Source organism: Vibrio sp. 811 (genome assembly GCF_033339195.1).
In genome coordinates, this window is the sequence record NZ_JAWOUB010000003.1 from 1 (window position 1) to 57671 (window position 57671).

General features: G+C 45.0%; 55 protein-coding genes (1 of these 55 running past the window's edge). 21 read left to right on the forward strand and 34 right to left on the reverse strand.

Translation table 11 applies throughout. The features are described from left to right. Positions 1-100: 100 nt before the first annotated feature. A complete protein-coding gene (gene upp, locus R7Q46_RS06855) occupies positions 101-727 on the reverse strand; it encodes a uracil phosphoribosyltransferase (RefSeq protein ID WP_005380401.1) in 627 nt (208 codons plus the stop codon). Positions 728-906: 179 nt separating this feature from the next. On the opposite strand from upp, the gene purM reads away from it, so the two are divergent. After that, positions 907-1947 carry a phosphoribosylformylglycinamidine cyclo-ligase gene (purM, locus tag R7Q46_RS06860; protein ID WP_005389861.1) on the forward strand — a complete coding sequence of 347 codons (1041 nt, stop codon included), beginning with the start codon at positions 907-909 and terminating at the stop codon, positions 1945-1947. Positions 1948-2098: 151 nt separating this feature from the next. Beyond that, positions 2099-2755 (forward strand): phosphoribosylglycinamide formyltransferase, encoded by a 657-nt coding sequence (gene purN, locus R7Q46_RS06865; protein ID WP_005394347.1) that lies wholly within the window; start codon positions 2099-2101, stop codon positions 2753-2755. Between the two features lie 389 nt (positions 2756-3144). Here purN and R7Q46_RS06870 read toward each other — a convergent pair whose 3' ends face one another. Together R7Q46_RS06870 and lpcA are read right to left on the reverse strand one after the other, a co-directional pair. Further along, positions 3145-3990 (reverse strand): class II glutamine amidotransferase, encoded by an 846-nt coding sequence (locus tag R7Q46_RS06870; protein ID WP_005380394.1) that lies wholly within the window; start codon positions 3988-3990, stop codon positions 3145-3147. Positions 3991-4041: 51 nt separating this feature from the next. Then, positions 4042-4617 (reverse strand): D-sedoheptulose 7-phosphate isomerase, encoded by a 576-nt coding sequence (gene lpcA / locus R7Q46_RS06875; RefSeq protein ID WP_005380392.1) that lies wholly within the window; start codon positions 4615-4617, stop codon positions 4042-4044. 376 nt (positions 4618-4993) lie between these two features. Between lpcA and fadE the strand changes: the two genes are divergently transcribed. Then, on the forward strand, positions 4994-7438 hold the full coding sequence (gene fadE / locus R7Q46_RS06880; protein ID WP_239945708.1) for an acyl-CoA dehydrogenase FadE: 2445 nt from the start codon (positions 4994-4996) through the stop codon (positions 7436-7438). A 204-nt stretch (positions 7439-7642) separates the two neighbouring features. Further along, positions 7643-9418 (forward strand): SulP family inorganic anion transporter, encoded by a 1776-nt coding sequence (locus tag R7Q46_RS06885; protein WP_017820741.1) that lies wholly within the window; start codon positions 7643-7645, stop codon positions 9416-9418. Positions 9419-9491: 73 nt separating this feature from the next. Here R7Q46_RS06885 and R7Q46_RS06890 read toward each other — a convergent pair whose 3' ends face one another. The 5 genes from R7Q46_RS06890 to dnaQ all read right to left on the reverse strand — a co-directional run bounded on the left by R7Q46_RS06890 (position 9492) and on the right by dnaQ (position 13173). Beyond that, a complete protein-coding gene (locus R7Q46_RS06890) occupies positions 9492-9902 on the reverse strand; it encodes a GNAT family N-acetyltransferase (protein ID WP_017633770.1) in 411 nt (136 codons plus the stop codon). Positions 9903-9986: 84 nt separating this feature from the next. After that, positions 9987-10379 carry a DUF1353 domain-containing protein gene (locus R7Q46_RS06895; RefSeq protein ID WP_017633769.1) on the reverse strand — a complete coding sequence of 131 codons (393 nt, stop codon included), beginning with the start codon at positions 10377-10379 and terminating at the stop codon, positions 9987-9989. Between the two features lie 51 nt (positions 10380-10430). Next, a complete protein-coding gene (locus R7Q46_RS06900; protein WP_213871626.1) occupies positions 10431-10988 on the reverse strand; it encodes a hypothetical protein in 558 nt (185 codons plus the stop codon). Between the two features lie 203 nt (positions 10989-11191). Then, the gene (locus R7Q46_RS06905; protein ID WP_318077411.1) at positions 11192-12442 is read right to left on the reverse strand and encodes a TIGR03503 family protein; all 1251 of its coding nucleotides are present in this window, start codon (positions 12440-12442) and stop codon (positions 11192-11194) included. 8 nt (positions 12443-12450) lie between these two features. Then, entirely contained in the window at positions 12451-13173 is a 723-nt protein-coding gene (dnaQ, locus tag R7Q46_RS06910; protein ID WP_005380385.1) for a DNA polymerase III subunit epsilon, read from the reverse strand. 59 nt (positions 13174-13232) lie between these two features. Between dnaQ and rnhA the strand changes: the two genes are divergently transcribed. After that, a complete protein-coding gene (rnhA, locus tag R7Q46_RS06915) occupies positions 13233-13697 on the forward strand; it encodes a ribonuclease HI (RefSeq protein ID WP_005380384.1) in 465 nt (154 codons plus the stop codon). Here rnhA and R7Q46_RS06920 read toward each other — a convergent pair. Continuing rightward, the gene (locus R7Q46_RS06920; RefSeq protein WP_017636046.1) at positions 13694-14440 is read right to left on the reverse strand and encodes a class I SAM-dependent methyltransferase; all 747 of its coding nucleotides are present in this window, start codon (positions 14438-14440) and stop codon (positions 13694-13696) included. The two genes, rnhA and R7Q46_RS06920, sit on opposite strands and share 4 nt — an antisense overlap. Positions 14441-14477: 37 nt before the next feature. On the opposite strand from R7Q46_RS06920, the gene gloB reads away from it, so the two are divergent. The 3 genes from gloB (at position 14478) to R7Q46_RS06935 (ending at position 17757) form a co-directional block, all read left to right on the forward strand. Next, positions 14478-15236: a hydroxyacylglutathione hydrolase gene (gloB, locus tag R7Q46_RS06925; protein WP_005380380.1), complete on the forward strand. Its 759-nt coding sequence runs from the start codon at positions 14478-14480 to the stop codon at positions 15234-15236. A gap of 254 nt (positions 15237-15490) precedes the next feature. Next, positions 15491-17074, forward strand: a complete 1584-nt coding sequence (locus R7Q46_RS06930; protein WP_005391819.1) for a LysM peptidoglycan-binding domain-containing protein — start codon at positions 15491-15493, stop codon at positions 17072-17074. After that, on the forward strand, positions 17071-17757 hold the full coding sequence (locus tag R7Q46_RS06935) for a YIP1 family protein (protein WP_005380375.1): 687 nt from the start codon (positions 17071-17073) through the stop codon (positions 17755-17757). Before R7Q46_RS06930 ends, R7Q46_RS06935 begins: the two co-directional genes overlap by 4 nt. A gap of 1 nt (position 17758) precedes the next feature. Here R7Q46_RS06935 and R7Q46_RS06940 read toward each other — a convergent pair whose 3' ends face one another. The 21 genes from R7Q46_RS06940 to rpsB all read right to left on the reverse strand — a co-directional run bounded on the left by R7Q46_RS06940 (position 17759) and on the right by rpsB (position 40599). After that, positions 17759-18604 (reverse strand): endonuclease/exonuclease/phosphatase family protein, encoded by an 846-nt coding sequence (locus tag R7Q46_RS06940; protein WP_213867012.1) that lies wholly within the window; start codon positions 18602-18604, stop codon positions 17759-17761. A gap of 140 nt (positions 18605-18744) precedes the next feature. Further along, entirely contained in the window at positions 18745-19083 is a 339-nt protein-coding gene (glnB, locus tag R7Q46_RS06945) for a nitrogen regulatory protein P-II (protein ID WP_005380372.1), read from the reverse strand. Between the two features lie 188 nt (positions 19084-19271). After that, positions 19272-19586: a c-type cytochrome gene (locus R7Q46_RS06950; protein ID WP_213871629.1), complete on the reverse strand. Its 315-nt coding sequence runs from the start codon at positions 19584-19586 to the stop codon at positions 19272-19274. 70 nt (positions 19587-19656) lie between these two features. Continuing rightward, a complete protein-coding gene (gene tilS / locus R7Q46_RS06955) occupies positions 19657-20967 on the reverse strand; it encodes a tRNA lysidine(34) synthetase TilS (protein WP_213871630.1) in 1311 nt (436 codons plus the stop codon). Between the two features lie 107 nt (positions 20968-21074). Continuing rightward, positions 21075-22034, reverse strand: coding sequence for an acetyl-CoA carboxylase carboxyl transferase subunit alpha (accA, locus tag R7Q46_RS06960; RefSeq protein ID WP_005380365.1), 960 nt, complete (start codon positions 22032-22034; stop codon positions 21075-21077). 46 nt (positions 22035-22080) lie between these two features. Then, on the reverse strand, positions 22081-25560 hold the full coding sequence (dnaE, locus tag R7Q46_RS06965; protein ID WP_006741668.1) for a DNA polymerase III subunit alpha: 3480 nt from the start codon (positions 25558-25560) through the stop codon (positions 22081-22083). 81 nt (positions 25561-25641) lie between these two features. After that, on the reverse strand, positions 25642-26277 hold the full coding sequence (gene rnhB / locus R7Q46_RS06970; RefSeq protein ID WP_005380361.1) for a ribonuclease HII: 636 nt from the start codon (positions 26275-26277) through the stop codon (positions 25642-25644). A 9-nt stretch (positions 26278-26286) separates the two neighbouring features. Next, on the reverse strand, positions 26287-27426 hold the full coding sequence (lpxB, locus tag R7Q46_RS06975) for a lipid-A-disaccharide synthase (protein ID WP_065274758.1): 1140 nt from the start codon (positions 27424-27426) through the stop codon (positions 26287-26289). A 119-nt stretch (positions 27427-27545) separates the two neighbouring features. Further along, complete coding sequence (gene lpxA, locus R7Q46_RS06980; protein WP_005380357.1) at positions 27546-28334, reverse strand: acyl-ACP--UDP-N-acetylglucosamine O-acyltransferase; 789 nt, start codon at positions 28332-28334, stop codon at positions 27546-27548. A gap of 1 nt (position 28335) precedes the next feature. Next, positions 28336-28788, reverse strand: a complete 453-nt coding sequence (gene fabZ / locus R7Q46_RS06985; protein WP_005380349.1) for a 3-hydroxyacyl-ACP dehydratase FabZ — start codon at positions 28786-28788, stop codon at positions 28336-28338. Positions 28789-29020: 232 nt separating this feature from the next. Then, positions 29021-30052, reverse strand: coding sequence for a UDP-3-O-(3-hydroxymyristoyl)glucosamine N-acyltransferase (gene lpxD, locus R7Q46_RS06990; protein ID WP_005380347.1), 1032 nt, complete (start codon positions 30050-30052; stop codon positions 29021-29023). 6 nt (positions 30053-30058) lie between these two features. Continuing rightward, a complete protein-coding gene (locus tag R7Q46_RS06995) occupies positions 30059-30568 on the reverse strand; it encodes an OmpH family outer membrane protein (RefSeq protein ID WP_005391804.1) in 510 nt (169 codons plus the stop codon). Positions 30569-30581: 13 nt separating this feature from the next. Continuing rightward, complete coding sequence (bamA, locus tag R7Q46_RS07000; RefSeq protein ID WP_213871631.1) at positions 30582-32996, reverse strand: outer membrane protein assembly factor BamA; 2415 nt, start codon at positions 32994-32996, stop codon at positions 30582-30584. Between the two features lie 44 nt (positions 32997-33040). Further along, positions 33041-34399 (reverse strand): sigma E protease regulator RseP, encoded by a 1359-nt coding sequence (rseP, locus tag R7Q46_RS07005; protein WP_005380334.1) that lies wholly within the window; start codon positions 34397-34399, stop codon positions 33041-33043. Continuing rightward, positions 34399-35604 carry a 1-deoxy-D-xylulose-5-phosphate reductoisomerase gene (gene ispC, locus R7Q46_RS07010; protein WP_005385353.1) on the reverse strand — a complete coding sequence of 402 codons (1206 nt, stop codon included), beginning with the start codon at positions 35602-35604 and terminating at the stop codon, positions 34399-34401. Before ispC ends, rseP begins: the two co-directional genes overlap by 1 nt. Positions 35605-35654: 50 nt before the next feature. After that, positions 35655-36497, reverse strand: coding sequence for a phosphatidate cytidylyltransferase (locus tag R7Q46_RS07015; RefSeq protein ID WP_005385351.1), 843 nt, complete (start codon positions 36495-36497; stop codon positions 35655-35657). 12 nt (positions 36498-36509) lie between these two features. Then, positions 36510-37265 (reverse strand): isoprenyl transferase, encoded by a 756-nt coding sequence (locus R7Q46_RS07020; RefSeq protein ID WP_005380331.1) that lies wholly within the window; start codon positions 37263-37265, stop codon positions 36510-36512. Positions 37266-37361: 96 nt separating this feature from the next. Further along, on the reverse strand, positions 37362-37919 hold the full coding sequence (frr, locus tag R7Q46_RS07025; RefSeq protein ID WP_005380330.1) for a ribosome recycling factor: 558 nt from the start codon (positions 37917-37919) through the stop codon (positions 37362-37364). 100 nt (positions 37920-38019) lie between these two features. Continuing rightward, positions 38020-38745 carry a UMP kinase gene (pyrH, locus tag R7Q46_RS07030; RefSeq protein WP_005380329.1) on the reverse strand — a complete coding sequence of 242 codons (726 nt, stop codon included), beginning with the start codon at positions 38743-38745 and terminating at the stop codon, positions 38020-38022. A gap of 147 nt (positions 38746-38892) precedes the next feature. Continuing rightward, the gene (tsf, locus tag R7Q46_RS07035) at positions 38893-39738 is read right to left on the reverse strand and encodes a translation elongation factor Ts (RefSeq protein WP_005380328.1); all 846 of its coding nucleotides are present in this window, start codon (positions 39736-39738) and stop codon (positions 38893-38895) included. 132 nt (positions 39739-39870) lie between these two features. Further along, entirely contained in the window at positions 39871-40599 is a 729-nt protein-coding gene (gene rpsB, locus R7Q46_RS07040; RefSeq protein ID WP_005380327.1) for a 30S ribosomal protein S2, read from the reverse strand. Positions 40600-40983: 384 nt separating this feature from the next. Here rpsB and map point away from each other — a divergent pair, with 384 nt between their 5' ends. The 3 genes from map to R7Q46_RS07055 all read left to right on the forward strand — a co-directional run bounded on the left by map (position 40984) and on the right by R7Q46_RS07055 (position 45121). Further along, positions 40984-41862: a type I methionyl aminopeptidase gene (gene map, locus R7Q46_RS07045; protein WP_005380326.1), complete on the forward strand. Its 879-nt coding sequence runs from the start codon at positions 40984-40986 to the stop codon at positions 41860-41862. Positions 41863-41970: 108 nt separating this feature from the next. Then, the gene (glnD, locus tag R7Q46_RS07050) at positions 41971-44595 is read left to right on the forward strand and encodes a bifunctional uridylyltransferase/uridylyl-removing protein GlnD (protein ID WP_213871632.1); all 2625 of its coding nucleotides are present in this window, start codon (positions 41971-41973) and stop codon (positions 44593-44595) included. A gap of 142 nt (positions 44596-44737) precedes the next feature. Next, a complete protein-coding gene (locus R7Q46_RS07055) occupies positions 44738-45121 on the forward strand; it encodes a DUF3461 family protein (RefSeq protein WP_005380322.1) in 384 nt (127 codons plus the stop codon). A gap of 67 nt (positions 45122-45188) precedes the next feature. Here the strand turns inward: R7Q46_RS07055 and truC are convergent, their stop codons facing one another. Together truC and R7Q46_RS07065 are read right to left on the reverse strand one after the other, a co-directional pair. Then, complete coding sequence (gene truC / locus R7Q46_RS07060) at positions 45189-45971, reverse strand: tRNA pseudouridine(65) synthase TruC (protein WP_017820755.1); 783 nt, start codon at positions 45969-45971, stop codon at positions 45189-45191. A 4-nt stretch (positions 45972-45975) separates the two neighbouring features. Further along, positions 45976-46290: a YqcC family protein gene (locus tag R7Q46_RS07065; protein WP_213871633.1), complete on the reverse strand. Its 315-nt coding sequence runs from the start codon at positions 46288-46290 to the stop codon at positions 45976-45978. Between the two features lie 76 nt (positions 46291-46366). Here R7Q46_RS07065 and R7Q46_RS07070 point away from each other — a divergent pair, with 76 nt between their 5' ends. Together R7Q46_RS07070 and R7Q46_RS07075 are read left to right on the forward strand one after the other, a co-directional pair. Beyond that, complete coding sequence (locus tag R7Q46_RS07070; protein WP_033905517.1) at positions 46367-47404, forward strand: DUF3549 family protein; 1038 nt, start codon at positions 46367-46369, stop codon at positions 47402-47404. Positions 47405-47417: 13 nt separating this feature from the next. Continuing rightward, complete coding sequence (locus tag R7Q46_RS07075; protein WP_005380315.1) at positions 47418-47717, forward strand: DUF3301 domain-containing protein; 300 nt, start codon at positions 47418-47420, stop codon at positions 47715-47717. Here R7Q46_RS07075 and R7Q46_RS07080 read toward each other — a convergent pair. Further along, the gene (locus tag R7Q46_RS07080; RefSeq protein WP_025768243.1) at positions 47677-48162 is read right to left on the reverse strand and encodes a GNAT family N-acetyltransferase; all 486 of its coding nucleotides are present in this window, start codon (positions 48160-48162) and stop codon (positions 47677-47679) included. The genes R7Q46_RS07075 and R7Q46_RS07080 overlap by 41 nt on opposite strands. Positions 48163-49094: 932 nt before the next feature. Here R7Q46_RS07080 and R7Q46_RS07085 point away from each other — a divergent pair. The 8 genes from R7Q46_RS07085 (at position 49095) to R7Q46_RS07120 (ending at position 56259) form a co-directional block, all read left to right on the forward strand. Next, positions 49095-49388 carry a hypothetical protein gene (locus R7Q46_RS07085; RefSeq protein WP_005391777.1) on the forward strand — a complete coding sequence of 98 codons (294 nt, stop codon included), beginning with the start codon at positions 49095-49097 and terminating at the stop codon, positions 49386-49388. Next, positions 49385-49834, forward strand: coding sequence for a YaiI/YqxD family protein (locus tag R7Q46_RS07090; protein WP_213871634.1), 450 nt, complete (start codon positions 49385-49387; stop codon positions 49832-49834). The genes R7Q46_RS07085 and R7Q46_RS07090 overlap by 4 nt, the downstream gene beginning before the upstream one ends. 194 nt (positions 49835-50028) lie before the next feature. Further along, positions 50029-51018, forward strand: a complete 990-nt coding sequence (locus R7Q46_RS07095; RefSeq protein ID WP_318077412.1) for a ketoacyl-ACP synthase III — start codon at positions 50029-50031, stop codon at positions 51016-51018. Further along, positions 51015-52001, forward strand: a complete 987-nt coding sequence (locus R7Q46_RS07100) for an NAD-dependent epimerase/dehydratase family protein (RefSeq protein WP_213871636.1) — start codon at positions 51015-51017, stop codon at positions 51999-52001. Before R7Q46_RS07095 ends, R7Q46_RS07100 begins: the two co-directional genes overlap by 4 nt. Next, positions 51970-52833, forward strand: coding sequence for an MBL fold metallo-hydrolase (locus tag R7Q46_RS07105; RefSeq protein WP_213871637.1), 864 nt, complete (start codon positions 51970-51972; stop codon positions 52831-52833). The genes R7Q46_RS07100 and R7Q46_RS07105 overlap by 32 nt, the downstream gene beginning before the upstream one ends. Further along, on the forward strand, positions 52821-54089 hold the full coding sequence (locus R7Q46_RS07110; protein WP_318077413.1) for a F390 synthetase-related protein: 1269 nt from the start codon (positions 52821-52823) through the stop codon (positions 54087-54089). The genes R7Q46_RS07105 and R7Q46_RS07110 overlap by 13 nt, the downstream gene beginning before the upstream one ends. Then, positions 54077-55189: an ATP-grasp domain-containing protein gene (locus R7Q46_RS07115; RefSeq protein ID WP_213871639.1), complete on the forward strand. Its 1113-nt coding sequence runs from the start codon at positions 54077-54079 to the stop codon at positions 55187-55189. The genes R7Q46_RS07110 and R7Q46_RS07115 overlap by 13 nt, the downstream gene beginning before the upstream one ends. Then, positions 55186-56259, forward strand: a complete 1074-nt coding sequence (locus R7Q46_RS07120) for a hypothetical protein (RefSeq protein WP_213871640.1) — start codon at positions 55186-55188, stop codon at positions 56257-56259. Before R7Q46_RS07115 ends, R7Q46_RS07120 begins: the two co-directional genes overlap by 4 nt. 106 nt (positions 56260-56365) lie before the next feature. Here the strand turns inward: R7Q46_RS07120 and R7Q46_RS07125 are convergent, their stop codons facing one another. Further along, positions 56366-57671: the 3' portion of an AbgT family transporter gene (locus tag R7Q46_RS07125; RefSeq protein ID WP_005380301.1), read on the reverse strand. Its footprint extends 281 nt past the window's final position; 1306 of the gene's 1587 nt are visible here — the last part of the coding sequence; its start codon lies off the right edge, out of view; the stop codon is at positions 56366-56368.

Here is a 57671-nt window from a genome sequence, read left to right on the forward strand (position 1 = left end):
CTTTAAAATACAAAACGCCCGATGAAGTACATCGAGCGTTTTAGTTAAAAAGTGTCAACCCATATCAGGACGGGTCAAGTCATAGTAATACATCAAAGAATTACTTAGTACCGAAGATCTTATCACCTGCATCGCCTAGACCCGGAACGATGTAGCCTTTGTCATTAAGCTTCTCATCGATTGCCGCAGTGTATAGCTCAACATCTGGGTGTGCTTTTTCTAGCGCTTCAATACCTTCTGGTGCAGCAACAAGTACCAGCACTTTGATTTGGTTACAACCTTTCTCTTTTAGGAGATCGATAGTAGCAATCATAGAACCACCTGTTGCAAGCATTGGGTCAACAACAAGCGCAATACGCTCCTCGATGTTTGAAGCAAGCTTGTTGAAGTAAGGAACTGGCTCAAGCGTTTCTTCATCACGGTAAATACCCACAACACTGATACGTGCGCTTGGCATGTGCTCAAGAACTCCATCCATCATGCCTAGACCTGCACGTAGGATTGGCACTACGGTTACTTTTTTACCTTTAATCTGGTCTACTTCTACCGGACCGTTCCAACCATCAATGGTCACTTTTTCTGTTTCAAAGTCTGACGTTGCTTCGTAAGTAAGTAGGCTACCGACCTCAGTCGCTAACTCACGAAAACGTTTTGTGCTGATGTCACCTTCTCTCATTAGACCAATTTTATGTTTTACTAGAGGGTGCTTTACTTCAACAACTTTCATGTCCATCTCCGGCTATAGTTGGCAATATTTAAACAAACCTTCAGATTATACATGATTTTCACAGGGATATCAGGATAAATCACTAAAGAAAAAAACAGACGCAAACGTTTGCCATCTATGTTTAAGCACTGTTAGAATAGCGCCGTTTTCATATCCAACTTAATACCGAGGACTTCCCTGTGAGTGGTAACAACTCTTCTCTTAGCTATAAAGACGCTGGTGTAGATATTGATGCAGGCAACGCGCTTGTGGATCGTATTAAGGGTGCGGTAAAACGTACTCGTCGCCCTGAAGTTATGGGTGGTATCGGTGGTTTTGGCGCGCTATGCGAATTGCCAACTAAATACAAACAACCTGTACTGGTTTCTGGTACTGATGGCGTTGGCACAAAACTTCGCCTAGCACTGGATATGAACAAGCACGACACGATTGGCATCGACCTAGTGGCAATGTGTGTAAATGATCTTATCGTGCAAGGGGCAGAGCCACTGTTTTTCCTAGATTACTACGCAACAGGCAAACTAGACGTTGATACCGCAGCGGATGTTGTTTCAGGTATCGCAGAAGGGTGTGTTCAAGCAGGTTGTGCCCTAATTGGTGGCGAAACTGCGGAGATGCCGGGCATGTATGAAGGCGAAGACTACGACGTAGCTGGTTTCTGTGTTGGCGTAGTAGAAAAAGAAGACGTGATTGACGGCACGAAAGTCGCTGCTGGTGATGCACTTATCGCTGTTGGCTCAAGCGGCCCACACTCAAACGGTTACTCCCTTATCCGTAAGATCCTAGAAGTATCTGGTGCAGATAAGAGCGAAGAGCTAGCAGGCCGCACTATTGGTGAGCACCTACTAGAACCAACAAAAATTTACATCAAGTCAGCACTTAAGATGATTGAGAAACACGACATCCATGCGATTTCTCATATCACTGGTGGTGGTTTCTGGGAAAACATCCCACGCGTACTGCCTGAAGGCACGAAAGCAGTTATCGATGGTAACAGTTGGGAATGGCCAGTTATCTTCAAGTGGCTACAAGAGAAAGGCAACGTCGACACACACGAAATGTACCGCACATTCAACTGTGGTGTAGGTCTAATCGTCGCACTACCGAAAGACCAGGCAGATGCAGCAGTTGCTCTTCTTAAAGAAGAAGGCGAAAACGCGTGGGTGATTGGTCAAATCGCACAAGCAGACGCGAACGAAGAGCAAGTTGAAATCCAATAATTTGCAAATCGAGCTCAAAAGATAAGAAGAATGAGGACACTAGATGACTAGGTCCTCATTTTGCTATCTAGAACACTAAAAACCATTCTATTAGTAGGTAGTTTAGAAGCTACATAACTCCAACCTACAATACCAAGGCGCTCTCGACATCATGAAAAACCATACCCTAAAAAACATTGTGGTCCTCATCTCGGGTAACGGAAGTAACCTGCAAGCTATCTTGGAAGCTTGCGAAGACAGCATGCCAAACGCACGAGTGGCAGCCGTGTTCTCTAACAAAGCAGATGCTTTTGGTTTAGAACGTGCAAAAAAGTTTGATGTGGACGGTCACTTTGTCGACCCTAAAGCATTCAGCTCGCGTGAAAGCTTTGATGCAGAGCTAATGAGTCAAATAGATGAATACCAACCAGACGTGATTATTCTTGCTGGTTACATGCGCATTCTGAGCAGCGCATTTGTTTCTCATTACATGGGTAAGATGATCAATATCCACCCTTCTCTTCTACCAAAATATCCTGGGCTACACACACACCAGAGAGCAATTGATGCTGGCGATAAAGAACATGGTACGAGTGTGCACTTTGTAACGGAAGAGCTTGATGGTGGCCCTGTCATACTGCAAGCAAAAGTTCCTGTGTTCGAAGACGATGATGCTAGTGTACTTGCGGCACGTGTTCAGGCGCAGGAGCACCGAATCTACCCTATGGTGGCTAAGTGGCTGGTAGACGAGCGGTTGATCATGAAGGATGGTAAAGCCTATTTAGATGGCGCAGAGCTTGGCGTACATGGGTACGCCTCAGATGAGTAGCCCTGAATAATAAACTCCAAGCACAAAAGAGCAGCCTGAGGGCTGCTCTTGGTTGTTTTAATACTTATCAACTTGATTCAAGAAAACCATGGTGAGACTAGAAACCTAAAACCCAACATTCTAAAAAATCCCATAACCACTTGAGTAACATAACACTCGGAAAGTAGATTCTGAATCTGGTTCGTTCTTCACCGTTCAGACTGACGAGATGTTTTATGAGAAATTTCTATCAGTTACGTCTTTACAGCAAGCCTTAGCGAGACTAGGACTCTACTACCAGCACTCTAGAAAGTAAGAATGCTCATCCGTATCCGCCCTCGGTTTAAAACGCATAAAAATAAAGCTCGCGATTAAGCGAGCTTTATTTTTATATTCAGAGTAAGAGACCATCACTCTAACGGTTCGGTTGGCGCTTGATTGCCCGGCTTAGCCGCCGCAAACGGCACATTTACCAGTTCAGAGGCATTATTTTTGACTAGTTCACCTAGGTGAAACAAGCCGTATTCGCCAGGTTTCATACGCTGCCAAGCTTCGTTGCCCGTCAAAGGTTGAGTTGCGATCACAGAAACGATGTCATGTGGCGTGGTTTCTTCTTGGAAGTTAATTTCCACATCTTCATCAAGCAAAGCAGCTTTTCCAAACGGTGCGCGTCTTGTGATCCAATACAAATGATTGGTGCAATACGTCATTACATACTCACCATCACTCAGAAGCATGTTAAATACACCCTTCTCTCTTAGCTCATCACAACATTTAGCAACATATAAGAATACCGACTCCATATCCTTTGGTGGCTCAGGATATCGATCTTCCATTTGCTTCAATAACCAGCAAAATGCCAGTTCACTATCTGTTTCACCGACAGGTCGATGTCGACCTGTATGCAAGTCTTGATAGCCAGAGAGCTGACCGTTATGCGCAAACGTCCAATACCTACCCCACAGCTCACGTGTAAAGGGATGAGTATTTTCTAAATTAACACCACCACGATTTGCCTGTCGGATATGACTAACGACCGCACGACTTTTGATGGGATAATTTTGTACCAACTCTGCTATTTTAGACTCACAACTTGGCTTGGGATCTTTGAAAGTTCGAAAGCCCTTCCCTTCGTAGAAGGTGATCCCCCATCCGTCACGGTGTGGGCCGGTTCGACCTCCACGCTGCATGAGCCCAGTAAAACTGAAACAAATATCTGTTGGAACATTGGCGCTCATACCGAGCAATTCACACATGGTTTAAAAAACTCCCTAACAACACAGCTCGAAACGGTGGCCGTAAAACGATTATTCCATCTCTTTTTCGATCAACTGAATGATGATATGAATAATCTTAATATGAATTTCCTGAATGCGGTCTGCATAACCAAAGTGTGGCACGCGAATTTCAATATCTGCAAGGCCTGCCATTTTGCCGCCATCTTTGCCTGTTAGCGCAATCGTCTTCATGCCTTTCGCTTGTGCTGCTTCAATCGCTTTCAGGATGTTACCTGAGTTACCTGATGTCGACAGACCAAACAGTACGTCACCTTTTCGACCAACCGCTTCTACATAACGTGAAAACACGAAGTCATAACCAAAGTCATTACTCACACAAGAAAGGTGGCTTGGATCTGAAATAGCAATACCAGCATAGCCAGGACGATTTTCTCGGTAACGGCCTGTTAGCTCTTCGGCAAAGTGCATTGAATCACAGTGAGAACCACCGTTACCACATGACAATACTTTACCATCTTGCTTGAATGAGTCAGCAATCATTTTCGCCGCTGCTTCGATTTGCGCAATGTTATGGTCATCGCTTAAAAATTTGTTGAGCACTTCAGCAGCTTCGTTTAATTCACTTCTAATCAGATCATGGTACATAAGACGTTCTCTTTATTATTTCGGCTTCAGTCAGCTCTAGGCTCACTGAGCAAATTGTTCTGATACCAATTTGGTATCGGACATTTCATAAACCTGAACTCGGGTTTGATTACTCTGAGTTTACCCACAAACGAGAATTAGTGTCGATAGTGAACCAACAGATTTAGATTAGTGATGGTAATAAACTTGTCAACTTGCTCATGAAACCATCACTCAAATCTCAACTTTAGAATTTTAACTCTACTTAGATCACTTTTTATCCAATCTTATGTTTTACATTTCCTTAATATTTTGATTACACTTAAACCAACTGGTTAGACCTCTTACCTAACATGCAGACGTACAAAACTTATAAAGTCTGAAAAGGAAAATACATATGGACATCTTGCTCTCAATCATCACGATGGCGATCGTGCTAGGCATTACGCTCTACCACCGCATGTCTCTCGTGAAATCTATTAGCTTACTCACCGCAGCCATGCTGGCTCTTACAGTAGCTAGTACTGTCAGCGTTATTGGTTGGGCGATGTACGTTCTCGCCGCAGCTGTGCTCGCGGTTCCTGGCGTACGTCAGTCTCTAATTAGCCGCAAAGCGTTAGTGCTTTTCAAGAAAGTGCTGCCAGCTATGTCTCAAACCGAAAAAGAAGCGTTAGACGCAGGTACCGTCTGGTGGGAAGCCGAACTATTTAAAGGCAAACCAGAGTGGCAAAAGCTACACGCGATTCAAGCACCTAAGTTAAGTGCAGAAGAACAAGCCTTTTTAGACGGCCCTGTGAATGAAGTGTGCGCCATGGTGAGTGATTTCCAAGTGACCCATGAACTCGCGGACTTACCGCCAGAAGTTTGGCAATACCTGAAAGATCATAAGTTCTTCGCCATGATCATTAAGAAAAAGTACGGTGGTCTGGAATTCTCAGCATACGCGCAATCTTTGGTACTACAAAAATTAACGGGTGTTTCTGGCGTTCTATCGTCTACCGTTGGTGTTCCTAACTCTTTGGGCCCAGGTGAGCTACTGCAACACTACGGTACTGAAGATCAAAAGAATCATTACTTACCGCGTCTAGCTGAAGGTAAGGAAATCCCTTGTTTCGCCTTAACGAGCCCAGAAGCGGGTTCTGACGCAGGCTCTATTCCAGATTACGGTGTGGTCTGCAAAGGCGAATGGGAAGGAAAAGAAGTACTGGGTATGCGCCTGACTTGGAACAAGCGCTACATCACCCTAGCGCCAGTCGCAACGGTACTAGGCTTAGCATTTAAACTTCGCGATCCTGAAGGTTTGCTAGGCGACAAAGAAGATCTTGGCATCACTTGTGCGCTTATTCCAACTGATGTCAAAGGTGTTGAGATTGGTAACCGACACTTCCCACTCAATGTACCATTCCAAAATGGTCCAACGCGCGGTAAAGACATCTTTGTTCCTATCGATTTCATTATCGGTGGTGAAAAAATGGCGGGCCAAGGTTGGCGTATGCTGGTTGAGTGTCTGTCGGTTGGACGTGGTATCACGCTACCTTCAAACTCAACAGGTGGCATCAAAACTGCGGCAATGGCAACCGGTGCTTACTCACGTATTCGCCGTCAGTTCAAACAGCCGATCGGCCATATGGAAGGAGTTGAAGAACCATTAGCACGCTTGGGTGGTAATGCTTACGTGATGGATGCAGCAAGCAACTTAACCGTTGCGGGTATTGACTTAGGTGAAAAACCTTCAGTTATCTCAGCTATCGTGAAGTATCACTGTACGCACCGCGGCCAGCAAAGCATCATCGATGCAATGGACATCGTAGGCGGTAAAGGTATCTGTATGGGACCTTCTAACTTCCTAGCTCGTGGTTACCAAGGTGCGCCAATCGCGGTAACGGTTGAGGGTGCTAACATTCTAACACGCTCAATGATCATCTTTGGCCAAGGCGCAATTCGTTGCCATCCGTACGTTCTTGAAGAAATGAACGCGGCGTATTCTGAAGCAAGTAATGCTGTCGAGAAATTTGATAAAGCGCTTGCTGGTCACGTGAGCTTTACAATGAGTAACCTAGTGCGCAGTATCTGGTTTGGTTTGAGCGACGGTCTGGGCTCTTCATCACCAACCAAAGATGCAACCAAGCGTTACTACCAACAATTGAACCGTTACAGTGCAAACCTTGCTCTGCTATCGGATATCTCAATGGCAGTGCTAGGTGGCTCTTTGAAGCGTAAAGAGCGTCTATCAGCACGTCTTGGTGACATTCTAAGCCAGCTATATTTAAGCTCTGCGACGTTGAAACGTTTTGAGCAAGATGGCCGCCCAGTCGAAGATTTACCATTAGTACACTGGGGTCTACAAGACAGTTTGAAACAAGCGGAAGTGGCGGTAGACGAATTCTTAGCAAACTTCCCGAACAAAGTGATTGGTCGTGCACTGCGCGTGTTAATCATGCCATTCGGTCGTGTACGCAAAGCGCCAAGCGATAAACTAGACAGTAAAGTGGCGCGCATTCTACAAACGCCAAGTGCAACGCGCTCACGCATTGGTCGCGGTCAATACCTTGAACCAACCGAGCACAACGCAGCAGGTAAGATTGAGCTTGCGCTGTCAGTCATTCTTCAAGCTGAACCTGTGTTTGACAAAGTATGTAAAGCGCAAGGTAAGCGTCGCCCATTCTTACGTTTGGATATGATTGCTCAGGAAGGGCTAGAGCAAGGCTTTATCACGCAAGAAGAAGCCGATCTACTCAGAGAAGCGGAACAGCATCGTCTAGATACAATCAACGTTGACGATTTTGAGCCCGAACTGCTTGCCGCAAAGCCGCTATACCCTCAGATGGATAGTGTCGCGTAACTCTAGAATCTGAGACCACAAACGGGAGTATCAGCTCCCGTTTTTTATTGCTTCCAGAATCGGATTCATAACACCTCACACTACAAAGCCCCCCCCTGCGCAATAAAATCCTCGCATTCCGCTCTTTCCCCCGATTTTCAGTGATAACTAACTCACAGACGTTCCAACTAAGCGGTGTATACTTTAAGTAATTCACTCACATATATGGTAAATCCGTTGGCTAAAATATTACTCGCACAGTGGTTCCCAGGGCTTGTTCAGCTTAAGCATTATCAAAAAGAATGGTTTGTTAACGACTTTAGAGCCGCCTTTTCTGTTGTCGCGGTTGCACTGCCAGTTGCCATAGCTTATGCACAGTTAACTGGTGTATCCGCAATTGTCGGTCTGTATTCGTGTGTACTGCCAATGTTGGTTTACGCCATGATGGGCACATCTCGGCAACTCATTGTCGGACCCGATGCAGCAACCTGTGCAGTGATCGCTGCTGTTGTGACACCACTTGCCGCAGGTGACCCCACAAAACATTGGCAGTTGGTTATGACCATGACAGCGATGACGGGGATTTGGTGTGTACTGGCAAGTCGTTTCAAGCTAGGGGTGTTTGCAGATTTCCTTTCTCGTCCGATTCTTTTGGGTCTACTCAACGGTGTTGCTCTCACAATTATCGTTGGTCAGTTTGCGAAAGTAGTCGGTTTGAAATACGAGCAACGTTATTTACTGGAACGTTTATGGGAAGCTCCACAACGACTAACCGAGCTTCATTGGCCTACTGTAACTCTGAGTATCGTGACGGTTGTCGTTTATTTGCTCACCAAACGCTACCGACCAACTTGGCCTGCTGCCATGCTGGCGATCCTCGTAACTACTGCGTCAGTTTGGTTTTTCCATTTACAAGAGATGGGCGTATCGGTTGTCGGACTCACTCAAGGTGGCTTCCCTCAGTTTCAAACACCGGAGTTTGAGCTAGGTGAAGTCCGTGAACTAGTGGTCCCGGCGCTCAACCTTGCGATTGTCAGTTTTGTTAGCATGATGCTCACCGCCCGCAGTTTCGCTGCTAAAAACGGTTATGATATTGATGCTAATAAAGAGTTTCAGGCGTTGGGTTTTGCCAACATTGCCTCAGCGTTTTCGCAAGGTTTCGCGATAAGCGGCGCTGACTCACGCACAGCCGTCAATGATGCAAATGGTGGTAAATCTCAATTAGTTTCGATTGTCGCTGCAATCACCATTGCCATTATTGCGGTATTTATTTACGAGCCTTTACAGTTCATCCCTATCGCTTCACTTGGTGTTGTATTGATCATTGCGTCCCTATCGCTGCTCGATCTTAAAGCAATTTGGAAATTAAAATCTCGTGACAAAGATGCATTTTATCTGGCCATCATTACTTTTATTTCTGTGTTGATCGTGGGTGTAATACCGGGGATCACTTTGGCGGTATTGCTAGGGCTGTTTCAATTTTTACGGATTGTCATGCGACCGAGTGATCAGCTACTTGGCTTGGATGAAAAAGGTACCATTCGGACCATCGACGACTCAGGAAAAGCTTCGCCTATTCCTGGAATGGTGATTTACCGCTTTAACTCACCGCTAACTTACTTCAATGCTCCTTACTTTAAACGTAGAGTGTTAGAGCAGGCAGAGCATCACAAAGACGCAAGTTGCGTTGTCATCGACGCCGTATCGAGCTTTACTCACTTGGATCTCAGTGTGATGGCAACACTGGCAGATATTCACAATACTTTGAAAAAGAGAGGCGTACGCTTAATCCTCGCTGGAAGGAAACGACGTCTTCGTCAATGGTGTGAGCTTACTGGTATCAGCACCAGTGAAGGAGGCATCTTACTGCGAGCTGATATGTACCTTGCCATTAAACTTAGTGGCTGTTACATCAGTGCTGTGGGTGAGGGACAAATTCCTACTGTTCAAAAAGAGCCTGATTTAGAGCAGCCACCCAAACCAATTCCAGAAGTGGCTTAAATACAAATTTAATATAGAAAACAGGAAATTAAACTCCTGTTTTCTAGTGCTTATCTTCACAGCTGAATACGTGTTACGCCTTTGGCTTAAACTTTTTTGTCATCCCTTGGCTTTTAGGAGCCACCAGCCTATAACCAAGCTTTTCGTAAAAGACCGGTTCATCAGCAATCATAGAAACGTAAGAGCCTTCAAGTGCAACAGATGAAAGATAACCGTCGATGTATTCCATGACTTTTCTACCTAAACCGTTGCCTTGATAATCAGAATCAACGGCAACGTCGACAATTTCGAAGTTACACGCCCCGTCACCAACAACCCGACCCATTGCAATGAGCTTTCCTTCATCCCGAACAGATACGCCATATAACGAATTGGGTAGACCAATTTCAGCAGCTTTCAACGATTTGGGTGATAGCCCGGCTTTGACACGCATATCACAGTATTCTTTCGGGCTTGGCACATGCTCTTCATATCTTATTGTCATTATGTACTACTCCTTTGTATCACCTTGTAGCTTACATAACTAAACTGTATAAATAAACAGTTAAACGTTGGAAAGATGTTCCCATTAAGCACACAAAGTATCAGGTCTAGAAAAGAAGCCACCGACAACTCTGACGCCATAATAGATATAAGTTGCTCTGAAGCTAGACATTCCTTTTTCTAAACATGTTTCTCTCAACAACGTATCCGCATGCTTTCGAGCACTTTGTGGCAACACCTCTTCCCTCATGAGTTGGTAAAGAGCATCATGCACTAAAGAAGCTTTCATAATGTTTTTTGTGTCTAACGCTGGCCCACTCGCTCCATCCCATGCATAGCCCTTTTTAATCGTTAACACGCCTTGTTTGGACAAACTAAGAAAAGGGCTGTCATACGCGTTACTCACTGAAATGTGAGTCTCAATCTTTTCTTCAGAATGGAGAGTGTATTTATACTTCTGACGCTTTTTGTATTTCATAACCTAACCGCCTAACTAACTTCAGTGGGAGGAACGGAGATGACTCTCAAATTAGAGTTTCTCAGAGAGTTTTTTCAAGTAGGACTTAGCAAGCTCATGGTTATCTCTGCTCAACCACTTAATACAATCAAAGAGTTCCCAGATCAGGCCTTGATCACCACTGGTATAAACTGGGAAATCTTCATGCTTTGGCGCAGGTTTATCAGTAACCATGCCCGCAATCACATCAGCTTTATCAAATAAAGTCTTAAATGGCTTAGAAATTTTGAAGGGGTCACAGAGATCTAAACAATGAATCTCTGCACTGGTTAGGTCATTAAAAATGTATTTTTTGAAACACGCATTTTCGTTGTGCTCTCCCTCAAGGCGATAAAAAATGTCTTTATTAGCTTCAAACTGGGTAAAGCAAGGCTCTGAGGCTTTATGGAAGTTGTTTTGAGTAAATACAACAACATCAGCGTCCGAAATACGGTCACCTTGTCCTGATGACAAGGAGCCAAGCAATACCGCGGCAACAACGTCTTTTTCAGAATAAAAGGCATCATAAGCTGACTCAACCAAGGCCTTTTGTCGTGGTAAATGTTCTAGTCCTAACTCTCCAATTGTCATAACTCACTCCGTCTATACGCACTAAAATCAAGTCGAAACGTAAAGAGTATCATGCGAGCTTTATTATGATTAATCAACGTTAAATCATGGTGTTACTTTAAAATAAAATGATTAATGACCATGAGAAATATCAAATTCTGTTTCAAACTTAAACTGAAAAAAACGGAGCCGATTGGCTCCGTTTCTCGCTTTATGTGTTACTACTATTTCTTTGGCACTTCTAACTGCATCTCTGGCATGGCATCGCGCTTCGCTTTAATTTTGCGCCAGACTATCCATGCAATGATCACAATCAGCAGCATTATCACGTTACCCACCGCGATAATAATCATGCTGCGCTTACGCTCAGCCTCTCGCTCAGCGATAATTTGCTTTTCCATTTCAATACGGCGCTGTTCGGCTAATTCAGCTTCTTTTGCAATTCGAGCAGCTTCTAGATCAACTTCATCAACAACACTGAAGGTTTGCTCTGGGATAGGAAACACCAACGAGCGCTGGGTTGCAAAATCAGTGGCAAAGATCTCGCCGCGCCATGCGTACTTACCATGCTCAGCATCGTTATTGAGGTTCAACGTAACTCTCATTCCATCTTTAGAGACCTGTCCTTGGCTGTAACTAATGAAACCATCGGGTGCGTCCTTTTTCACTGTGACTGCTATAGAGCCTGGTGCAATCATACCTTGCTCGCCACTCACCACTAATTGGTGTGGCTTATCGGAATTACGAGCCTGAATAAAAGTACGAGAGATTGGGTTCGGATAAACCAAGATGACTTGTTCTTGCGCTCGTAAGAATACGCCATTGCCAGACGTGATGCGCGCGCGGTACTTACCAGGCTCAACGTCTATCGGGAGCTGAACCGTAAACACACCATCCCCTGCTTTTTCATCCAAGCCGCGGCCGTCATCAGAAAACTCACCCACAACCATCGGCACTGGACGAGCTTCTTTGATCAGCTCATCTTCATTTTCGACAAACTTGGTAAATGTCACGCGCAGATTCACGCGATCAAGGAAGTCGCGCAATACAAGAGGTTTGCCGTCGGAGGTCAGGCGAGCTGTAAACTTAAGCGCTTCCCCATTATATAATCGGTTTGGGAACAGATCCGTACTGAGCTTTAGGTGAGAAATTAAGCGGATGTTATTTTTAGGCGTAACTTTCCCCACAGCCTGCCATGGACCTGGCATAGGGTTATCAACGGAAATAATATCGAGAGAGGCTTCTTGATACCAACGTACATTGTCGTAAGAGCCCCAAGCATAGTATTTTTTACCGTCAGGACGGACTAAAACAACTGGCTGAGAACTTTGCTCACGATAAACCAAAAACGTGATCTGCTCGATGGTTGGATCAACTCGAAAGCGATTGTCTAACAAAGACATTGTAGATTCACTCGCAGCACTCGAGAGACTACTCCATATCGCTAAAAACGCGACCAACAAAGCCCTCAACATAGCTTCTCCTATTGATGCCAAATACAGTCGTTCACCAACTCTAATCTTTTTTGGTGAGCTTCTAGTTCATCGGCACTTGCGCGCAAAACCTTTAGCGCTTTTCTTCCTTCAATACGACGAATGGTTTCTACTCCACCCTCTTGTTTATTCGCGTTAAATTCTAGACTCGTTTGACCACCCGTCATAAAGAGGTAAACGTCGGCTAGAATCTCCGCATCGAGCAAAGCTCCGTGGAGAGTACGGTGCGAGTTATCAATACCGTAACGTTCACATAAGATATCAAGGTTGTTTCGCTTACCAGGGAAGATTTTCTTCGCCATAGCAAGGGTGTCGGTCACCTTGCAGTAGTCGTCCGTTTTGCCAATGTTAGGATCGAGCATGCCAAACTCGTAATCCATAAAGCCGGTATCGAAGGGCGCGTTGTGGGCAACAAGTTCTGCGCCTTTAATAAACTCAAGAAACTCTTGGTGCACGCTCGCGTATTCCGGTTTATCAACCAAGAATTCATCCGTAATACCGTGAACTTCAACCGCTTCTGGTTGGATTTCACGATCGGGTTTTAAATAAACGTGGAAGTGACGACCAGTCAGCTTACGGTTGATGATCTCCACGGCACCGATTTCAATAATGCGGTGTCCCATGTAGTGAGGACCACCCTCGCGGTTCATACCTGTGGTTTCGGTATCGAGAACGACAATGCGGTTATATTCAGAATTGCTGCTGGTATTCATAAGGTTATGTATGTCAGACTATGCTTTATTAAATGTTTCGGCTAATAGTACCAAAAAATATGACCAAACACGTTGAGATTTTCACTGACGGTTCTTGTTTAGGTAACCCAGGACCAGGTGGTTACGGCATAGTATTGCGTTACAAAGACGTAGAAAAGACACTTTCCAAAGGCTATACGTTAACTACCAACAACCGCATGGAAATGTTGGCGGCTGTCGTCGCGCTACAGACGTTAAAACAACCTTGTAAAGTCACTTTAACGACTGACAGCCAATATGTGCGCCAAGGTATTACTCAGTGGATCCATAACTGGAAGAAGCGTGGTTGGAAAACAGCGGATAAAAAACCCGTGAAGAATGCCGATTTATGGCAAGCTCTAGACAAAGAAACCGCACGCCATCAAGTTGAATGGCATTGGGTAAAAGGCCACGCGGGCCATCGTGAGAACGAAATGTGTGATGAGCTAGCCCGGACTGCTGCAGAAAACCCAACTGAGGAAGATACAGGTTACCAACCCTCTTAGCGAGATTCTTTCCTCATAGTGTTACCCTCTCGATTCATCACCCCAAGTGGTGTGAGCTTTTTCTTCAAGCGCCAATGCGGTTTGATAGGCTTGAGAGGGTATGTCCGTTTCCGCGCGACGATGTAATACAAACTCCCAGCGGGTGATGCCCAATCACCAAGACTATTTTCCAACCATGTCCACATCGTACGGTAACGTTTCATCGGAAACAGCGCATAACGATCACAATGAATCACTTGATAATTAAGTAACCCTAACCAATCTTTGATGCGGTTCGACGTAAACATTCGTCCACTCCAAGGCAAATTATGTTTACGCCATGGAAGTAAACTCGCTAATCCAGTCAAGCTTAATGGGTTGAATCCAGTAATAATTACATAGCCATCATCCATCATCACTCTATCGACTTCACGCAACAAACGGTGTGGATCGCTTGCATAGTCGAGCTGATGAGCGAGTATCACAACATCAAAGCTTTTTTCCAAAAAGGGTAATTCGTAACCATCTGCAATCACATTATGCAACGGGTTCTGGATATCTACGTTGACTTGGTGTTGAATGTTACAATTACAGCTGGTTAGCTCACAGCTCAACCCGCCCAGTTTGAGCATATGGTAGCCGAAGAGTTTCGGGCACCATTCATCAAGTCGGGTCTGGATTGACTCAAGCACCCACGGACCGTTGTTCATTGCTGACCAAGTCGACGGGTGTGGTATAGTTTTGTTGCTGAGTGCTGGTTTCATTAACCACCTGACTAAAATGGGTGACGGAGAACGAATCGTGTTAGAGATCAAAAGCATACCCGCATTTAATGATAATTACATCTGGCTGATACAAAATAGCGATAAGCGCTGCGCAGTCGTCGATCCGGGCGATGCGAAGCCAGTATTAGAATTTCTGCAGGCTAACGAATTAACTTTAGAAGCGATTTTAATTACGCACCACCACAACGATCACATTGGTGGCGTTCCAGACTTAGTGCGTGCATTTCCTAACGTCGCCGTTGTGGGCCCAAAATCAGAGCCAATTCCAACCCTAACGACACCAATGGAAGAAGGCGACAAGCTAGAGTTGTTTGGTGAGATTTTCTTAGTACTTGGGTTACCCGGTCATACTTTGGGCCATATCGGTTACGTTGGGGACGGAAAACTGTTTTGCGGTGATGTGCTCTTTTCTGCTGGCTGCGGTCGTATTTTTGAAGGTACGCCTGAGCAAATGTTTGAATCACTGAGCAAACTAACGTCTCTACCAGAAGAAACTCAAGTCTTCTGCGCACATGAATACACGGCGAGTAACGTGGCGTTTGCTCTAGCGGTTGAACCTGACAATGAGCAACTTCGCCAATATCGCGACGATGTAAACCGACTGCGAGCACTCAACATTCCGACACTTCCAACAACAATACGCAAAGAAAAGTGGATTAATCCGTTCTTGCGAACCTCTAACCCTGACGTGGTTCAATCTGTTGCTAGTCGCATTAAAAATAGCGATCCATGCTCGGTTTTTACTGCTTTACGCGAGTGGAAGAACGAATTTTAACCATTTTCTGCTTGTAAGTTTGCAAGACCCCAGTATTATCAGGGACTGATTTTTCGAGAAGCGCCACTGGCGCTTCTCTTACGTTTGGGGTTGATATAAATCTATTTGAATTTCTCCCCATTGCATAATTAGAAGCTCTTTGCCTCTATAAATTAGTTAGTGTTTAAAAGATGTCTATTATCTTGCGACTGCCACGCACATTACGTTGCGCGACAGGCAGGTGAAGATAAACAGGCCCTAAATAGGCTGAATCCATGCGTTTGAAGTATACTTGGGCGTTGGCGTTGTTATTATCTGGCTGTCAATTGACTCAGTCAGATTCAACGTCTTCTACACCAGAAACCAATAAATCTGAGCAGACTGCAAAGCAAAATGCAGTAAAAGCTCAACCGGGCAATAAATCGTCACTAGCAAAAAAATCCGCTAACGACGCGCCTAAAGTTCTCTCCCCCCAAGAACAAGAAGATGTGTGGCAACGTATCGCCATGCAGCTGGACATGGATATCCCAAACCACAAGAAAGTGGACTACTACCGTACGTGGTATTTAAAGCACCCAAATCACCTTTACACGGTATCTAAGCGTGCTACCCCTTTTCTATACATGATCACAAAACGTATCGAAGAGCGCGGACTCCCAATGGAGCTTGCATTACTTCCTGTAGTGGAAAGTTCATTCGATGCCTTTGCCTACTCACATGGTAGCGCGGCTGGGTTGTGGCAATTTGTCCCAGGCACCGGAAAAATGATGGGATTAGAGCAAAACTACTGGTATGACGGTCGCAGAGATGTGGCAGCAGCAACGGATGCAGCGCTGGACTACCTAGTACAACTAAACGAGCGTTTTGATGGTAACTGGGAACATGCAATCGCCGCTTATAACAGCGGTGGAGGCCGAGTTTCTAGCGCAATTCGTAAGAATAAAAAGCTCGGTAAACCTATCGATTTCTTCTCATTAGACTTACCAAAAGAGACCAGCAGTTACGTTCCTAAGCTATTGGCCTTGGCTGACGTTATCGCAAACCAAGACAAGTACGGACTTAATATTCCTGCAATTCCAAACAAGCCTGTTCTAACGCTTGTTGATCCAGAAGAGCAGTTAGATCTGGCTATTGCCGCAGATTATGCCGGCATTAGCGTAAAAGAGTTGCAGAGTTACAACCCAGCATACAACCAGTGGTCGACAGCGCCTGAGGGGCCGCACCAACTTTTGATTCCCGTAGAGAAAAAAGAGACTTTTCTCACCAAGGTGGAGAAAAATCGCGGTAAAGGGATGAAGGTCGCTCGCTACAAGGTGAAATCTGGCGACTCTTTAAGCGTGCTAGCTAATAAATACGGCACAACCACGAAAGTCATTCGACGTGCCAACGGCCTATCGAATAACAATATTCGTATTGGTCAATACCTGTTGATTCCGACATCAACAAAAGACGATGCAAAATACGCATTAACGGCACAAAACCGATTAAACAAGACTCAATCTCGTGCTCGTGGTCAACTCAAGCTCACCCATGTCGTTCAGTCTGGAGAAAGTTTGTGGTCAATCGCACGTAACAATAAAGTGTCGTATAAATCGTTAGCTAAATGGAATGGTATGAGCCCTAAAGATCCATTGCGTGTGGGTCAAAAGCTAGTGATATGGAAGGACTCAGACAAAGGTTCTGTGATCCGTACCGTTTTCTACAACGTTCGCTCTGGCGACACCATTAGCGGCATTGCAAGCAAGTTCAAAGTAAAAACGAACGACATCGTGAAATGGAACTCGCTACACAAGAAAAAATACTTACAACCAGGTCAAAAGCTTAAGTTGTACGTTGACGTAACGAAGGTAAGTGTATGAACCCATCAAGCAATCCACTTGTGATGCTGTTGGACATTTTTCGTTCTCCAACATCTTGTTTTCTCGCGCTTTATCAACGCGGTGGATGGGGATGGCAACCGTTCATCTTCCTGATGCTTAGTCCGTTTTTATTCTGGGGTGCTTACTTTTCGAATGTCGATTTCACGTGGCTCAGTGACCAACTTGCTGCGCAATTTCAGCAAATCGACCCGAAGCAGATTGAGCTATTAGAACCAAACACGCTAATGGCAAGCGCGATCATCAATGATGTATTCAACCGCTTTGCCACCTTACTATTGCTCGCGCTTTGGTTCTTTCTTGCAACAAAGGCAAGCAAACAACAATACGGTTACTGGAAATGGTTTGCCGCATCGTGTGCTATCTTATTCCCAGCAGTATTGGGCGATGTAGCAAGTTACGCGAGCTTGCTACTCAAGCATGGTCAGGTAATGACTTACGCTGCCGATTTAAATAGCCTCAATGGCCTATTAAAGCTGCCTCTTACTAACGAATGGTCTCATTTCGCTAGCTCGTTACCTTTGCTTCTGCCTTGGTACATTGTGCTCGGCTACGGCGTTGTACTGACGTGGACGGAGTTTGAACGTGGCCAAGCTTTGGTGATTGCAAGCCTGCCATGGGTATTCTTCTACGTTATTTGGGCACTTTATATTGTGGTAACCTAAGCTAGTCATTTAACGTAAATGACAATAACAATGGGTTATGATCGGAAGCGTCGCTCTGCGGCGCTTTTGCGTACTTAAGCGTCAGACCTCGGTAAAACACATGGTCCAGTGGTAACCCTGTTATAAATTGGACTCGATGATCCGGCAAGAACGTCACCTCTTGTAAGTCCGCAGCCTTTAAGGCCTGCCTCATCGCATTAACGCGAGATTTACTCCAGCTATTGAAGTCTCCAGCAAATAGAATTGGCCCCACATGATGCTTTAAAAGCATTTCAAGCGCCGTTAACTGAGATATATACTCTTTTGTACCTACGGTGAAGTTAATCGCATGTACATTCACCACTGCGAGTTTCTCGCCATTACTCAAGTGATACTGGCTATATAATGCAGACTTAGGTAAGCGAAGCCACGGCTCTTTAGAGGTGTAAGCGCAGGCTTTTTCTGGTTGCCCTTGAGCAATACTAATTACACCGGCACCGCTACCCAGCGCCTTAAAAGCACTCACTTGATTACTAACCCAGCGACCATCCACCAACCACTGTTTAAATGATGGTGTCATGCTGGCTTCTTGCAATAACAGCAGCTGCTTATCAGCAGAGAATTCATTGAGTGCACTTTGCCAATTCGTTCGGTTCTGTTTGTAGATATTCCAGACAAGTACATTGATTTCACCGCCCTGATCCAGAGCTTTTGAGCCGCTAAATTCGATACACCTAATATCCTGCGTCAACTCTGAGCCTGTTTGAGTAATGATTTGCGGCTGATCTGGTACGGTGAAAATAACCTGGAAGCCGACCAATACCGCCATAATAAGAAAAGCTAACGCCAGAAAAAAACGCTTAAACATACGACAAACCTGAATGTAGGCACCCGAAATCTAGAACAACCAATCTCGGGTTAAATGATTTCACTAATAAGCAAACAACAAAAAAGGAGCCACTTGGCTCCCTTTTAGCATAATAAATACGAAACAGGTGACAAGAAACCTTAGATCGCGTCTTCGTCTTCTTCACCAGTACGAATACGAACCACACGCTCAATATCAGTGACGAATATTTTACCATCACCAATCTTACCAGTTTGCGCGGTTTCAATGATTGTCTCTACGCATTTATCAGCCACATCTTCCGTTACAACGATTTCGAGCTTCACTTTAGGTAGAAAGTCCACCATATACTCTGCACCACGATAAAGCTCTGTGTGACCTTTTTGGCGACCAAAACCTTTCACTTCAGAGACGGTCATCCCTGTAATGCCAACTTCAGCTAGTGCTTCTCGAACATCATCCAGTTTAAATGGCTTGATAATCGCTTCAATTTTTTTCATGTTCATCCCTTAAGCTTCAATCGATTGCGCTTATTATCGTTTAGCGTTTCGCAACATTCAATGTTTGTCTCTGATCCACCAGCGAAAATCCAGATTGAGCAAATTAACATAGCGAATATCGTGAGTTGATAAAACCCAATGAGGACAGCTCAATGCCCAATCATCCAAGCTTTACTTCAGACTCGCGTTTACTTCAAACTTGCGTAGTAAGCCGCTAGGTTAGCGATGTCTTCATCAGACAACAATGAAGCTTGAGCTTGCATCACAGCAGCAAGCCCACCTGTTCGCTCTTTATTTTTATAAGCTTTAATTGAACTGATAATATATTGCTCATTTTGCCCTTTCAGATTTGGGTAACCCGGAATGACAGCAATACCATCAGCGCCATGACACGCCGCGCATACTCCCGACTTTGCTTGACCTGCTGCAGCATCTCCCGCAGCTAGAGCTTGCCCACTGAATATGGTTAGCGCCACCATTGCGCCCATGATTGTTTTCTTCATTGCTTCACCTAATCAATTATTATTTAAGGATTTTTATATATTATAATCGACATTGTGGCATGAATTTTCATTACCTGCGCCAAATAAGTTCACAATCTTGACCATTAAACGCCTGATCAACGAACAGATCTGCCACAGCAACGACTCGGTCTTGGTACATTAAAATCGGAATTTGACGACGCAGCCAGCTTGGCACATTGTATTCTTGGAATAACTTCTTCAGTTTTCGACTGTGATTACGCGTGGTTGGATGCGCTGATAAACCTTCCGGATTGAAGGTCACGCGAAGCAATTCTGGCTGACTCGGTAGCGCAATCGTTGCGTTACTAGAACTCGTCGTTAAGGTCAGCTCCCCGAGTCCCTCAGGCAGCGACAAAGTCGCATCAACTTGAATCGTACTTTGCCACTTAGTGACATCAGCCGTTTCCGTTACCCAATAGAGACGATTTCGAAAACGGCGCACTTCACCTTGTTTAAGTTGTAGTTTGGGGTTGGCATCTTGCTGAGCTAATGCGACTTCATTCCAGATAAGATTGAGTTGTACCTGAGTCGGCATACTAGTATTAAGCTTAGCCAGCCACATACGAATCAAGCGCGCACGCGCTAATCCACTGTGCTTAGCCAGTTCTTCAATACTCAAACTTAGATCCGTTTGTAAAGCGCGCTCAAACACCGCGCTCAATAGTTCATCCAATAGCGCTTCTTGTTGAGCACATAAACTTGCACTGCGCTGAACCGCTTGATGGATACTCGGCCAGCGACCAGACAATTCAGGAATAACACAATGACGAAGAAAGTTACGATCATAACGGGTATCTTGATTGCTTTCGTCTTCCACCCACTCCAAGCCTAATTTAGTAGCGGCTTCTTCGATGGTCTTCCGCTTGATAGTAAGCAATGGTCGAACTAGAGATCCGCAAGAAAACGGCATACTCTCCGCCATCGAAGATAACCCTTTAGGCCCGCTACCGCGCTTAAGAGCAAGGAGAAAAGTCTCTATTTGATCGTCGGCATGTTGACCAGTCAACAGTATATCGCCTTCTTGAATGTACTTAGTTAAGGCTTGGTAGCGAGCTTCACGAGCAAGAAGTTCAATACTTTCACCATTGCTGATGTCTAAGCTCACTCGCTCGATCGAGCACGATATCCCCACTTGTTGTGCCCAAAGTAAGCATTTATCGGCCCAATTATCGGCATTCGAGCTTAAACCATGGTGCACATACACAGCGTGACACTCTACAGAGTGCGCTTGTTGGTAGCGACTGAGTAATTCGAGTAAAAGACGTGAATCCACTCCTCCGCTAAACGCCAAGACAACCTTAGTGCCTAATTGATAGTAGCGGCCGAGAACTTGAGCAAAATGCGGGTAAAGCGATTCCATAAGCGATCCGATAGGTACAAAAAAAGGGCTGGACTCTCATCCAACCCTTTCTATTTTAACTGTTATCACTTGAGATATCAGCTAACGCTTAATAGCAATCACCGAAATTAACAGTAACCGTAGCTCATTAGACGCTGGTAACGACGCTCACGTAGCGTCTCTTCATCCAGTTGTTCTAGATCTTCTAGCTGACGAAGTAGTGTCGCTTTCATATTCGCTGCCATTTGAACATGATCTCGATGAGCGCCGCCTAGTGGCTCTTCAATGATTTCGTCGATCAGTTCAAGCTCTTTAAGACGCGGAGCAGTTAGACCCATTGCCTCTGCCGCTTGTGGCGCTTTGTCTGAATCACGCCATAAGATTGAAGCACAACCCTCAGGAGAAATTACTGAGTACGTAGAGTACTGAAGCATGTTCACGTAGTCGCCTACACCGATTGCTAGTGCACCACCAGAACCGCCTTCACCAACAACGTTACAGATTACTGGCACTTTAAGACCAGACATCACTTTTAGGTTTTTCGCGATAGCTTCAGATTGACCACGCTCTTCTGCGCCCACACCTGGATACGCGCCAGCCGTGTCAATAAATGTGATAATCGGCATGTTGAAACGCTCTGCCATTTCCATCAAGCGTAGAGCCTTACGGTAGCCTTCTGGTTTCGGCATACCAAAGTTACGTTTCACCTTTTCTTTGGTCTCACGACCTTTTTGGTGACCAATGATCATCACAGGGCGGCCTTCAAGGCGAGCCATGCCACCCACAATCGCTTTGTCGTCTGCAAACGCGCGGTCACCCGCTAATTCATCAAACTCCTCAAAAGCGTGTTGGATGTAATCCAGCGTGTAAGGACGTAGTGGGTGACGAGCCAGTTGAGCTGTTTCCCATGCACCTAGGTCACTGAAGGTTTTTTTCTTCAGCTCTAAGCTTTTCTTCTCAAGCTGTTCGATTTCTTTATCCAGGTCAATCGCAGAATCACCACCGTGACGAGAGACATCACGTAGTGCTTCAATTTTCGCTTCTAGTTCTGCAATTGGCTTTTCAAATTCAAGAAAGTTTAGGCTCATCTATGAATCCTTGTTTACTCAGCGTCTAACATATTGCGCTGAATTTTTAGTTAAATTCGAGTTCTACCTGGCTTTTGCCAAGTAACTGTTTTAAATCGTCGAGTAATGTATCACTTGGCGTTACTCGCCACTCGGTGCCCAATGTTAACCGCGCTCTGGCGTCGGCACGCTGGTAGTATACATTGACGGGTACGGTTCCGGCTTTGTGCGGTTCTAAAATACGGCTGAACTGCTCAAAAAACTGATCGTTGATCTGAGTTGCATCTATCGATACCGACAAACCACGAGCGTATTTCTCGCGCGCACTGCCGAGATCCATAACTTCACGCGCCGACATTTTAAGGCCACCGTTGAAGTCATCAAAGCTGACCTGTCCAGAAACGACCAAAATTCTGTCTTTTTCGAGAAGTTCAGCGTATCGATCCAGTGCATCTGAGAACAACATCACTTCCATGCGACCACTTCGGTCATCCAGTGTCATAATGCCAATTCGTGTACCACGCTTAGTCGTCATTACACGAGCTGCAATAACCAGACCTGCCACCGTGACAGATTGGTCGCGGCGAGTGGGCGTTGCGTCTTTTAGTCGACAACTGGTGTATTTGTTTAGTTCCTTTACGTAGGCGTTAATTGGGTGCCCTGTCAAATATAGACCTAGGGTATCACGCTCGCCCTCTAACCACACTTTTTCTGGCCAAGGCGGAACCTGCGTATACTTATGCTCTACTTCTTCAGGTGCATCCGTTAGCACACCAAACATATCCGTTTGACCAAACGCCTCAGCTTGGTGATGTTGACTTGCTGCTTTTACCGCATCATTGAGTGACGCCATCATCGCCGCACGGTGTGGGCCTAGTCGATCCAACGCGCCCGCGTAAATCAGCTTCTCTATCACTCGTTTATTGACGCGTTTTAGATCAACTCGAGCACAGAAATCAAATAGGTCTTTAAAGTGACCACCTTTATTTCTCGCCTCAAGAATCGCATCGATAGGACCCTCACCTACCCCTTTTATCGCACCAATACCGTAAACAATTGCGCCATTTTCATCAACATTAAAGCGATATAGGCCAGAGTTGATGTCTGGTGGCAGCACGGTGAGCTTCATACGGAAACACTCATCGACCAAGCCAACGACTTTTTCCGTGTTATCCATATCGGCTGTCATTACCGCAGCCATAAATTCGGCAGGATAATGTGTTTTCAGCCAAAGAGTTTGATAAGAAACCAATGCATAAGCAGCAGAGTGCGATTTGTTAAAACCATAACCGGCGAACTTTTCTACCAAGTCGAAGATTTTCATCGCCAACTCGCCATCGATACCGTTCTTTATCGCACCTTCTTCAAAGATAGCACGTTGTTTTGCCATCTCTTCTGGCTTTTTCTTACCCATTGCACGACGAAGCATGTCCGCACCACCTAGCGTGTAACCTGCTAAGATCTGCGCAATCTGCATTACCTGCTCTTGGTACAGGATGATGCCGTAGGTTGGATCAAGCGTCTCTTTTAGCGACTCGTGTTGCCACTTTTCATCTGGATAAGAGATCGCTTCTCGACCATGTTTACGGTCGATAAAGTTATCTACCATGCCCGATTGCAAAGGACCCGGACGGAAGAGTGCTACCAATGCGATGATGTCTTCGAAACAGTCTGGCTGAAGTCGTTTGATCAGCTCTTTCATGCCTCGAGATTCAAGCTGGAATACTGCTGTCGTTTCAGAGTTTTGCAACAAACGGAAAGAGGCAGGGTCTTCTAACGGTATGGATTCAATTTGAACCGGTTCTTTACCTTCTCGCTCTAGACGTGGGTTAATCAGCCCTAACGCCCAGTCAATAATGGTTAAGGTACGTAAACCCAAGAAGTCAAACTTAACTAGGCCAGCGGTCTCAACATCGTTTTTATCAAATTGAGTAACCGGGAAGTGACCTTCAGCGTCTGCATAAATTGGCGCAAAATCGGTAATTGTTGTAGGTGAAATTACAACACCACCAGCGTGTTTACCGGCGTTTCGCGTACAGCCTTCCAAAATATGACACATGTCGATGAGTTCTTTAACTTCCTCATCGGCCTCATACAATTCAGGTAGTGCAGGTTCAGCTTTAAACGCTTTATCTAGCGTCATGCCTGGATCGGGCGGGATCAGCTTTGAAATACGATCAACAAAACCAAATGGGTGGCCCAATACGCGGCCAACGTCACGGATTACCGCTTTTGCCGCCATGGTACCAAACGTGATGATCTGAGATACCGCGTCGCGACCGTACATTTCCGCAACGTGGTCAATAACCTGGTCACGTTTATCCATACAGAAATCGACGTCGAAATCGGGCATCGAAACACGTTCTGGGTTCAAGAAACGTTCGAACAGCAAGTCATATTCTAGTGGATCCAGATCGGTGATTTTTAGTGCGTAAGCCACCAAAGAACCAGCACCGGAACCACGTCCAGGACCGACAGGAATTCCATTATCTTTTGACCACTGGATGAACTCCATTACGATCAAGAAGTAACCAGGAAATCCCATTTGGTTGATAACATCTAGCTCTATCTGAAGACGTTCATCATATTCAGGGCGGCGACGTTTTCTCTCTTCCTCATCTGGAAATAGGAACTCTAAACGCTCTTCCAACCCCTCTCGGGATTTCATGACTAGGAACTCAGTCTCTTTCATCCCTTCGGTTGGGAAAGCTGGTAGGAAGTACTCACCTAAGCGCACAGTCACGTTACAACGCTTCGCTATCTCGACACTGTTTTCTAACGCTTCAGGAATATCAGCAAACAGCTCACACATTTCTTCTTCTGTACGAAGATATTGCTGCGGACTGTAGTTTTTTGGCCTACGCGGATCTTCTAATGTGTAACCATCGTGAATCGCTACGCGTATTTCATGAGCATCAAATAGGTCTGGACTCAGGAATACAACTTCATTAGTCGCCACTACTGGCAAGTCTTGCTGCTCTGCCAATTCAACCGCAAAGTGAAGATAAGTTTCTTCATCTGGACGACCGGTACGAAGTAGCTCAAGATAAAAGCGATCTGGAAAATGCTGTTTATAAAAATCAACACACCCCTGCACTATTTGACGGTTGCCTTTCAAAAGGCCGCGACCAATTTCCCCGCTTTTACCGCCGGATAATACAATCAAGCCTTCAGACATTTCAGCCAACCAGGCTTTATCAATCACAGGGTGGTGTTGAACATGTCCACGTAAGTACGCTTTTGATATCAATAACGTCAGGTTCTTATAACCCACATTATCCGCCGCAAGCAAAGTCACTTGAGTCAGCTCTTCACCAAACTCGTCCGACTGCATTTTAAAGTCAGCACCGATGATCGGTTTAACACCACTGCCATGCGCCGTACCGTAAAACTTCACCAAACCACATAGGTTGGTAAAGTCGGTCAACGCCATTGCGGGCATACCGAGCTCAGCAACTTTCTTTACGATTGGCGGAACTTTGTTGAGGCCATCCACCATCGAGAAGTCACTATGAACACGCAGGTGGATGAATTTGGGATCTGACATTAACAGGTACCGTGTAACTCTATTTTGTTGGGGATTCTAACCTAAAGAGGTTGGGTTTATAACACCAATTAGATCGTTTGATTATTCTATGCCTAACGCTTTTTTTACTGGCTTGAAACTCTTGCGGTGTTCACTGATCACTCCGTGTTGCTCAATCGCTTCAAAGTGCGCTTTAGTTGGGTAACCTTTGTGCTTCGCGAAGCCAAATTGTGGATGAAGTTTATCCAACTCTTCCATCTCTTGGTCACGCACGACTTTGGCAATAATGGAAGCCGCACTGATTTCGGCAACACGTAGATCGCCTTTTACTACAGCTTGAGCATCCATTGGCAGCTCCGGACAACGGTTACCATCAATCAACACCAAATCAGGTTGAACCTGTAACCCCGCCACTGCACGCTGCATCGCAACCATAGTCGCCTGCAAAATATTCAGTTGATCGATTTCTTCAGGAGAACAACGCCCGACCGCCCACGCCAATGCTTTTTCTTTGATTTCAGGAAGCAACGCCATGCGTTTCTTTTCGGTCAATTTTTTCGAATCGTTCAACCCTTCAATAGGATTGTTAGGATCAAGGATAACCGCAGCGGTGACGACGTCTCCCACCAAAGGGCCACGTCCGACCTCGTCGACTCCGGCCACAAGCTGATAACCTTGCGGATATTCAAACGGAGGGAGTTCAACTTTGGTTTTGGTCGCTTTTGGTTTAACAGCCATGATAAATCTCTATTTCTCAATCAGTTTTAGAACTGCGTTTGCGGCTTGTTGGTCCGCATCTTTACGAATCCAATGATGCATTTCCGTAAATTTATCTAACATCGGTTTATTGTCGCTTTCCAATAAGCGAGAAACCTCAGTAAACAAATTGTCCGGTGTGCACTCATCTTGTAGATATTCTTTGACGAGCTCATCATCCGCCAAGATATTCGGCAATGACACATACTTCGTTTTCAATAGACGTTTAGCTAAGAAAGCAGTAAATGCATTCACACGATAACCCACCACCATTGGACGCTTGAGAAGCATACACTCCAACGCTACGGTACCGGAGGCCAACATCACAGCATCGGATGCGGTGATGACGTTGCGTGCGGTATCATCAACTAACTTGAAGTCCAACTCTGGCGCGAGCGCTTTCCAGGCTTGTTCAAACTGCTCACGGCGTTTTTGATTAACAAGCGCGACAACAAACCCCAGTTCTGGAAATTTTTTATGGAGTAACTTGCAGGTTTCAATAAATGGCTCTGAGAGCATTTTTAACTCGCTACCACGACTGCCTGGCAGGACAGCAAGCCACTTTTTATCTTGTTCTAAACCAAGCAACTCACGTGCAGGCGCTTGTTCTGATTCTAGTGGGATGGCATCAGCCAAGGTATGACCAATGAACTCGCAAGGTACATTAAATTTGTCGTAGAACGCTTTCTCAAACGGAAGAAATGCTAGCACCAAGTTCGTTGCCGCTTCTATTTTAAAGATGCGCTTCTGACGCCAAGCCCAAACAGACGGACTCACGTAATGAACGGTTTTAATGCCCGCTTGCTTGAGGTCAAGCTCCAAGCGTAAGTTGAAGTCAGGAGCATCGATCCCTATGAAAACATCAGGCGGATTCTGAGTAAAATACTGAACGAGCTCAGCTTTCACTTTAAGAAGTCTCGGTAAGCGGCCTAAAACCTCGACTAATCCCATCACCGCAAGCTCTTCCATATCAAACAGAGACTCGCAACCTTGGGCTATCATTTTCGGACCGCCAATGCCTACGAACTCTGCGTCTGGATATTGCTGCTTTACTGCTTTGATAAAGCCTTCACCTAGCGTATCGCCAGACAATTCTCCGGCAATGATGCCAATACGTAATGGTCTTTCCATATCTACTTCGCTATTTTTCCTGTGCGCTATGGATAACGGTTTGCCTTATCCATAAAACACAAAAAGATCGTAACCTCAAATTCGGTCACGATCTTTTTATTTATTGGTTCATTCGCCAATTAACGAATAATGCCACGTTCCGTCGTTTCCAGAATATCTGAGAAACGCTTCACTGCTGGCCACTCTTGAGCCATTTCAGCTAGAATAGGCTTCACTTCTTCTAGCGTCTTACCTGAACGGTAGATTTCTTTATACGCTTTTTGTAGCGCACGAATCTCTGGTTTCTCAAAGCCATTACGCTTCAAGCCAACAAGGTTCAAGCCGAAAGGTGTGGCGTGGTTACCTTGCGCGAGTACGTAAGCTGGGACATCTTGCACCACTGCTGAACAGCCGCCAATGTACGCGTAAGCGCCCACTGTACAAAACGGATGAATCGCAGACAGTGCCATCACACCGGCATAATCATCAACAGTAACGTGACCACCAAGAATAGAATTATTACCGATATGAGTGTGGTTACCAATAACAACATCATGCGCAACGTGTGCATTCACACACAATAAGTTGTCATCACCAATGATCGTGGTTGCTTTGTCTTGCACTGTGCCGCGGTGAACTTGGACCGCTTCACGAATGACGTTACGATCACCGATAACCACAGTTGTGTCTTCACCACCGTATTTTTTGTCTTGGTTTTCTTCACCAATGACAGCATGTGGGAAAATACGGTTATCTTTGCCAATAGTTGTGTGACCTTTGATCACAACGTGAGACATCACTTCTGTGCCTTCACCAATTTCAACCGTAGAGGTGATGTACGTAAAAGGACCTACTGTTACGTTAGCACCAATTTTGGCGCCCTCTTCTACCACCGCTGCCGGGTGGATTTTAGCGGTTTCATGAATCATATTAAAACTCTCGACGAGCACACTTCAGTTCTGCAGAACATACCACTTCGCCGTCAACTTTTGCTACACCGCTAAATGCAGCAATGCCGCGACGTTCTTTCAGAAATTCTACCTCAATAACCAATTGGTCGCCCGGAACCACTGGTTTACGGAATTTCGCGCCGTCTACGCTTGCAAAGTAGTACAGTTCGTTTTCTGTTGGTGCACCAAATGATTTAAATGCAAGTAAGCCTGTTGCCTGAGCCATTGCTTCTAAAATCAAAACACCTGGGAATACTGGTAGTTGAGGAAAGTGACCTGTGAACTGAGGTTCGTTAACCGACACGTTTTTAATCGCGTGAAGGTACTTCTCTTCTTGGAAGTCTATCACTCGGTCGATCAATAAGAATGGGTAGCGATGAGGTAGTAGCTCTTGAATTTCAGAGATGTTCATCGTTTTCTTTTCAGTAGTCAAAGTCGTCTTCCTATATCAATTTTTTGCCGCCAAGATGGCAAACGTGGCAACAGGTCGTAAAGCCGAATCGCTTTGCAATATACTAGCAAAATACGCACCATCTTGGAGTTAAATCTACTTAGAGCGCGTCATTATAGAAGAAAAAGACCCGCATTTCGCGAGTCTTCTTACAGAATATGGAACTAGAGCTTGTTAGCCTTCGTGTTAAATACAGAGCGAAAGATAACTTGTTCTAAATTTCTTCTTTCTGTTCCAGCTGTTTTTCAACCGCTTTTAGGCGCTTATTCATCTCATCAATACGGTGAACTCGAGTTGCGGTCTTACGCCACTCTCTGTTCGTTTGTAGTGGGATACCTGATGAGTAAAGGCCTTTTTCTTCGATACTGCGCATTACCATGCCCATACCTGTAATCGCCACACCATCTGCGATAGTGATATGGCCATTCAGAACAGACGCGCCGCCAATCTGGCAGTACTTACCAATTTTTGTACTGCCCGCGACAATAGTACCACCAGGCATCACGGTACCATATCCGATCTGCACGTTGTGCGCGATTTGAAGTTGGTTATCCAGAATGACATTGTCTTCAATGATAGTATCTTCGAGTGCACCGCGGTCAATCGTAGTACAAGCACCAATCTCAACGCGGTTACCGATACGCACTGAACCAAGCTGAGGAATTTTAATCCACTCGCCTTTGTCATTCGCGTAACCGAAGCCATCAGAGCCAATGACGGTACCCGATTGAACGAGACAGTCATCACCCAATGACACTTCATGGTAGATAGTGACATTAGCCCAAAGCTTGGTGTTATTCCCTAGCTTGGCGTTCTTACCGATAAAACAACCAGCACCAACACTTACGTTGTCGCCGAGTTCCACGCCCGTTTCAATCACAGCGTTAGCGCCGATTGTAACGTTCTCACCCATCTTAACGTCAGCGGCAATCACAGCACTTGGTGCAATATCGTCTGCCGGTTTTGGTGTGGTATCCATCGCTTGGACCACACGAGCAAATGCGACATAAGGGTCTGAAACCACTAGCGCATTTCCAACGCATTGATCTTTATGCTCAGCCTTTACCATAACAACGGTAGCTTGGCACTCAGAAAGGTGTTTTGCGTATTTTGGGTTAGACAAGAAGGTTACGTCACCTTCTTGTGCTTTATCCATTGGGGCAACACGGCTTACAACGAGAGACTCGTCACCAAACAGCTCACCCCCGGTAATTGTCGCCAATTCGGCTAATGTTAATGTCTTCATAACTTCTTATTTTAGAGCTTTAATTACGTCTTCAGAGATATTGTATTCTGGCTTGCCGTACTGCAAAGCAGAGATATCAATCACAAGATCGTAACCATTTTTGTCTGCGACTTTCTTAACTGCATCTTGAATCGTTTTGAAAAGCTTCGCTTTTTCTTCAGCTTCACGACGCGCACTTGCTTTTTCAAGTGCTTGTGCTTTCACTTTGTACTCGCTGTCTAGCTTCGCGATATCGATACGTAGCTTTTCAACTTCGTCTTGACCCAAAAGCTCGCCGTCACGTTGTAGCTTCTCAATCTTTGTTTTAGCTTGTGCTTGGATTGACTTCAGTTCATCAGCTTTGCTTTTGAAGTCTTTCTGCATTTTTTGTAGTACAACTTCACGTTGAGGAAGAGCTTGAAAAACTTGAGCTGTATTTACGTAAGCAATTTTCTGTGCAGCTTCTGCCGCATTTGCAAACATTGAAGAGCTCAGTACAAGAAGACCAATCCCAGCCGCTTTGATCATTTTATTCAAAATATTTTCCTCTTTAGAAAGTTCTACCGATAGTGAATGTGAAGAACTCTTCATCATCGCCATCAAATTTCTTAATTGGTTTCGCTAGTGAGAAGACTAGTGGCCCCATTGGAGACATCCACTGCAACGCCGCACCGTAAGAAGAGCGGTAGTTGGTTGGATCTGAGTAATCGTAGTAGTAACGGTCACCATATTCCGCACCTGAATCGCGGTAGTCAAACTCCGTATCCCAAACACTTGCCATATCAAAGAAGATACTGGTACGAATTTGGTTTTGTACTTCTTCTGATGCAAATGGTGTTGGGACAATCAACTCAACACTTGCTAGCGCTACGGCGTTACCACCAACAGAGTCATCTGTTGCTGTATCTGCGCCATTGTTTGAACCAGATGTATCACGGTAAACCGCTTTAGGACCAACAGAGTTTGAGCCAAAGCCACGAAGCGATGTAAAGCCACCTGCGTAGTAGTTTTCGTAGAATGGGAACAAGTTATCGTTACCATCCGTCTGACCGTAACCATTACCGTAACCTAAGCGGCCACGGAACAAGAGGGTAAACTCGTGCTTTTTAGTCAATGGCACATACTGGCGAACATCGTACTGCATTTTGAAGTATTGAACGTCAGAGCCAGGTACGGTCATTTTATAGAATGCACGCTGATGGTTACCTGCCGTAGGGAAATAGCCACGGTTTAAGTTATTACGTGTCCAAGAGATATTGAAGTCGAAGTCGTTTGTGTTCAACGCTCCACTAGAATCAATGTTGTCTGCTTGTGCTCGTAAGAACTGCTCTACCTGCAAGTAAGGCGATAAGTTACCGATCTTGTTGTGCGTATAACCGACACCGAATTCAAAACGGTTCAACTCATCGAATGGGAAGCCCCACGTTAAGCTCGCGCCATAGCTTTCGTTGGTATAGTCAACGATATTGGCTTCTTTAGCTTCAAATTCGTTATAGAAAACCTTACCACCCAAGCTTACACCGTCTAAGTTCCAGTACGGATCACGGTAATCTAGACTGATGTTTTTCTGGTAGTCATTCATCATCGCGTTGATACCAACACGGTTACCACTACCAATAAAGTTATCTTGTTGCAGGCCAACCTGGAAGCTCACACCCGATTCTGTACCGTAGCCAACACCGAAGTTAACACTACCAGAGTTTGCTTCTTTGACAGAGTAAACTAGGTCAACTTGATCATCACTACCAGGAACTCGAACCGTCTGTACTTCAACATTTTCAAAGTAGCCCAAACGATTTAGACGAGTTTTACCCGTTTCAATCGATTTCGAGTTCAACCAACTGCCTTCCATCTGACGCATTTCACGACGAAGGACTTCATCTTTGGTTGAGTTATTACCCGTGAAGCGAATATCACGAACATAAATTCGGTTACCCGGGTCTACGTTAACGACCAAAGAAACTTCTTGATTCTCGTCGTCAAACTCTGGAATGGTATTCACTTGAGGATAAGCATAACCAGACTCACCAAGCACACGCTTAATCCCTTCTTCCATTGAAGTAACCAACGAGCCGTTGTATGTCTCATTGTCTTCAAATGGCACAAGTCTTTCGAACGTCGCTTTCTCGCCAATCAAATCACCACGGAACTTCACGTTCTTAACGGTGTAAACCTCGCCCTCTTCTAGACCAAGAGTAATGTATACCCCTTTCTTGTCAGGAGAGATTGCAACTTGTGTCGAATCAACGTTAAATTTTAAGTAACCACGATCTAGGTAGAATGATTTGAGTGCTTCAATATCACCTGCAAGAACTTGCTTTTGATACTTTTCATCAGAAAGGAAATTCCACCACGGCACATCAACATTTAAGTTAAAGCGCGAAAGCAGCTCTTCATCACTGAACACTTCATTACCGATAAAGTTGATTTGCTGAATTTTTGCCGACACACCTTCAGTAAAGACAAACTTAAGATCAGAACGATTACGTGGTAGTGGAGTAACCACCGCTTTTACTGTTGCGTTGTATTTACCTACGCTGTAGTAAAAGTCTTCTAAGCCTTTTTCAATGTTGCTTAGCGTGGTGCGGTCAAGCGCTTCACCTTCACGAACGCCAGACGCGTTCAGGTTTTCTTGTAGCTGCTCGTCCTTGATTGCTTTGTTACCTGAAAAAGAGATGCTTGCAATGGTAGGACGTTCTTTGACTTGAACCATCAGAACACCACCGTCACGCAACACTTTCACATCTTCAAAGTTACCAGATGCATACAGGGCGCGGATAATTTCTGCAACATCGCCTTGGCCAATGGTATCACCGACACGTACAGGCATTTTCAACAATGCAGCACCCAGTGCTACACGCTGCAATCCATCGATTTCAATATCTTGAACTACGAAGTTCTCTGCTCCATTTGCAGATACACTGGTCGCCAGTAAACTTGCAAATAGAATTCGCTTAATCGCCATACTTGTTCTAATTATTCCTTGCTACTGCTTTTGTCTCTGAACTATCACAGACGAGTAAAATCATTAAATAGCGCTAACGCCATGAGCGAGAAGATGATCGCACCACCAATTCTAAAGCCCATTTCCTGCACTTTCTCAGGAACAGGACGTCGAATGACTGCTTCAATTGCAAAAAACAACAAATGACCGCCATCCAACATTGGTAAAGGAACGAGATTAATAATACCTAGGTTAACACTAATTAGAGCGAGAAAACCTAAAAAGTAGACCAAACCATAATCTGCTGTCGCGCCTGCGCCTTTGGCTATTGATATTGGTCCACTCAGATTATTCAGACCAACGTCTCCAACAATCAGCTTCTTAAGCATGCTGATTGTCAAACCAATGACTTGGCCAGTTTTGTCTACTGCTTTACCTATTGACTCGAATACACCAAACTGAAGATCGAAGCGATAACTTTCTGGCCATTCTGCGACTTTAGGTGCAATACCTGCAAAACCAACGACTTCTTTGTTAGCTAGCTCACGGCTACCGGGCGTCAGCGTCAATGTTTGCTCATAACCCTGACGTAACACCGTCAATTCAAGCGGTGTATCAGGATTAGAACGAACCGCTTCAACCACTTGCTTCCATTCGGTTACGCGTTGTTGACCAATTGCGACAACCTCATCACCTGGAAGCACACCGGCTTTTTCCGCCGCTCCACCTTGCGAGACCTGCTCGATAACTCGATACACCTCCGGTGTATACGGAGCAAAACCTAACGACTGCATCGCTGACTGAGTTTCTGGGTCGAACTTCCACTCACGTAAATCGAGCGTTTTCGTTACTTCTGAACCAACTTCATTCGCTGACGTTAGTGTTACCGTCATCAAATCATCGCCAATATGAGAAATCAATCCCATATTTACTGATTCCCAATCCGGAGTTTTGATACCAGATATCGATTTAAGTTCCATTCCAGATTCAATTCCAGCTTCCGCAACAATCGAATTGGGCGTAACTTCACCAATTACAGGCTTAACAGCCGGGATACCAATTAGAAATACCAGCCAATAGGCAAAAATTGCGAAAAGAAAATTAAAGATGGGGCCAGCCGCAACAATAGAGGTTCGCTTCCATAACGGCTTCTTATCAAACGCTAGGTGCTTCTCATGTTCTGGCACCTCATCGACACGGCTATCAACCATTTTCACATAGCCGCCGAGAGGGATCATTGAGATGCTGTACTCCGTTCCGTCTTTGCCTACTTTACTCCAAATAGACTTGCCGAAACCGATTGAAAACTTTTCAACTTTAACGCCGCAACGGCGAGCAACCCAAAAGTGCCCAAATTCGTGCACGGCAACAAGAATGCCCAGTGCGACGATAAAAGAAATGAGATTCCACAATATACCAGTCATCAGCTACGCTCGCGTATGGTTTCTAGGGCAATAGTTCGTGCCATTCTATCTAGCTCGAGCAAGCTTTCCAAGCTATTCGCATTCTCAGCTTTGCAGCTTGCGTTGATTTTATTCAACACAGACTCATTGATGCGAGCAATATCGGTAAAACCTAGTCTGTTATTTAAAAATGCATCAACAGCGACTTCATTAGCTGCATTCAATGCTGTTGTTGCGTGTTGACCTTCATAACAGGCATCAATTGCGAGTTTTAAACATGGGTAACGAGCAAAATCAGGCTGCAAAAACGTCAGCTCACCAACTTTCGTGAAGTCTAGCGGCTTAACCCCAGCTTCCACTCTTGACGGGTATGACATGGTGAGCGCAATTGGCGTCGCCATATCCGCTTCTCCCATTTGTGCCAAGACCGAACCATCACGATACTGAACCATAGAATGAATTACCGATTGAGGATGAATAACCACCTTCAGTTGTTCGCGAGCAGCATTAAATAGCCACTTAGCTTCGATATACTCAAGGCCTTTATTCATCATCGTGGCAGAGTCAACAGAAATTTTTGGCCCCATCGACCAGTTTGGATGAGCAATCGCCTGCGCGGGTGTCACCTGCTCCAGTTCTGCGATGTCAGTGTAACGGAAAGGACCACCAGATCCAGTCAACAAAATATGAGAAATGCCATGTTCTTGTAAATTGCAACGACCTAGATTGGTTTGTACTTGCTGTGGTAAACATTGAAAAATGGCGTTGTGTTCACTGTCGACGGGAAGTAGCTCTGCGCCAAATTCTTCTACAGCATCAATAAATAGCTGGCCTGACATTACAAGTGCTTCTTTATTTGCCAACAAGACTCGCTTACCTGCTTTCACGGCAGCCATGGTAGGCAATAAGCCAGCTGCTCCAACAATAGCAGCCATTACACTGTCGACCTCGTCCAGCGAAGCAATATGGCATAGCGCATCAACACCACCTAGCACTTCGGTACCTGGCGAAACCGAGTGTAGCTCAGCTTGAAGTTGAGATGCCGCAGCTTTATCTGCCATGACCGCATACTTAGGTTGCCACTGACGACATAGACCGATCATCTTTTCAACGTTAGTGCTTGCCGCTAAGGCAACGACAGAAAACAGATCTGGGTTTTGTTCGACCACTTTAAGCGTGCTTGCACCAATTGATCCAGTAGCACCAAGAATCGTTAACTTTTGCATGTTGTAAGACCGTTAGAAAGCTCAGGAGCGACGACGCCGCTCCTGATAAATTAGAATACGTAGTAAAGAAGAGCAAAAACTGGGAATGCTGCGGTTAGGCTGTCGATACGATCTAGCACACCACCGTGCCCTGGGATAATGTTACTGCTGTCTTTAATGCCTGAGACACGTTTGAACATACTTTCAACCAGATCACCAAGCACTGAAATAACGACAGTAACCAGCGTAATCAGCACCATATGGACAGGGCTAGTGAACTGGATATCGAACCAATCAGCAAATGCCCACGCTACGATTAATGCCGTGATAATGCCACCAATTAGCCCTTCAATGGTTTTATTGGGGCTTACATGAGGAGCCATCTTACGTTTGCCTAAGCTTTTGCCTGCAAAGTAGGCGCCGCTATCTGCAGCCCATACCAAGAAACAAACGTACAACACAAGCTTTGCGCCGTGGTATGGATCTACAGTGATGTCATACGCTCTGAGAATAATCACACTCCAAAGGAATGGGATTAATGTCAGAAAACCAAATACATGACGTAAAACAAAATTACTTTGCCAAGATTTCGTCGTTTTGGGGTAAGTAATCGCCATTAAGCTAGCAATAATCCACCAAACAAAACCAATACCCAAGACGACATAATGAGGTGTCGTTAAGTGATTGAGGCTATATGCATCAGGCGAGATGTATAGAAAACTAAGTCCGGTAATAATGATTGCCGGCACAAGGGCAGCAATGCGAGAGTTGCTTCCTGTAAACTGAGTCCACTCCCAAAAACCTAATAGCGTTATTGCAGTTAAAGCGGCAATAAAGCCCATTAGCGGTAATTTAAAAATGCCTAAAATAACCAGGGGAGCTAAAATTAGTGCTGTTATTATTCTCTGTTTCAAACTAACTAGTCCTTATTGAGCTGCCATCAATGCCTTTATTTGTTCACCTGTACAGCCAAAACGACGTTCTCGGTTGATAAACCAAGTCACAGCTTCTACCAAACTGTCTTCATCGAATTCTGGCCAGTACTCTGGTGTAAAGTACATTTCTGCATAAGCCATTTGCCACAACATAAAGTTGCTGATGCGGCACTCTCCACTGGTGCGAATTAAAAGATCCACTTCCGGTAGGTCTGCCATGGTCAAATGCTCAGTGATTAGCTGCTCATTGATATCCTCTACACGAATTTCACCGTTACGTGCTTTTAGCGCTAACGTTTTAGCAGCTTCTGTGATGTCCCATTTACCGCCATAGTTGGCTGCAATGTTGATCACCATACCCGTGTTATCTGCCGTTAGGTTTTCTGCTTCTACAATTTTCTTTTGTAGACGCTCACTAAATCGACTGGTATCACCGATCACGCGCAACCGTAAGTTATTTTTGTGTAGTTTTTTTACTTCACTAGACAGGACCGTGATAAACAGTTCCATCAAAAGACCCACTTCTTCCTCCGGACGACGCCAGTTTTCACTACTAAAAGCAAACAGCGTCATGGCTCTAATGCCTAGTTTTGAAGCAGCAGCCACGGTCTTACGAACGGCACTAACGCCTTTTTTATGACCAAATACGCGAGGTTTTCCTTTGGACTTAGCCCAACGGCCATTACCGTCCATAATGATGGCAATATGCTTAGGAAGGGAATCAGAGAAGGCTTGAGAATTTTGCATAGGGAGTTAATTGAGTTCCATCAGTTGGATAGACTAACATAAAAAAACGCTGAGCTGTGAGCACAGCGTTTTCCAACAGTGATGTGTGTGGGAGTATTAAACTTCCATCAACTCTTTTTCTTTTGCAGCAAGAACTTCATCGATCTTCTTAACTGCAACGTCAGTTAGCTTTTGAATTTCGTCTTGTGCTTTGCGGTCTTCATCTTCAGAGATTTCTTTATCTTTTAGAAGCGCTTTAAGATCGTTGTTTGCGTCACGACGGATGTTACGAACAGCAACACGACCACCTTCAGCTTCACCACGGACGATCTTAACTAGGTCTTTACGACGCTCTTCCGTTAGCGGTGGAAGTGGAACGCGGATGATAGTGCCAGCTGACATAGGGTTTAGACCAAGGTCAGACGTCATGATCGCTTTTTCTACTTTCGGCGTCAGCTCTTTATCAAAAACCGTGATTGCAAGTGTACGTGCATCTTCAGCAATAACGTTTGCTACTTGGTTTAGAGGTGTTGCTGCACCGTAGTATTCTACAGAAATACCAGATAGTAGGCTTGGGTGTGCACGACCGGTACGAATTTTAGAAAGGTTGTTCTTAAGCGCTTCAACGCTTTTATCCATGCGCTCTTGCGCGTCTTTTTTGATTTCGTTAATCACAGTTTCACCTTAAAAATGTCATCTTTCCTGAAGAAAGCCTAAAACGGTTGAGCAAAGCAAGCACCACCCTAACGCTTTGGAGTGGCACCTTAAGCCAAGCTTATTCGTTGATGAGCGTGCCTTCTGCTTCGCCCATTACCACGCGACGTAGTGCGCCTGGCTTGTTCATATTAAATACGCGGATTGGCATTTTGTGGTCACGAGCTAGCGTAAACGCCGCCAAGTCCATAACTTTCAGCTCTTTATCCAGAACTTCTGCATAAGATAGCTTATCATACAGCTCTGCGTCTGGGTTTGCTACAGGGTCAGCAGTAAATACACCATCAACTTTCGTCGCTTTTAGTACGACATCCGCTTCAATTTCGATACCACGTAAACAAGCAGCAGAATCCGTTGTAAAAAACGGGTTACCAGTACCAGCAGAGAAGATGACAACTCGGCCTTGGCGAAGCTCACGGATCGCATCAGCCCAATTATAGTCGTCACATACGCCTTTTAGAGGGATTGCAGACATAACGCGCGCATTTACGTATGCACGGTGAAGAGCATCACGCATCGCTAGGCCATTCATTACTGTAGCAAGCATACCCATGTGGTCACCAACTACGCGGTTCATACCAGCTTCAGCTAGGCCTGCACCACGGAACAAGTTACCGCCACCGATAACTACACCAACCTGAACACCCAGTTCAACCAGTTCTTTAACTTCTTGTGCCATACGATCAAGGACCGCAGGATCAATACCAAAACCGTCTTCACCTTGAAGAGCTTCACCACTCAGTTTTAATAGAATACGTTGATACGCTGGTTTAGGGTTCGTAGTCATGGAGTTTACCTTCCAAAGAGAGTTGTTGATTAACAGTCATGAATAGACACAACTTCAGTTATGGCTATTCATCACGGCTAATCGTTCACTGCTCATAAAAAGACCGCAGCCTTGGCTACGGTCTAATCTTTATACAGTCTCTAAGGATTAACCTTTTTGAGCTGCTGCAACTTCTTCAGCGAAGCTCATTTCTTCTTTCTTCTCGATACCTTCACCTACTTCTAGGCGAACGAACGTAGAAACTGAAGCGCCTTTTTCTTTCAGCATTTCGCCTACAGTTTTCTTAGGCTCCATGATGAAAGCTTGACCTGTTAGAGAGATCTCGCCAGTGAATTTCTTCATGCGGCCAACAACCATCTTCTCAGCGATTTCAGCAGGCTTGCCTTCGTTCATTGCGATTTCAACTTGAACCGCTTTCTCTTTTTCTACTACGTCAGCTGGTACGTCTTCTGGGTTAACGAACTCTGGCTTAGAAGCAGCAACGTGCATTGCAACGTGCTTAAGAGTTTCTGCGTCGCCTTCACCAGCAACAACAACACCGATTTTCTCACCGTGACGGTAAGAAGCGATTGCAGTGCCTTGAACGTATTCTACGCGACGGATAGTGATGTTTTCACCGATTTTAGCTACTAGAGCTACACGTGCGTCTTCGAATTGTGCTTGTAGTTCTTCAACAGAAGCTTTTGAAGCTAGAGCTGCAGCTGCAACTTCTTCTGCGAATGCAGTGAAGTTACCGTCTTTAGCAACGAAGTCAGTTTGGCAGTTAACTTCAAGAAGAACAGCAACGCCGTTTTCTTCTTTGATGATGATTGCGCCTTCAGCTGCAACGTTACCAGCTTTCTTAGCTGCTTTCGCTGCGCCAGATTTACGCATGTTTTCAATTGCTAGTTCGATGTCAGCGTTTGCTTCTACAAGCGCTTTCTTACATTCCATCATGCCAGCGCCAGTACGCTCGCGAAGTTCTTTAACTAGAGCAGCAGTTACAGTTGCCATTCTGTCTTCCTCGTTTGATTCGAAATAAGGTAAAAAACAGGGGCCTAACATTGTCGGCCCCCATTGCTAACTATAACTTAGTTTATGCTACACAAAGGTTTCACATAGACCAAGTGTGACACAGAGCCGCTATTATTCAGCTTCTACGAAACCGTCTTTTTCAGCAACTGCAGCTACGTCTTTGTTACGACCTTCAGATACTGCTGAAGCAGCAGCGTTCAGGTATAGCTGTACAGCGCGGATCGCGTCGTCGTTACCTGGGATTACGTAGTCAACGCCGTCTGGGTTAGAGTTAGTATCTACCACAGCGTATACTGGAATACCTAGGTTGTTAGCTTCTTTAATTGCAATGTGTTCGTGATCAGCGTCGATTACGAATAGAGCGTCTGGTAGGCCGCCCATGTCTTTGATACCACCAAGAGATTTCTCTAGCTTCTCCATTTCGCGAGTACGCATTAGAGCTTCTTTCTTAGTTAGTTTGTCAAAAGTACCGTCTTGAGATTGAGTCTCTAGTTCTTTTAGACGCTTGATAGACTGACGAACTGTTTTGTAGTTTGTAAGCATACCGCCTAACCAGCGGTTGTTTACGTAAAACTGGTTGCTTGCGATTGCAGCTTCTTTAACAGCTTCAGATGCAGCGCGCTTAGTACCTACGAATAGAACCTTACCTTTCTTCTCGCCAACTTTAGCTAGTTCAGCTAGAGCGTCGTTGAACATTGGTACAGTTTTTTCTAGGTTGATGATATGAACTTTGTTACGAGCGCCAAAGATGAATGGCTTCATTTTTGGGTTCCAGTAACGAGTCTGGTGACCGAAGTGAACACCAGCTTTTAGCATATCGCGCATTGATACAGTTGCCATTTTAAAATCCTCTATGGGGTTAGGCCTCCACATTCCCCATAACTCCGACCAAGCTTCTGCTCAGCACCCCGGAATATGTGACGGAATGTGTGTGATTTAAAGATAAAAGGTTATTCGGATGAAGCTTGCTTCGCCGCTTAACTTTGCTAAGCGAAGAGAACAGTCCTCTATTCCGGCGCGCTTTATACCATATTTTAGCTCACTGTGGCTAGTAAAAATTATTTCTTCACCGTGCCACTTTCTCTTATTTATAAGCAAAACTTTAAACATATGATCGAATTAAGAATGATGCATATTCCTATCTAACTTGGGTTAACGCCCCGATGTCTGATAGAATGCGGCCATTCGCACGTTTACGTGCTTAGGAATAAGTAGAGAAAGCCAATGTCAATCAAGATTAAAACTGCTGAAGAAATAGAACGCATGCGCATTGCGGGCAAGCTAGCCGCAGAGATTCTAGAAATGATCGAACCACACATCAAAGTTGGTGTGACGACAGAAGAGTTAAACAAAATCTGTCATGAGTACGCTCTAGAAAAAGGCGCATACTCTGCTCCGCTTGATTACCATGGTTTCCCTAAGTCGATCTGTACTTCAATCAACCATATCGTATGCCACGGTATTCCAGCGGAAAAAGACGAAATCGGTAGCAACGGCCAAATGAAGCCGGCGGTACTAAAAGATGGTGACATCTTAAACGTTGATATTACCGTAATCGTTCCAAATGATGAGAATGCCGATCTGAGCGTGCGTCCCCAGGGTTACCATGGTGACACTTCTAAGATGTTCCTAGTCGGTGATGTTTCGCCTGCAAACAAACGTCTGTGCATGGTAGCTCAAGAAGCACTGTATGTTGGTATGCGTACCGTTAAGCCAGGTTCAACGGTTGGTGACATCGGTACAGCTATCGAGAAGTACATCAAAGAGAACAACAAGAACAATCCTCGCAACAAGTTTTCTATTGTGAAAGACTTCTGTGGTCACGGTATCGGCGATGAGTTCCATGAAGAACCACAAGTGGTTCATTACAAGAACAAAGACCGCCGCGTATTAAAAGAAGGCATGTGCTTTACTATTGAGCCGATGATTAACGCTGGTAAATTTGGTTGCTCTGTTGATGCACAAGATGACTGGACTGTTTACACGGGCGACGGCAAGAACTCTGCGCAATGGGAACATACCATTGTAGTAACAAAAGAAGGTTGTGAAGTACTGACGCTTCGTAGCGACGATACGATTCCTCGCCTAATGAAAAACGCGTAAAGCTGACGACCACTCGTTGTTTACTATATCCCTGCTTCGGCGGGGATATTTTTTATCTGCCGCAAATTTGTTAGATTGTTATTAGATTAGCTTGCACGGATGGCAAATATGACACTTCAGTCCCCTCTTACCTTTTCCGATGAACAAATCAATATCGGTGAACTCAAACAAGAATTAGAGAAGTTTAGCTCTAATCAAAACCAAGAGTTTCTCAATCATCATCCGGTAACAAGCTTGGTTTTAGCCAGAGCTGAATATATGGATCTGCTTCTCAATCGTTTGTGGCAACATTTTGGTTTCAAGGATATTTACAACATTTCCCTAGTTGCCGTTGGTGGCTACGGACGAGGCGAGCTGCATCCGCTCTCCGATATCGATATTTTGATTCTGTCGAACAATAAACTGCCAACCGCGTTAGAAGCAAAAATCAGCGAATTCATTACGCTGTTGTGGGATTTAAAACTCGAGGTCGGACACGCTGTTCGCACCGTTACTGAATGTGCTGAAATTGGTAAAGCCGATCTAACGGTCGCGACAAACCTGCAAGAAGCGCGACTGCTGTGTGGAAGCGAGGACACCTTTCAGGCACTGAAGAAAGTCGTGTTATCAGACTCCTTCTGGCCAAGTGAGACGTTTTACCGCGCTAAAATTCAAGAGCAGCGCGAACGCCATGCGCGTTACCACGACACGACCTACAACTTAGAACCGGACATTAAATCAACCCCTGGCGGGCTGCGCGATATTCATACATTAAGCTGGGTCGCTCGACGTCACTTTGGTGCGACTTCATTGTTAGAAATGAGCCGATACGGATTTTTAACTGACGCAGAATACCGAGAATTGGTTGAATGTCAGGACTTCCTTTGGCGAGTACGTTTCGCTCTGCACATGGAGCTTCGCCGCTATGACAACCGCTTGACCTTTGCCCATCAAGCACAAGTTGCGGAAAATCTAGGCTACGTCGGAGAAGGCAATCGAGGCGTAGAAATGATGATGAAAGAGTTCTACCGCACGCTTCGTCGTGTGGCAGAGCTCAATAAAATGCTACTCAAACTCTTTGACCAAGCGATCATTAATGGTGGGGCGACAGAAAGTGCCGAGATTCTCGATACGGACTTTCAACGTCGCGGTTCTTTAATTGAAGCGCGGAAACCCGCATTGTTCCAAGCTCGCCCAGAAACTATTCTGGATATGTTCTTACATATTGCTAACGACTCAACTATTGAAGGGGTGAGCCCACCAACGCTGCGTCAACTTCGCACCGCTCGCCGTCGGCTCAACAAGTTTTTGCACACCATTCCTGCTGCGCGTGAAAAGTTCATGGCGTTATGTCGTCACCCTAATGCTCTGCACAAAGCATTCAGCCTAATGCACCGATTAGGGGTTATGGCGGCCTATTTACCGCAATGGAGTCAGATTGTTGGTCAAATGCAGTTTGACTTATTCCATGCCTACACAGTTGATGAACACAGTATTCGCTTACTTAAACACATCAACACTTTTAGTGACCCAGAAAATCATGCGAAGCACCCTATTTGCTGTGACGTCTACCCACGGATGCAAAAGAAAGAGCTGCTGATTATTGCCGCTATTTTCCACGATATCGGGAAAGGTCGTGGCGGCGATCACTCAATTATCGGTGAAGGAGAAGCGTACGACTTCTGCATTGAGCATGGTTTATCGAAGCCCGAAGCGAAACTTGTCGCTTGGTTGGTAAGACATCATCTATTAATGTCTGTCACCGCACAGCGCCGAGACATTTATGATCCCGATGTCATTACCGAATTTGCCAAAAAAGTCAGAGACGAAGAATCTCTCGATTATCTTGTATGCCTGACAGTTGCAGATATTTGTGCAACCAACCCAGAACTTTGGAATGCGTGGAAACGAACTTTACTTGCGGAGCTGTATTACTCCACGCAACGTGCTTTACGCAGAGGCCTAGAGAATCCTGTCGATGTGCGTGAGAGAATTCGCCACAATCAACAAATGGCCTCCGCAATGCTGCGCAAAGAGGGGTTTGCCGCGCGCGAAATTGAAGTATTGTGGCAACGCTTCAAAGCTGACTACTTCCTTCGTCATACCCATACGCAAATCGCGTGGCACTGCGAACACTTACTTCGCATGGAAGATCCGACTAAGCCTTTGGTATTAATCAGTAAAAAAGCCACTCGTGGCGGCACTGAGGTGTTTGTATATACGAAAGACCAGCCTGCTTTATTTGCGACAGTCGTGGCGGAGTTAGATAGGCGTAATTTTAATGTACACGACGCGCAAATCATGACCAGCAAAGATGGGCACGTGATTGATACCTTTATGGTACTCGATCAACATGGCGAAGCGATCGATGAGTCTCGTCACGCCGCGGTGATTAAACACCTCACTCATGTACTGGAGGCAGGCCGACCAACCAAGATTAAAACGCGCCGTACTCCGAACAAACTTCAGCACTTTAACGTGAAAACCAAAGTCGACTTCTTACCAACCAAAGGTAAAAAACACACTTTAATGGAGTTTGTCGCGCTAGACACACCAGGGCTGTTGGCCAAAGTAGGCCGTACGTTTGCTGATTTAAATATCAACCTTCATGGTGCAAAAATCACCACCATTGGTGAGCGAGCAGAAGACTTGTTTATTTTAACCAGTGATGCAGGGGGAAGATTAAGTGAAGGACAACAGGATGAGCTAAGAGAGAGATTGATCGAAAAGTTATCTGATGAGGTCGCAGCTTAGATCAAACCTGCCAATCTTTTCGGTTCAGGGCGAGAGCGATCTTGCCCACAAGTTAAGCATTTTGGCTAAATATCAGCTATCTAGCTCATACATAGGCTGCTACAGTTATATCAATATCAATTCGATGTAATAGAGGTAGCCTATGTATCCCCACCTCACTGGTTTGGGTATTCACGACCCTAAGCAGATTGAACGTTATTCCCTACGCCAAGAAGCACACAAAGACGTACTCAAGATCTATTTCCACAAGCAAAAAGGCGAACTGTTCGCTAAAAGCGTTAAATTCAAATACCCGCGCCAAATCAAAAATGTTCTTGTGGACAGTGGCAGTCACAAATATAAAGAAGTAACGGAAATCAACCGTAACCTCACATTAGTCATTGATGAACTGAATAAAATCACTAAGCCAACGAAACAACCTGAGGTTGATGTAAAAGAGAAAATTCTTTCAGACCTTCGTCATTTAGAAAAAGTCGTTTCGAGCAAGATCGCAGAGATCGAAGCGGATCTTGAAAAACTAAAGTAAAACGTTAAGTCTTAAATATTAAAAAGGGTTAGCATTGATGCTAACCCTTTTTATTTGTACTCAATCATTATCTAGATCTAACTGCGCCGATTATCGGTTCATCCCACTCAAATCGAGTAAACAATTGCTGCCAAGTTTCATCAAGATTGGCCGTCATGACAATCTCTTGATCGGTAAATGGATGGACAAACCGTAACTCTGAAGCATGCAGTAGCAAACGATGAGAATCAAACTCTGTGCGATACAGCTTGTTGTGCTTTCCATCCCCGTGCGTTGTATCACCCACGATCGGATGGCGTAGATGTGCCATATGACGACGAAGTTGGTGCTTACGCCCCGTTTTAGGTTTCATCTCAACTAAGCAATAACGCGTTGTAGGAAATTTACCCGTCGAATAGGGAACCTCCACTTTAGCCAACGGCTTATATTCCGTCACCGCTTCTTGCGCTTCTTTTTCTTGTGAAGCGAACTTATCAGCAATCTTGTCTAACTCCACTTTGAGTGCGTAATCCAAGACGCCCTCTTCCTCAATCCAACCGCGTACTATCGCGTGGTATGTCTTTTCCATTTTATGTTCAGCAAACATCGGCATGACTTGTGATGCGACTTCACTCGACAAAGCAAACACGAGCACACCAGATGTTGGACGATCCAGACGATGCAATGGGAACACATGCTGACCAATTTGGTCGCGCAAAGTTTGCATGACAAATTGAGTTTCGTGTTTATCTAACCAACTGCGATGCACTAACATGCCGGCAGGCTTGTTGACCGCTACAAAATATTCATCCTGATAAACGATCTCCAGCTCAACTGGTTCTGAAGATCGCGCTATTTCTTGTTCTAGCATTCGTTTACTTACACAGTTCGTCAATGGTTCGGATTGTAACAAGCAGCTCGGCGAACTGCGGTTCCTGCTTCCACGCTTCTGAAAAATAGGGCTCGAGAGAAAACCCTCTTGGCAATGGTTGGTTATTTTTCACTAGTGCGTGCATTCTGGCTATAAAGATCCACTGCAACCACTCATGAGGGTGCAATGTATCAATCGCAAATGGCTCCGTACTTTGTAAGGCTTGCTCTGAAGGCATAGTATATTGCCATAAGTTATGCTCTCTAAGCTGCGCTTCAAGTTGGTGAAGTAAGTCGACCAATTGAGTATTTGTTACCATTAATTCTATCTCGAACCTTGAATTAGCCGAGAATGATACCATTTCTTGTGAAAAGAACGTTAGGACGTCGTATTTAATGGAAAACATTCAAACCCTCACTCAACTGTTGAACAACAGCCACTGTGATTATCAAATCTTCGATCTTGGTCGCCGTATCAAAACCATCGCTAAGAAAGAGTTTACCGATGTAGAAAAAGGTCAAGCACCTTACCCATTTCCAATGCAACGTAAAGCACACCTTGCCATCGCGTACTGGAATGAACAAAAGCAACCTTGGATTTGGTTTCTAAAGTTTGAATTGGACGAGCGCGGTTTGTTAAAGCAAGCGGATATCGGCAATTTCATTAAATACGTAGTGGAGGCTATGGGAACACGCCTCAATGATGATATCACTGAAGAGCAACAGCAAAAGCTGTCTAACAACCCATACACTTTCAAACCTTCCGAAGATAAAATGGCCGTGTTTCATAGCCAGGTCCGCGCAAACCTCAATCTTCCTACCAGCCAATATTACGAGCATACCCAGCATTACTTTTCTGGAGGTTTAGGCTGGGATAATTGGCAAACTGTAGGTCTGCAAGGTATCACAGACATAGCCGCTCGCCTGGACAAAGAGCAAAACGGGGTAATGATACGCAAAGCGTTGAACCACCTACCAAATGAGCCACTTTATGCCCTATTAGGTGCGCTTGAGCATGTAGAGCTTCAAGAGCGTTTAGCAGAACGTATCGCGGAAAAGGCACAGCAAGAAATCGCAAGTAGCGAACCTGATCTCTTCCTACTTTCAGCACTTATCCGAGCCCTTGCTGGTGCACCAACAGAAGTCGCCTCTCCAGTATTAGATGCGATATTGCATAGCCCTCGTTTAAGCCATCAGGAGGTTTTGATTGGTGTTGCGGGTCGCGCTTGGCACTTACTCGCCAATGAAAAGGTAGCAGAACAGTTTTTGCTGCGTTTAGCTCAAACCGGTAATCAAGCCCTATTTAATCAGTTATTTGCCGATTTAGTGATGCTGCCAGAGTTAAGAATGGTGTTATTGCCTTTGCTGCATTCAAACCCATCAGAGGAACTAGCAAATGCGCTAGTAAGCTTACAACAAGCAACAAAAAGCTAAGAAAGGTTCAGGAATGATTGGTGATCTTTTAGCAATTTTAGGGCTCTGCTTTTTCTGTTACCTGTTTTGGCAACAGCGTCGCCAAGCCGAACTCGCAAAAGCGGCCATCACGCGTAAATGTGAGCAATTGGATCTCCAATTAATCAGCATCGCCTTTGGTGCCCATAAACTAAAAACGCCAGACGGAGTCTGGCGTTGGCATACGGTGTATCAATTTGAGTTTTCATCTCTTGGTGACGATTGCTACCAAGGAGAGTTAACCATGGTCGGTTTCAGGCCGCAGAACTTTCACCTACCACCGCATCGCTTGTAAATTCCATTTCAAAGTAAGGACCATATACATCCTTACTTTCTTTTGTTTTAACAAATCCCAGCTTTTTCAGTACCGCCATAGAAGCCTGATGATTGCTATTCACGTTAGCTTTCACCTTATTCAAGCCCAACTCACGGCACGCTTTAGGGAAAAATGCTTTTAGTGCTTCTGTTGCTAACCCTTTACCCCAATATGATTTATCAAAAATAAACCCTAATTCAGGTTCGGAATCGAGATTAGCAATGAACACGTGCCCCATATAGTCACGACTGGTGCTCTCTAGCACTGCCATACTATAAATGTTCTCATCATCCAGTATTTTCTCAAACATCTGTTTGGCAGACGCAACTGTATACGGACCATTCAATTCAGCACGGTTTTTCGCACAGCAATTCAGCATGACGAATTCTAGTTGCAACGACTCATTGTAGGGTAGAAGAAGCATTCTTCTGGTTACTATGGCCACATCTGTTCCTTGATTACAACAAACTTAATCTATCCGCAGATCACAAACTCGATGAGCTGAACATGCTCAATGATTGCGGGCATAACACCTTGTAGAGAAGCCGAAAGTTAAACCAACTGGTTGGAAAGGATATTGATCTGAGTTGTTTTTTATTAAGTGTTATTAGGAATTTATATATTTTGTGATATTGATATCCCCAAATAACATCGAGATGCTTAATTCAATGAAAACACTGGATATCGTTTTTATATAAGAAAGACCCCGACACATAAGTATCGGGGTCATGGTCTTACTCGCAGCAGTCCGGCTACTAAAAGTGCTCCATGCATCATCCATAATAGTGGCTGATTCCGTCAGCTTATTCCTTACGTCGCCGTCCTAGCGGTGTCCTTATCATCCTGACTGCTAACATTCCTCGTTAGCACACGTCACTTGTTCCTTGAGCGGTGTCCCTTGCATCTTCCTGATGCTGTCCATAACCTCAATCCTAGAGGGGTCCATTGTCTATCCTTAGTCATCAACATCCTATTGATGATCGTATCCTTACAATGTCCTACGCTCCATGCTTGATTAATCATCCTGACCAACCAAATCGTCTTCCTGACGATAACCAAATCCTTGGTGCTTTCCTGTTCCATGTCTGCTTCCTGCTGACAACTCTCAATTTACGCCTTTTCCAAAAATAGACAATCTATCCAAGATAAATATTTGGCCCTCACATTGGTTAACAAGTTGTTAAATCATTACTTATCATAAACTTAAGCTCTTTATCTTCTCTTTTTCCGCTTACGAAATCGTTTTCTCTCACAACCTATGTAAGAGATCTCTCACACTACACTCTCCAAAATGCCATTCGCCAAATCAGCGCACTCAACGTATGATGATAGATATATCGTTGTTAAGGATTAAAAATGTTAACTCAAGACGTTACTAAAGAATTAGAAGCGGCAATGGAACAGTTGCAACAACAAGGAAAAGAGCCAACCGTAGCGTTAGTGAAAGCACGATTGAAAACGCCAGTTCCAATGCCAGCGTTAATCACCGCAATAAAAAGTTGGAAGAGTGCTCAACGCGTACCCAAGGTTGAAATCGCAGCGCAGCACCACACCGATAATGATCGTCTTGAAGCCCTAGAACGCACCGTAAAAATGCTAGCCATTCGTATTGAAGAGTTAGAAGCGAAACTCAGTGAGAAATCATCATGAAGTTATGGGTAGATGCAGACGCGTGTCCGAAAGTTATTCGCGAAACCATTGTGCGTGCCGCCGAGCGTACGGGGATTGAATGTACGTTTGTCGCTAACCACATTGTCCCTGTGCCGAAAAGAGACAACATCCACTCGCTACAAGTCCCTGCGGGATTTGACATCGCAGACAACGAAATCGTCAAGCGTGTAGAAGCCAACGATTTGGTGATCACGTCAGATATTCCGCTTGCAGATGAGGTTATCTCTAAAGGCGCTCAAGCCCTCAGTTCTCGTGGCGAGCTCTATACAAAAGACACCATCAAAGCTCGCCTAAATATCCGCGACTTTATGGAAACCATGCGTTCAAGCGGAATTCAGACTGGAGGGCCCGCCGCGCTTTCTCAAACCGATCGACGCGAATTTGCAAACCATTTGGATCGTATTTTGGCGAAATTTAAGAAGTAACCCTCACTCTATTCAAATTGAGCCAGCAAATAAAAGCCTGGCTCATTCCTGAAAATTCATTCTCAGCATTGCACCCAAAGCGTGCTCTTACTCCCATTTGTTTTGTTCTGTTTGTTTTTCATCTCGCTCGCCATAGCTTCAATATGCAACGTGGTTTATTTTGAACGACTTTTTTAATAAGTGTATAGAGAATAATGGGCTTTAACATCGTTTCCAGTGGAAGCTACCTGCCAACGAATCAATGGTCTGATCGAGAGATGGATCGCTTCCTAAAATTAGCGCCAGGGACCTGCCGAAATAAATTCGACGTTGAATATCGTCATGTAGCCAATACAAAAGAGACCGCTATTTACATGGCAATGCAGGCAATAGAGCAGTGTTTAGGAAACACACATACCTTAAGCTCCGTTGATCTTCTTATCTACGCTAGCGGCACACACCACCAGTCTCTACCCTACGACGCCTCAGCGGTTCTCGCCGCGTTAGACGCTCCAACATGGCTAGAAAGCTTTGATTTGAACAGCACCTGTTTATCCTTTCTCTCTGCGCTTGATCTTGCTCAGAGTCTATTCTTAGCAAAACGGTACCGTCGGATTCTTATTGTCACCAGCGAACTCGCCACTGGCATCACACTGAATCGAAATTTTACGCTCAAACCAGAAGTTGCAACCTTATTCGCGGACGGTGCCGCCGCATTTTTGCTCGAAGAACACGACGATGATGGATTGCTCACCAGTCACTTTGAAACGCATCATACCGGGTATTCATTTTGTCAAATTAAGGGCGGAGGTAGTCATATCAATCCGCATACCTCCGAGCATCAAGCCTATTTAAAAAGTTGCCAGTTTGAGATGGAGGGCAAAGCACTCTTTAAACATGTGCGTAAAGCCTTACCAGCGTTTCTAAAAAAAGGGTTTGACGCCTCTCCGGTAACACTCGGCGATATTGATTATTTTCTTCCTCATCAAGCCAGCGCGCATGGATTAAAAAAACTGCCTTCACTCACCGGGCTACCAACAGATAAAACCGTTAATCACTTTTCGACTTTGGGAAACCAAGTCGCCGCCTCACTCCCAATTAACTTACACTGGCTGCGTAATCAGCCGGAAGCCGCAGGAAAACATGTGTTATTAGCTGGCACCGCCGCAGGGTTGTCACTAGGGATGGGAGTGCTAAAACTATGAAGATATTGGTCACTGGTGGCAGCGGGATGTTGGGTAGTGCAATTCTGAGAATGTTTCACCAGCAGCATGAACTGCACTTTACAGCACGAAATACAGTCATCGCTAAACAACTCGCCGAGCAATTCGATGTTATCCCCCATATAGTCGATTTAAGAGACCACTCAGCAGTTCATGCGGTATGCCAAGGTATGGATGCAATCATCCATTGTGCCGCTTTCTCAAGCCCATGGGGAAAGTGGCAGGCGTTTTATCAAGCCAATGTAGATGCCACCAAAAACCTCGTCAATGCGGCTAATACGCATCAAATCTCGCGTTTTATCCATATTTCGTCCACCAGCGTCTACTTTGACCATCAAGACCGTTGGAATATTCGAGAAACCGACGCCATAGCTTCATACTGGTGTAATGATTACGCACACACAAAATATCTATCAGAAATTGAAGCCGTAAAAGGTCGAAGTAAAGCGATCATTTTAAGACCGCGTGGCATTTTTGGACCCAATGATCGCGCGATTATCCCAAGAGTGCTTAAGGCGATAAAAAACAACACTCTGCTTCTGCCATCGGGTAGAAATCCTGTGGTTGATCTGACCTATGTCGACAATGTTGCCCATGCAGCGATGCTCGCTTGCACTCAGGCAGACCAACTTCAGCATGGTGATGTGTTCAACATTTCCAACAACGAACCAATGCCAATTGAGACTGTTCTGCAAGCTTTATGTGAGGGGTTAAACCTAAAAGTAACGTTACAATCATTACCATACGGTGTGGTATCACCATTATTAAAGCTCAGTGAGCAAATACGAAGGCACTTACCACATCAGCCAGAACCAAGGCTCACCTCATACAGCGCAGGATTGTTTAACTATCATCAAACTCTGGATATCAGCAAGGCGAAACAAACACTGAATTACCAACCGCTTTTTTCAATTCAAGAAGGAATACAGCAGTATGCAAACTGGTCTAAAAATAAAAATCTTTGAGGCTGGACACTGCGTACACCCAGGCTTTGTTGTCAAACCAGGTTCTGGTATCAAGCCTAGAGCATTTCCGGCAGCCGTTGCGTTAATTCAGCACCCAACGCAAGGCAACATCCTGTTCGACACGGGATATCACGAGCATTTTTTTAGCGCGACTCGTCCCTTCCCTGAACGTTTTTATGCTTGGACAACACCTTGTCGCTATAAAAAAGAACACGGAATTGTTGCGCAGTTAGCAAAAGAAAGTCTCAAACCTCATGATATTGAACACTTAGTGCTCTCCCACTTCCATGCTGATCACATTGCTGCCGTGTCTGAGTTTTCCCACTCTCAATTGCATTGCCAACAAAAAGGGGTAGATGCAATTATTAAAAGTGGTCGAATTGGAGGCGTAAGAAAAGGATACCTAAAAGCTCTACTTCCTCCACAGCTTGAACCTAACTTATTAATTCATAGGGATTTTTCTGTACCAATCAGCCAAATTCTTCCTCAGTGCCAAGGTGTTAATTTGCTCTGTAAAGACATGTTCGACGATGGATTTATTTATATGGTTAGCTTGCCAGGCCATGCTGCGGGTCAAGTGGGCTTGCTAATTAAAAGAGACCAAAGTTGGCTGTTCTTACTCGCCGATGCGTGCTGGTTAATCGAGAGCTTGAGTGAAAATATCGATCAACATTGGCTGGCGAACATGCTTTGCGATGATACAAAAGCATATAAAAACACCCTCTCCGAGTTGAGAAGTTGCTACCAACAAACCCACCACTTTGTTCGCTTCGTGCCTTCACATTGTCAGGAAACTATCCAGCAGCTAATCAAAGAAGGATGGATGAAGTGAGAACGCTTATCTCAGAATTCTGGCGAACCCGCTACCGCCCCTTCGGCTCAAGGGAACAAGTCGAAACATGGCAGCAACAACACTTAACGCAACACTTGGATTGGGTATGCCGTCATTCACCGTATTACCGCTCACTTCAAGGTGCACCACTCAGTGATTTCCCTATCATGAATAAGCAAACCATGATGGAGAACCTCTCGGAGTTGAATACGAAAGGCTTAGATGCTGAACAGCTAATGCAACAAGCACTCGAAGCAGAACAGTCACGCAACTTCCCCGCTTCGAAAGTTGGCGATGTTACTGTTGGGCTTTCTTCGGGCACATCAGGCATGCGCGGGTTGTTTCTTGCTGACAAACAGGAAACGCAACTGTGGGCTGGCAATATATTGGCTCGCCTGTTGCCCAACCTATGGCAAAAGCACCGAATTGCGCTAGCCTTGCGCGCCAACAGCCCACTGTATAAATCCGTCGCGAAAGGCCCTGTCACATTCTTTTATGCGGATTTAACTAAACCTTACCAAGAATGGATAAAAGAGCTAGATGAGTTCCAACCCACGCTTTTAGTTGGTAGTGCGCAAGCTCTTCAGCTCTGTGCCCAGTTCAGCGGTCAATTTGGTCAACCCGAAATTCAACCACAGCGGATCATTTCTGGTGCAGAAGTCCTAACTGAGAGTGACCGTCACTTTATTTCTCAACGGTTCGACAGCGAACTCCATGAAGTCTATCAATGTACCGAAGGTTTTCTTGCATGTACTGATCAGCATGGACAAATGCGCTGGAATCAAGATGTTGTTTACATCGAAAAACATTGGCTGAATACCGAACGTACTCATTACAGCCCAATTATCACCGATTTTCGTCGTAAAACTCAGCCCATTATTCGTTATCAGCTCGACGATATTATTGAGAATAAACAGGATAATGGCGTATTTGAACCTCTTGGCGCGATTGCCGGACGATGTGGTGATCGCCTCACGCTAAACGCAAACCACGTCCCAGTGACGGTGTTACCAGATCTCATCTACCGCGCTATAACACTATCCGCCCAAAGTCGCGTGGATTACCGAATCACCCAAACAGGGTCACAAGCCATTCAAATTGAAGCGGATGTTCACCACCATCGGGTTATACATCAAGCCTTGATAAAGTTGTTTGACCAATTGCGGCTTGATCCTGTCAGATTTAGTTACCGCCCTGCGCCTATTTGGACACCAATGAATAAACAACGACGTGTGGTGAACATATGCGGGTCTTAATCACCGGAGCCCGAGCACCAGTTGCACTAGAGTGGGCAACCATGTGTATGCATCATGGACATGACGTAATTCTCACCGATTCGCTAAAAAAAACTCTAGGATCGTTTTTGCGAGGTATCGAGTCTTATATCCCCACCGCTTCGCCTCGATTTGCGTTTCCCACCTATCAACAGCAGATCCTAAAAATCATTACTCAGATGCGTATTGATATAGTGATACCCACTTGTGAAGAAGTTTATTACTTGGCTCATGTTGCCAAACAATGCCCAGAAGTAGATTTTTTTCTGCCCAATGTGGGACTACTCAATGCCCTGCACAACAAGTTGACCGTCTTTGAACAGCTTCAAGGTTTGCCAGAAATCACACTTCCAAGAACTCGTTTGGTCGCTGATAAAAGTGAGATTGAAATTAATAAGAGAACCGTTCTAAAGCCCGTTTACTCTCGGTTTGGCGGGCAAATCATAAGAGATGTGACGACTCAGTCTATTTCTGCCGCCACGATATCGCCCCTTTTCCCTTGGGTTCAGCAACAAAAAATCCATGGGACTCCGGTGTGTAACTATGCCATTTTTGAACATGGTGACCTTAAAGCACACCAAGCTTATGTGCCGAAATACTGTGTAAACGGCTCGGCCGCCAGTGCTTTTCAGCCGATCTCGTGCGAACGACTAGATAGATTTATCGCAGCTTTTGGTAAACGTCATACTTATCATGGGCAAGTGTCGTTTGACTTCATCAAATCACAAGATCAACTCTACGTGATTGAATGTAACCCAAGAGCCACCAGTGGTTTGCACCTACTCTCGTCTCGATGCAACCAACTGCTTCCTAATATGGAGTTTACCAGTCCTTCCGAGCAGCGATTGCATCATTTAGGTCCAATAACACTCATCGCGGAAGGTGGATTATCCCTATTTAAGGCTCGAACTTGGCAAGATTGGTGGTCTGGAGTGAATGTGATGCAACAGCATAACTTACCGGTCGGGAGCCAAATCCGGAGTATGTTTGAATTACTCCGGTTAGCTAGGCAGAACAAGACGAAGTGGAGCGACGCTTCTACCGTTGATATTGAGTGGAATGGAGAGGCATTGAACTCATGACACTTTCCTCTCAAGAATGGCATCAAACCTTTATCACTCTTATGCAGTCAAATCCTATTGATGAATGCACAGCAAGCTTTGGTTGCTACTATATCGATGATGTTGCCATTCCTTACTCCGTAACACCAAAAATACCAAACAACTGTTATGCAGTCTCCCCTATGACACTGCTTAGTGGCTACGCCGAAGAAGAGCTTCACAAAGTCAAAAATGTGGCTGTTCGATGGGTATGTAAGTTACTTATTAATATGACTAAACCAATCTTATCATTGGCTGGATTGGATCAAGTCCAAACTCTCAACAATCAGTGCTTGTCCACCAATATGTATAGCGAACAATGGGCAGCCTTAAATCTCGATGAACTGCGTCGCGTCGCACTCGATCAATACCCCACCTTTCCCTTGGTACTTCGCTCCATTAACCAACGTCGACAATCACGCTTTATTCAGCGATTAGAGCAGCAGCAATGGCAAAGCTTGGTAACACGACAAGTGTATTTACTTGATGATTGGCAAGCGTTCAGCTTCAACCGAGATTTAACGAAAGACTTCAAACTGCTTAATGATAAAGATTGGCAGTTTAGGCCACTGACCACTGATGAAGAGTTTCAGCGTGCCAAAGAGTTATATGACATGCTTTACCTTGATAAATACAGCCTCAATAACATCCAGTTTTCAACCCAATATTTAAAACAGGCGAGCCAGAACAAATTAGTAAAGTTAGTGGGACTGTTTTATCAAGAAGAGATGCTGGCTACGTTAGGCATTGTAGAAATTGATAATGATATGACTTGCCCAATTTTTGGCTACGATACCAATAAGCCACAACGCCTCGCATTGTATCGTCGAATATCGGCCTACACCATCCGCCATGCAATGATATACCAGCGTCGCTTTAATATGAGCTCAGGCGCTCCGGCTTTTAAACGCAACAGAAAAGCCCGGCCAGAAATTGAATTTAGCTATGTTTATATTGCGCACTTACCTTGGTACAAACGCATAATTTGGAAAAGCTTATGCTGGCTCACTCAGCACTTTTATCGCCCTTTGTTGATGCGTTTTCAGCTATAAACCGACATCTATAATCAGGTAAGCCTGCGTACACAGTCTCAATCGATAAAAAAGCCTGCGACGTTCGCAGGCTTTTTATAATGGAGCTGTGTGAGGTAACCGTTTTCTACGGTGTGTAGTATGTTGCTGCGCCAGGGCCTACTGGTAAACCAAATACGAATACCCATAGGTAGAACAGCACACTCCAACCTACAATGAAGCAGATTGAGTAAGGTAGCATGGTCGCGATCAGCGTACCGATACCTAAGTTCTTCATGTAACGAGTCGCTACGGCAAGAATCAAACCAAAGTAGCTCATCATTGGAGTAATGATGTTTGTCGTCGAGTCACCAATTCGGTAAGCAGCCTGAATCGTTTCCGGTGCATAACCAACAAGCATCAACATAGGAACAAAAATCGGAGCCGTTACTGCCCACTGTGCCGATGCCGAACCAATCATTAGGTTGATAAAGCCACACATCAGGATGAAGGCAAAGAACAACATTGGGCCAGTTAAGCCAATTTCTTGCAGGAAGCTAGCGCCAGCAACCGCGAATACCTGACCGAAGTTAGTCCATTTAAAGAAAGCAACGAACTGAGCCGCAAAGAAAACTAATACAATGTACATGCCCATAGAAGACATAGATTTCGCCATTGCATCAATTACATCGCGATCCGTCTTCATCGTGCCAACAACTTTACCAAACACAAAGCCTGGAATAGCAAAGAACACAAAGATGAATGCCACGATACTTTTCAGGAATGGTGAACCTGCAATTGTACCTGCATCAGAACGTAGAATGCCGTCTTCTGGAACAACCGTCCAAGCAAGCAGCGCTGAAACAACCAGTACAGCAACACCTGCTAGTTTTAGGCCTTTCTTCTCAATGTCTGTTAAGCCACCCATTTTGTCGTTCGACAAATCTTCTGAGGCTTCTTCTTCACTGTATTTGCCAAGCTTTGGCTCAACAATTTTTTCAGTAACAAACGCACCTGTGATTGCAATGAAGAATGTCGACACAAACATGAAGTACCAGTTAACTTCTGGACCAACAGTGTAAGTTGGGTCAATCATTTGCGCCGCCGTTTCAGTAATGCCTGACAACAGCGGGTCAACCGTACCAATAAGTAGGTTTGCTGAGTAACCACCAGATACACCAGCGAACGCCGCAGCAAGACCGGCAAGTGGGTGACGACCTAAAGAATGGAACAGCATTGCAGCCAGTGGAATAAGTACCACATAGCCAAGCTCTGATGCCGTATTTGAAATGATACCCGCGAAAACGACCGTCACTGTTACCATGCGTTGTGATGCACCCATGACTAAGCCACGCATTGCTGCAGATAGCAAGCCTGAGTATTCAGCAATAGCAACACCCAACATCGCAACCAATACCGTACCCAAAGGTGCAAAGCCGACAAAGTTTTTCACT

Excerpts from the sequence above, each read along its gene's own strand:
- upp (WP_005380401.1), bottom strand. The coding sequence starts at position 727 with ATGAAAGTTGTTGAAGTAAAGCACCCTCTAGTAAAACATAAAATTGGT.
- purN (WP_005394347.1), top strand. The coding sequence starts at position 2,099 with ATGAAAAACCATACCCTAAAAAACATTGTGGTCCTCATCTCGGGTAAC.
- R7Q46_RS06870 (WP_005380394.1), bottom strand. The coding sequence starts at position 3,990 with ATGTGTGAATTGCTCGGTATGAGCGCCAATGTTCCAACAGATATTTGT.
- lpcA (WP_005380392.1), bottom strand. The coding sequence starts at position 4,617 with ATGTACCATGATCTGATTAGAAGTGAATTAAACGAAGCTGCTGAAGTG.
- fadE (WP_239945708.1), top strand. The coding sequence starts at position 4,994 with ATGGACATCTTGCTCTCAATCATCACGATGGCGATCGTGCTAGGCATT.
- R7Q46_RS06885 (WP_017820741.1), top strand. The coding sequence starts at position 7,643 with ATGGTAAATCCGTTGGCTAAAATATTACTCGCACAGTGGTTCCCAGGG.
- R7Q46_RS06890 (WP_017633770.1), bottom strand. The coding sequence starts at position 9,902 with ATGACAATAAGATATGAAGAGCATGTGCCAAGCCCGAAAGAATACTGT.
- R7Q46_RS06895 (WP_017633769.1), bottom strand. The coding sequence starts at position 10,379 with ATGAAATACAAAAAGCGTCAGAAGTATAAATACACTCTCCATTCTGAA.
- R7Q46_RS06900 (WP_213871626.1), bottom strand. The coding sequence starts at position 10,988 with ATGACAATTGGAGAGTTAGGACTAGAACATTTACCACGACAAAAGGCC.
- R7Q46_RS06905 (WP_318077411.1), bottom strand. The coding sequence starts at position 12,442 with ATGTTGAGGGCTTTGTTGGTCGCGTTTTTAGCGATATGGAGTAGTCTC.
- dnaQ (WP_005380385.1), bottom strand. The coding sequence starts at position 13,173 with ATGAATACCAGCAGCAATTCTGAATATAACCGCATTGTCGTTCTCGAT.
- rnhA (WP_005380384.1), top strand. The coding sequence starts at position 13,233 with ATGACCAAACACGTTGAGATTTTCACTGACGGTTCTTGTTTAGGTAAC.
- R7Q46_RS06920 (WP_017636046.1), bottom strand. The coding sequence starts at position 14,440 with ATGAAACCAGCACTCAGCAACAAAACTATACCACACCCGTCGACTTGG.
- R7Q46_RS06930 (WP_005391819.1), top strand. The coding sequence starts at position 15,491 with ATGCGTTTGAAGTATACTTGGGCGTTGGCGTTGTTATTATCTGGCTGT.
- R7Q46_RS06935 (WP_005380375.1), top strand. The coding sequence starts at position 17,071 with ATGAACCCATCAAGCAATCCACTTGTGATGCTGTTGGACATTTTTCGT.
- R7Q46_RS06940 (WP_213867012.1), bottom strand. The coding sequence starts at position 18,604 with ATGTTTAAGCGTTTTTTTCTGGCGTTAGCTTTTCTTATTATGGCGGTA.
- glnB (WP_005380372.1), bottom strand. The coding sequence starts at position 19,083 with ATGAAAAAAATTGAAGCGATTATCAAGCCATTTAAACTGGATGATGTT.
- R7Q46_RS06950 (WP_213871629.1), bottom strand. The coding sequence starts at position 19,586 with ATGAAGAAAACAATCATGGGCGCAATGGTGGCGCTAACCATATTCAGT.
- tilS (WP_213871630.1), bottom strand. The coding sequence starts at position 20,967 with ATGGAATCGCTTTACCCGCATTTTGCTCAAGTTCTCGGCCGCTACTAT.
- accA (WP_005380365.1), bottom strand. The coding sequence starts at position 22,034 with ATGAGCCTAAACTTTCTTGAATTTGAAAAGCCAATTGCAGAACTAGAA.
- dnaE (WP_006741668.1), bottom strand. The coding sequence starts at position 25,560 with ATGTCAGATCCCAAATTCATCCACCTGCGTGTTCATAGTGACTTCTCG.
- rnhB (WP_005380361.1), bottom strand. The coding sequence starts at position 26,277 with ATGGCTGTTAAACCAAAAGCGACCAAAACCAAAGTTGAACTCCCTCCG.
- lpxB (WP_065274758.1), bottom strand. The coding sequence starts at position 27,426 with ATGGAAAGACCATTACGTATTGGCATCATTGCCGGAGAATTGTCTGGC.
- lpxA (WP_005380357.1), bottom strand. The coding sequence starts at position 28,334 with ATGATTCATGAAACCGCTAAAATCCACCCGGCAGCGGTGGTAGAAGAG.
- lpxD (WP_005380347.1), bottom strand. The coding sequence starts at position 30,052 with ATGAAGACATTAACATTAGCCGAATTGGCGACAATTACCGGGGGTGAG.
- bamA (WP_213871631.1), bottom strand. The coding sequence starts at position 32,996 with ATGGCGATTAAGCGAATTCTATTTGCAAGTTTACTGGCGACCAGTGTA.
- rseP (WP_005380334.1), bottom strand. The coding sequence starts at position 34,399 with ATGACTGGTATATTGTGGAATCTCATTTCTTTTATCGTCGCACTGGGC.
- ispC (WP_005385353.1), bottom strand. The coding sequence starts at position 35,604 with ATGCAAAAGTTAACGATTCTTGGTGCTACTGGATCAATTGGTGCAAGC.
- R7Q46_RS07020 (WP_005380331.1), bottom strand. The coding sequence starts at position 37,265 with ATGCAAAATTCTCAAGCCTTCTCTGATTCCCTTCCTAAGCATATTGCC.
- pyrH (WP_005380329.1), bottom strand. The coding sequence starts at position 38,745 with ATGACTACGAACCCTAAACCAGCGTATCAACGTATTCTATTAAAACTG.
- tsf (WP_005380328.1), bottom strand. The coding sequence starts at position 39,738 with ATGGCAACTGTAACTGCTGCTCTAGTTAAAGAACTTCGCGAGCGTACT.
- rpsB (WP_005380327.1), bottom strand. The coding sequence starts at position 40,599 with ATGGCAACTGTATCAATGCGCGATATGCTAAAAGCTGGTGTTCACTTC.
- map (WP_005380326.1), top strand. The coding sequence starts at position 40,984 with ATGTCAATCAAGATTAAAACTGCTGAAGAAATAGAACGCATGCGCATT.
- glnD (WP_213871632.1), top strand. The coding sequence starts at position 41,971 with ATGACACTTCAGTCCCCTCTTACCTTTTCCGATGAACAAATCAATATC.
- R7Q46_RS07055 (WP_005380322.1), top strand. The coding sequence starts at position 44,738 with ATGTATCCCCACCTCACTGGTTTGGGTATTCACGACCCTAAGCAGATT.
- truC (WP_017820755.1), bottom strand. The coding sequence starts at position 45,971 with ATGCTAGAACAAGAAATAGCGCGATCTTCAGAACCAGTTGAGCTGGAG.
- R7Q46_RS07065 (WP_213871633.1), bottom strand. The coding sequence starts at position 46,290 with ATGGTAACAAATACTCAATTGGTCGACTTACTTCACCAACTTGAAGCG.
- R7Q46_RS07070 (WP_033905517.1), top strand. The coding sequence starts at position 46,367 with ATGGAAAACATTCAAACCCTCACTCAACTGTTGAACAACAGCCACTGT.
- R7Q46_RS07075 (WP_005380315.1), top strand. The coding sequence starts at position 47,418 with ATGATTGGTGATCTTTTAGCAATTTTAGGGCTCTGCTTTTTCTGTTAC.
- R7Q46_RS07080 (WP_025768243.1), bottom strand. The coding sequence starts at position 48,162 with ATGCTTCTTCTACCCTACAATGAGTCGTTGCAACTAGAATTCGTCATG.
- R7Q46_RS07085 (WP_005391777.1), top strand. The coding sequence starts at position 49,095 with ATGTTAACTCAAGACGTTACTAAAGAATTAGAAGCGGCAATGGAACAG.
- R7Q46_RS07090 (WP_213871634.1), top strand. The coding sequence starts at position 49,385 with ATGAAGTTATGGGTAGATGCAGACGCGTGTCCGAAAGTTATTCGCGAA.
- R7Q46_RS07095 (WP_318077412.1), top strand. The coding sequence starts at position 50,029 with ATGGGCTTTAACATCGTTTCCAGTGGAAGCTACCTGCCAACGAATCAA.
- R7Q46_RS07100 (WP_213871636.1), top strand. The coding sequence starts at position 51,015 with ATGAAGATATTGGTCACTGGTGGCAGCGGGATGTTGGGTAGTGCAATT.
- R7Q46_RS07105 (WP_213871637.1), top strand. The coding sequence starts at position 51,970 with ATGCAAACTGGTCTAAAAATAAAAATCTTTGAGGCTGGACACTGCGTA.
- R7Q46_RS07110 (WP_318077413.1), top strand. The coding sequence starts at position 52,821 with ATGGATGAAGTGAGAACGCTTATCTCAGAATTCTGGCGAACCCGCTAC.
- R7Q46_RS07115 (WP_213871639.1), top strand. The coding sequence starts at position 54,077 with ATGCGGGTCTTAATCACCGGAGCCCGAGCACCAGTTGCACTAGAGTGG.
- R7Q46_RS07120 (WP_213871640.1), top strand. The coding sequence starts at position 55,186 with ATGACACTTTCCTCTCAAGAATGGCATCAAACCTTTATCACTCTTATG.